Raw genomic sequence first — 57,321 nt, forward strand, 5'->3', positions numbered from 1 at the left:
TGCATGGCGCAACTGGTGGGCGTGCGTGCAGAGATCTGGACGACGGACGTGCCCAACCGAAGGTTCTCTGTTCGCGATCCCCACCAGGCGAGTGGTGTGAAAGCGTCGGACCCCCAGGACTCCGCGGCGAAGACCGAATCGAAGCCCGCGTTCTCGGCTGCTTCGATCAGTTCCGGAGCGTTCGTGGGGGGCTGTGCGCCCCAGTATCCGAGTTGCAACCCAAGCTTCATCTTGCGCCTCCACGTCTCCGGTGATCAGAAGTGACCCTTGCCACAATCTCTAGAACCTGTTCTACTCGATCTTGTGACCATCGGAAAGAGCGGGGTGGCCGAAAAGCCACTGAGCGCACCACTGAATCTCCATTTCGACTACACCAGATCGACGGGGCCGACCATCGGCGCATTCGTAACTGCCTTGCGTGATCGCAAGGTGATCGGGGCGCGCGGGTCGAACGGTCGAGTTTTTGTGCCGCCACCCGAATTCGATCCGGATACCGCCGAACCACTCACAGACTTCGTCGGAGTGTCCGACGGCGGAACCGTCGTGAGTTGGTCGTGGATGCCGGAACCGATCGACGGACAACCGCTCACGAAGCCGTTCGCGTGGGCCCTCATCAAGCTCGACGGCGCAGACACCGCCATGCTTCACGCGGTCGACGTCGACTCCCCCAGCGCAATCAGCACCGGTATGCGCGTGCGCGCTCGGTGGGCGTCGGAGCGAGTCGGTCAGATCACGGACATCGAGTGCTTCGAGCCTGGCGAAAGCGAAAATGGTATCGCCTCAGTCGATTCGAGCGCGGATCCAGTCACCATGATCACGACGCCTATCGACTTGAACTTCATGCACTCCGCGTCGGCAGAAGAGAGCTTCTACCTCCGCGGGCTCGCCGAGGGCAAACTCATCGGCGGACGTAGCGGCCCGGGCGACAAGGTCTACATTCCCCCGCGCGGTGCCAACCCCACCAACGGATTTCCGACGAAGGAACAGGTCGAACTGCCGGACAAGGGCACTGTCACGACGTTCTGCATCGTCAACGTTCCGTTTCTCGGCCAGCGGATCAAGCCTCCGTACGTCGCGGCTTACGTGCTGCTCGATGGCGCGGACATTCCGTTCCTGCATCTGATCTTGGAATGCGACGCGGCCGACGTGCGCATGGGGATGCGCGTCGAGGCCAAGTGGAAGCCACGCGAGGAGTGGGGTTACACGCTCGAAAACATCGAATACTTCAGGCCGACCGGTGAACCCGACGCCGAGTACTCCACCTTCCAACACCACCTGTGAGGGCTTCTGACATGACTTCTGCAGACATCGCAGTGGTGGGCTTTGCACAAGCCCCGCACGTACGCGAGACCCACGGCACCACCAACGGCGTCGAAATGCTGGTCCCCTGTTTCCAGCAACTGTACAAAGACCTGGGAATCACCAAATCCGATATCGGTTTCTGGTGCTCGGGATCTTCCGATTATCTTGCCGGACGATCGTTTTCCTTCATCTCGGCTATCGACTCCATCGGTGCCGTTCCGCCCATCAACGAGTCCCACGTCGAGATGGACGCGGCCTGGGCGTTCTACGAGGCCTGGATCAAGATCTTGACGGGTGAGGTCGATACCGCCCTCGTGTACGGCTTCGGCAAGTCGTCCGCAGGACACCTGCGCAAAATCCTCACCATGCAACTCGATCCTTATCTTGTTGCGCCACTGTGGCCCGACTCGGTATCCATTGCCGGACTGCAGGCACGACTCGGTATCGACGCAGGCAAGTGGACGCACGAGGACATGGCCGAAGTGACCGCTCGTAGCCGTCGTCACGCGATGAGCAACCCCAACGCGCAGCTCGCCGGCGAGGTCGACATCGAGGCTTTGCTTGCCAGTCCCTTCCTCGCAGATCCGTTGCGCGCCCACGATTGTGCGCCCATTACCGACGGAGCAGCCGCTATCGTTCTGGCATCCGGCACCCGCGCTCGTGACCTGTGCGAGCGCCCGGCCTGGATTTCCGGCATCGAACACCGCATCGACTCTCCGAACCTCGGAGCACGTGATCTCACGACATCACCGTCGACGGCATCGGCCGCGAAGGCTGCTACGGGCGGCGATGTCAGCAACATCGACATCGCCGAACTCCACGCACCGTTCAGCCATCAGGAACTGATCCTCAAGGAGGCAATCGGTCTCACGGATGCAACGACGATCAACCCGTCTGGTGGCCCACTGAGCGGCAACCCGATGTTTGCGGGTGGTCTCGAACGTATCGGTTACGCAGCGCAGGCAATTTGGGGAGGCCAGGCGAATCGCGCTCTGGCCCATGCAACCAGCGGCCCAGTGCTGCAACAGAACCTGGTAGCAGTATTGGAGGGACGGAACTGATGGCCGGAACGCCACAACTCGCGGCCGTGCTCGGCACCGGCCAGACTCATTACGTCGCAAAGCGTCACGACGTGTCGATGGCCGGCTTGGTCCGCGAAGCGATCGACGCCGCGATGCTCGACGCACATGTCGGCTGGGACGACATCGACGCCGTTGTGATCGGCAAGGCCCCCGACTTGTTCGAGGGATCGATGATGCCGGAACTCGCCATGTCGGATGCCCTCGGCGCCAACGGGAAACCGTTGCTTCGTGTCCACACTGCCGGGTCGGTCGGCGGCTCCACCGCTATCGTGGCATCGAGCCTCGTCAAATCCGGAGTCCATAAACGGGTTTTGACTGTTTCCTGGGAAAAGCAGTCGGAGTCGAATGCGATGTGGGCACTGTCCACGCCGATTCCCTTCAACATGCCGGTGGGCGCCGGAGCCGGCGGTTACTTTGCGCCGCACGTCCGTTCGTATATCCGCCGCTCGGGGGCACCCTCGCACATCGGTGCCATTGTTGCCGCAAAGGACCGTCTCAACGGCAGCATCAATCCATACGCACACCTCAAGCAGCCCGATATCACCGTCGAATCCGTTCAGGCGTCGCAAATGCTGTGGGATCCCATTCGCTACGACGAGACGTGCCCGTCCTCTGACGGCGCGTGCGCGCTGGTGATCGGCAACGAAGAGGCCGCCGCCGAGGTCGAGGCTCGAGGCCGTACCGTCGCGTGGATTCATGCAACGGCGATGCGCACCGAGCCGACAACCTACGCGGGTCGCGACCAGGTCAACCCCCAGGCGGGACGCGATGCTGCGGCAGCGCTCTGGAAGGCCGCCGGAATCACGGATCCACTCAGCGAGATCGACTGCGCTGAAATCTATGTGCCGTTCTCCTGGTTCGAACCGATGTGGCTCGAGAACCTCGGATTTGCCGAGGAAGGACAGGGCTGGAAGCTCACTGAAGCCGGCGAAACAGCTATCGGCGGCAAGCTCCCCGTCAATCCGTCGGGCGGGGTCCTCTCGTCCAACCCGATCGGCGCGTCCGGCATGATTCGGTTTGCCGAATCCGCGATGCAGGTAATGCGCAGGGCAGGCGACCACCAGGTAGCCGATGCACGCAAGGCCCTCGGTCACGCGTACGGCGGTGGCTCACAGTACTTCGCGATGTGGGTCGTCGGCTCCGAACGCCCCACCACGTAAACACGCCAACCGTCGATCAGGGAGAAGTCGAGAATGAAGTACACCGTCGGGGTTGCGATGAACCCCTTGGATCAGCTGCCCGGTATCGCCAAAACCGCTGAAGAGTGCGGCTTTACGTCCATTGCATTGCCGGATTCACTGTTCTTCATGGAAACCCAGACGGCGGACTACCCGTACACGCCGGACGGGTCTCGGATGTGGACTGCCGAAACCCCCTGGGTCGATCCGCTGATCGCCGCCGCCGCGATGGGCGCTGTCACCGAAAAAATCGAGTTCTACACGCAGGTACTGAAGCTGGGTAGTCGTAATCCGGTGCTCCTCGCCCGCCAAGTCGGGTCCGTCGCCGCTTTGACGAACAACCGTTTCGGCTTCGGCGTCGGAATCGGCTGGGCTCCGGAAGAATTCGAGTGGTGTGGGGCTCCCTACGAGCGTCGCGGCGCACGGGTAGACGAGATGATCGACGTCATCAAGCTGATCCTCGGCGGCGGTATGGTCGAGTACCACGGCGAGTTCTTCGATTTCGATCGCCTACAGATGAGTCCGACTCCCACCAAACCGGTTCCGTTCTACGTCGGTGGCCACACCGAGGTTGCTCTCAAGCGCGCGGCGCGGGTGGGTGACGGCTGGACGTCGGCGATGATCAAGTTCGACGATCTGGTCGGCGTCATCGCCAGACTGCGCGAACTGCGCGCCGAGTACGGCAAGGAGAACGAACCGTACGAGATCCAGACCGTGTGCGTCGACCGGTTCGGAAAAGACGGCTACGCCGAACTCGAGGACGCCGGTGTCACCGACATCATCACGGTTCCTTGGGTTTTCGACGGCATCGGCTTCGACGCGCCGCTCGAGGCAAAACAGGATTCCATGCGCAGGTTCGCCGAGAAATACATTCAGTGAGGGAAACGATGACCACCGAACATCCCGCCCGTGTAGCGGGCAATGCATCGCGGGCAGCGGCAAGCGGGAAGAACAAGGAAGCCTGGCTGGATCTCTTTGCCGAGGATGGCTGGGTCGAAGATCCCGTCGGTCCTTCGGGCTTCGATCCCGAAGGCAAAGGCCATCACGGCCGCGAAGCCATTTCCAAGTTCTACGACATGACGATCGCCACCACGGAGTCGCTCGAATTCCTTATCGACGATTCCCTGGTGTGCGGTAACGAGAACGTCAACATCGGGAAGATTCGGAGCACGGTTGGCGGCATGGTCGTCGATGCGGAAGGCGTGTTTGTCTACCGCGTCAACGACGAGGGCAAAATCCAGTCACTTCGCGCGTTCTGGGAAGTGGAGCGCGCCATGAAAACAGCTCGCAAAGCCTGATCGTACAAACAAACAATTGAGGGCTCCGGTCACACTGACCGGAGCCCTCACTGTTGCGCCGGCTTCACGGAAATGGTTTCCTGGTTTTTATCGTCGCGTGTCGATGGCGGACTGCGCCAGGCATGGAGGCGTCGTACCCCAAGGGTTCTTCAATGACCATTTCGTTCAATCACACCATCATCGCCGCGCAAGACAGACAAGAGTCTGCGTGGTTCTTCACCCACATTTTTGGTCTTCCGGATCCTGTGCCGGCCGGATACTTCCTCTCCGTCGAACTCGAGCACGGAGTGATGCTGGACTACGCGCAGGTCGACGAAGGCGCTGAGATTTCACCGCAGCACTACGCATTCCTGGTATCCGAGAACGACTTCGACGGAATTTACCAGCGGATACTCGATCTGAGACTCGATCATTGGGCCGATCCGCGAAAATCGAGCACCGGCTTCAACACCAATGACGGTGGGCGCGGTGTCTATTTCCTCGACCCGTCCGGGCACTTCCTGGAAGCCATCACAAAACCGTACGGGGGCTGAAACAACCCGCCCCCGGAACTACAAACGGTGGCGCCTGCGGGAGATGAGGGATCCCACAGACGCCACCGTAGTTCCAAGTAGCCAGCTAGTGGCTCCTCAGAACGTCAACTGTAGTTCTGTGCAGTCGAAAGCGCAGCGCCAACCTTCGATTCCATACACATACCTACATACACATACTTACCTGCCGGTTACCCTCTCAGTATAGGGCTGGTTCAGTGTTTGACCGGACAGCCGCCGGTCTTGTAATCAACCTGAAACTCTTTGATGCCGTTGAGCCAGCCCGAGCGCAGACGACGAGGATCTCCGAGCCGGCTGATGTCGGGAAGATGATCGGCGATCGCGTTGAAGATCAAGTCGATTTCGAGGCGAGCCAGATTCGCGCCGACGCAGTAGTGCGCACCGGTGCCGCCGAATCCGAGGTGCGGATTGGGGTCGCGCATGATGTCGAACTTCGTGGGGTTCTCGAAGACGTCTTCATCGAAGTTGGCCGACGCGTACATCATCACGACGCGATCGCCCTTCTTGATCTGCTGCCCACCGAGCTCGGTGTCCTCGAGAGCGGTGCGCTGGAAGGACGTGACCGGCGTGGCCCAACGAACGATCTCGTCGGCAGCGGTCTTGGGACGCTCCTTCTTGTACAGCTCCCACTGGTCGGGATTGTCCAGGAACGCCACCATGCCATGTGTGATCGCATTGCGAGTGGTCTCGTTTCCCGCGACCGCAAGAAGGATCACGAAGAAGCCGAATTCCTCAGGGGAGAGCTCATTTCCGTCGATGTCAGCTTCGATGAGCTTGGTGACGATGTCATCGGCGGGACACTTCTTGCGCTGATCCGCCATCTGGTACGCGTACCCGAGAATCTCCATCGACGCGGCCTGCGGATCGATGTCGAACTCCGGGTCGTCGTACGACGTCATCTGGTTGGACCAGTCGAAGAGCTTCATACGGTCTTCCTGCGGCACACCGAGAAGCTCGGCAATCGCCTGCAACGGAAGTTCCGACGCCACCTGAGTGACGAAGTCTCCGGCACCACTCTCGGCAGCGGTCTTCACGATCTGCTCGGCACGCTCGGTCAGTTCGTCGCGCAGGCTGTTGATCGCCCGCGGCGTGAACCCGCGCGAAATCAGCTTGCGGAGTTTGGTGTGCTCGGGAGCATCCTTGTTGATCAGGATGAATCGCTGCATTTCGACGTTCTCACGCGGGATGTCGTCGGCAAAACGCGGGATCGCGGTGTTCTCGTGGGTCGAGAAGATGTCACTGCGCTGCGAGACGTCTTTGACCTCTTCATGCCGAGTGACCACCCAGTAGCCCTCGTCCTGGAACCCGCCGATCTCCGGCGGCTGCGGATTCCACCACACGGGAGCGGTCTTACGCAGCTGAGCAAATTCCTCGAAAGGCATCCGCTCTGCGTAGATGTCGGGGTCCGTGAAGTCGATCCCCTGGGGGATTGCGGGCTGTGCCACTGATGTCTCCTGCCATGAGCCTTTTCATCACCGAGGTGATGACCATCCGTAATGTGGAACACGTTCTACTTACATTGAAACACAAGCCTGCTTACTAGGAAAGGAAACAGTAGACACCTCTTGCTTCTTGCTAAGAACTTGTTCTACTTTTTCAATACAAGGAAAGGAACCCACCGTGGGCACACCAGTAATCGTCGAGGCCGTCCGCACACCGATCGGTAAGCGTGGAGGCTGGCTCGCCGGCCTGCACGCTGCCGAAATTCTCGGAGCTGCTCAGAAGGGTCTTCTCGATCGCTCGGGAATCGACCCGATGTTGATCGAGCAGGTGATCGGCGGCTGCGTCACCCAAGCCGGCGCACAGTCCAACAACATCACCCGCACCGCATGGCTGCACGCCGGACTGCCATGGCAGACCGGTGCCACCACCGTCGACTGCCAGTGTGGATCCGCTCAGCAGGCCAATCATCTGATCGCCGGCTTGATCTCCACCGGCGCGATCGACGCCGGAATCGCCTGCGGCATCGAAGCGATGAGCCAGGTCCCGCTTGGGGCCAATGTCGGAACTCTCGCCGGACCACGCCGTCCCGCCACCTGGGACATCGACATGCCCGACCAGTTCGGAGCCGCCGAGCGCATCGCACGTCGCCGCGGACTGACCCGTGAGGACCTCGAAGCTCTCGGCGTCCGCTCCCAGGCCCTCGCAAAGCAGGCCTGGGAAGAAGGCCGCTTCGACCGCGAGGTGCTCGAACTGTCCGCACCTCAGGTCGACAAGGAAGGCAACCTGACCGGCGAGACCAAGCTGGTCAATCGCGATCAGGGTCTGCGTGACACGACGGCCGAGTCCCTGGCTCGGTTGAAGCCGGTCATGGAGGGCGCAATCCACACTGCCGGAACGTCTTCGCAAATCTCCGACGGTGCCGCTGCCGTCCTGCTCATGGACGAGGACAAGGCCCGCGCTCTCGGCTTGAAGCCACGCGCCCGCATCGTCGCGCAGGCTCTCGTCGGATCCGAACCCGAGTTCCACCTCGACGGTCCGGTTCAGGCCACGACCCGTGTACTCGAGAAGAGCGGCATGAAGATCGGCGACCTCGACCTGTTCGAGGTCAACGAGGCCTTCGCTTCGGTTGCACTGTCCTGGGCTCAGGTTCACGAACCTGATTTCGACAACGTCAACGTCAACGGCGGCGCGCTTGCACTCGGCCATCCGGTCGGCAGCACCGGTTCGCGGCTGATCACGACGGCTCTGCACGAACTCGAGCGGCGCGACGGTTCGACTGCGTTGATCACGATGTGCGCGGGCGGCGCACTGGCAACCGGCACGATCATCGAGCGCATCTGACATGAGTACTCCCCCAGCTAAACCCAAGGGACTCGACGCTCCGGTGACAGTCACGATCATCAAGTGGATGTCGAAAGCCAACGTCGCGATGTATCGGGCGACCGACGGAATGCTGGGCAGCAAGTGGCGGGTCGGCAGCGCGTTTCCACGCGGGCTGCCGATCTGCCTGCTCACAACCACTGGCCGAAAGTCGGGCGAGGAACGGATCAGTCCGCTGCTTTTTCTCGAGGACGACGACAACGTGATTCTGGTGGCGTCACAAGGCGGTCTGCCGAAGAACCCGATGTGGTACCTCAACGTCAAGGCCGATCCTGTGGTGACCGTCCAGATCAAGTCGCGCGTGCAGTCGATGAAAGCTCGTGTCGCCACAGACGAGGAACGCGCCCGACTCTGGCCCAAACTGGTCGCGATGTACGCAGACTTCGACAACTACCAAGCCTGGACGGATCGGGTTATCCCGGTCGTCGTCTGTGAGCCGCTCGCAAACAAGTGAACAACTTGTTTACAACGAAGTGTTTACATCTCCAACGGATCGTGCAAACCTGAAAAGCATGACCGATGACCCATTTCGACCGATCGAGCCCGGCCGTGAGCGCGCACATCGCGAGTACGCCGGGCTCTTTCGCATCAACGAACGCCACGGATCGACAGAGGGCCAACGCGCCAGGCAATCCCTCCCCCACATGCTCGAACCGTACGGCGCGATCCGCGTCGTCGGCGGCCTCGCCGCGGGCAGCAGCACACGCGAACCCGGTGAACCGGACGTCGACGACGCCGACATCATGGCCGCCTTGAGTCTCATCCCCAAGGCTCGCGCCGAAATGGACCAGGACGAAGCACTCTTCCTCGCGCTCGCACGCAAACGCGGAATGACGTGGCAGGACATCGCGTTCGGACTCGGGCTCGGCAGCACCCAGGCTGCACGTCAGCGCTACGAACGGCTCGTCCGCCGCACCACAGGCTGAACACGTGCCATAACGTGCAAGGTGGAGCACTATTGACCAGTACGGTCCGCACGGCAATCGTTTGTAGCCTCGAACAACGTAGCCTCGAACAGCAAGGAGTCGCATTTATGACGACGCACATTCAAGATCAGATCCTGGACCGTCGCGAGCTCACCGCCGCACTTGTTCGCGCCTTGGAACGCCGACACGAGGTCCTGGACGCCGTTGTCGACAGCGCCGATCATCAGGCAGCAGTCGCGACGGTTGCAGAACTGCTCGGGACGTCGGAGTCCAACGCGGAAGCCGTGTTGGGCCTCAAGTTCAGCGCACTGACCAAGGCGGCACGCGACCGTATCCAGGGCGAACTCGAGAACCTCGACGCCACCTTGGAATGGACCGCCGTGGATCGCCCGGCAAGCAGCGGCGCGAACTTCAACCTGCGCCCGTTCACCGACAGCACCGACGATGCCGCACTGTTTGCGGAACGTTCCGCAGAGCAGTTCGACGACGGCGGCGCTCCGTGGGCTTCGGATCGCGTCGAATCGGAGCGCGCTGCAGGCTTGGGGCGGATCGACGACGAAAGCGCGGCTTGGTTTGTCGCCGAGGATCTTTCGTCTGATACCCCGAAGAGTGTCGGCCTGGTTTTCGGTGAGCTCACCGATCAGGAAGTGAACGTCGCGATCTGGATCGCTCCGCAGGCACGGAAGAAGGGCTACGGCACCGCGTGCATCAAGCACGCTCGCCGCGAACTTGCAGCCGAGTTCCCCGGCACTGTTCTGGTGGTTCGGGCGAAGGCGTAAGCATGTGCTGTGCGCCTTTTTGGTAGTGGTCGCTACCAGAAAGGCGCACAGGGCCGAAGGCCCTACCGCGCATACATGATCACGCCAACCCCGACCAGGCAGATCAGCGCGCCGGCGATATCGAAACGGTCAGGGCGGAAGCCGTCCATCACCACTGCCCACAGCAAGGATCCAGCGACAAATATGCCGCCGTACGCGGCCAGGATTCGACCGAAGTTCGCGTCGGGCTGCATCGTCGCGACCAGCCCGTACAGGCCGAGTGAGATCACGCCGAGGCCGACCCAGATCCAGCCTTTGTTCTCGCGAATTCCCTGCCACACCAGCCAGGCTCCACCGATTTCGAGTACGGCGGCAAGAACGAACAGCAGAAGCGAACGAGCAACGGTCATGCCCAGAACTGTAAGGCGCTTCTAGCGGTTCCAGTCACCCAGTCCGTCGGCGCCGCTGAGGATTCCACCGGCAGTGTTCTGCACGATCACGGGGTCGCCCTTGCCTGCGTTCTCGAAGAACCACTTGGCGTTCTCGGTACTGACGTTGAGGCAGCCATGGCTCACGTTGGTGAATCCCTGTTGCGCAACGGACCACGGTGCCGCGTGGACGAAGATTCCACTGTAGGAAATTCGTGACGCGTATTCGACGTAGGTCCGGTAGCCCTCGGGTGAATCGATCGGAACGCCGTAGGTGGACGAATCCATGTACATGTCACGCAGTTGCTCGCCGACGATGTACGTGCCGTTAGGAGTTTCGTGGCCCGGCTTGCCGAACGACGTCGGCATGGTGCGCACCACTTCACCGTTGCGAGTGACGGTGATCTGCTTCGTGTTGTCGTCCGCAACCGTGACGAGTGCATCGCCGATGCTGAACGTGGAATGCGAATCGCCGGCGTCGACGGTCACCGAGATGTTCGCGGGCCAGAACTGCGTCGGCTTCCACCGCACCTGGCTGTTGTTGATCCAGTAGAAGTTTCCCTCGACCGGCGGATTGGTGGTGACGCGAATTGCACGTTCCGCGGTGGCGCGGTCGTCGATCGATTCGTTGAAACGAATGATGATCGGCTGAGCGATTCCGACACGCTCACCGTTGGACGGGTTGACCGACGGTGCCGAGAAGTTGGGAACCGGGGCGGGAATCTGATCCGCCGTGCCCATGAAACCCGGGAGCGCCGGATCAAGGCCGGCAACACCGGCGACGACGGGTACTGGAATCTCCGGACCACCGGGAAAGAGCGGGAAAGCCGCTGCCGGTCCGGCAAATGTGAGGCCTGCAGCCACTACTCCGACAACCGCTACAGCTATCCGGGATGTCCGACGCACTCGCTTGCTGACCATCTCACTACTTTCCTTCGACAACGTGCATTTGCTGGTCATGCGAGGCTGGCGTCGATACCCGCCTGGCATCGACGCCAACGCGCCATTCGGAGCAAACCGCACAATTCCCTTGTAATTAACACATAAATCGAGAAATCCAGCAATACGAAGGTTCGCTGAACCGTAGCTGTCAACGCTCAGGGAGCACGGTGTTCCAGGTTTGGCGGCGTCCACTTCGGTGAATCCGCTTTTCAGCTTCCGTACCCGACGGGATCGCCTTTTCCGTTCTGCGACGGAGGTGCACGTGAACTGGAGCACCGCAGTTCCGGACAGTGCGCTGTGGCTGGCGAAGGCTTATACGATCACCGCCGCCGCCCTCGCGATCACGGCAATTCTGCTGGCCCGCTTCACTGCCTGGGGCAGCCAGTTTCGACGGATGGCCTGGCCGTACTTCAACCCCAGGCGCAGCCCCGTTCCAATACTGATTCTTGCAGTACTGCTGCTGCTCACGGTGTGGGCTGTGCGCGTGACGGTGTTGTTCTCCTACTGGTACAAGGATTTCTACGACACGATTCAGAACCTCGACGAAGCCGGGTTCTGGCACTATCTCAGAGTGTTCGCCGTCCTGGCGGTCATCCACGTCGTGAGTTCGCTCCTCACGTACTTCGTCGGCCAGGCCCTCGACATCAAGTGGCGCATCTGGCTCAACAACACCCTGACCGACGATTGGCTCGACGGTCTTGCGTACTACCGCGGCGAGTTCCTGCATAGCCCGATCGACAATCCGGATCAGCGCATCCAGACCGATATCACCTCGTTCGTGACCTATTCCCGCACGTTGTCGATGGGTGCGGTCACCGCGATGGTGTCGATAGTGAGCTTTACCGCGATCCTGTGGAATCTCTCCGGACCGCTGACCATTTTCGGTACCGAGATTCCGCGCGCGATGATCTTCCTGGTCTACATCTACGTATTGGTGACCACCGCGCTGGCATTCTGGATCGGCCGACCGCTGATCATGTTGAACTTCCTGAACGAGAAGCTCGGCGCGACCTTTCGCTATGCCTTGGTGCGATTGCGGGAGTACGGCGAAAGTATCGCGTTCTATCGCGGCGAGGACGTCGAACGTCGCACGCTCGCAACACGCTTCGCTGCGGTGATCCGCAACATGTGGGCCATCGTGTTCCGGACGCTGAAGTTCAGTGGCTTCAATCTCGCCGTGAACCAGACCGCAGTCATCTTCCCGTTCTTGGTGCAGGGCTCTCGGTTGTTCAAGGGACAGGTCACTTTCGGCGACGTCATGCAAACCGCGCAGGCGTTCGGCCAAGTCCACGAATCTTTGTCGTTCTTCCGTGAGTCGTACGCCGATTTCGCGAGCTTTCGCGCCACCCTCATACGCTTGACCGGCCTCGCCGACGCCGACAAGCGAGCCCGGGCACTACCGACGCTCGACGTTTCAGACGCCGGAGATCAGCTTGTCATCCGAAAACTCCACGTACGCAAGCCTTCCGGAGAGACTTTGATCGCCGAGCTGGATCTGACACTCGATCACGGCGACGCCCTGCTCGTCAAAGGTGCGTCGGGAAGCGGTAAGACCACCTTGCTGCGAAGCATCGCACAACTGTGGCCTTACGCGGACGGTTCGGTTACCCGGCCGGTGGGTAGGTCGCTTTTCCTTTCCCAGCGCCCGTACCTGCCGCTGGGGTCGTTGCGCACGGGACTGGCGTATCCGGATCGTTCGATCGCCAAGGACAGCAGGCTCCGAGCGGTACTTGACCAGGTGCATCTTCCGCATTTGACCGACCGTCTCGACGAAGTAGCCGATTGGACCCGAATCCTCTCTCCGGGCGAACAACAGCGACTGGCGTTCGCCCGGGTAGTTCTGGCCAAGCCCCGCACCGTGTTCCTCGACGAAGCGACATCCGCGATCGACGAAGGCCTCGAGTACACGCTCTACCGCATGCTGCGCAGCGAACTGCCCGACAGCATTATGGTCAGCGTGGGACACCGCAGCACGCTCAACGTCTTTCACAATCGGCAACTCGAACTGCAGGGTTCGGGACAGTGGTCTCTCACCGAGCACGTAGGTTGAACGATCTCCGCTAGCTTTCCTCGCGAGCGGCCGCAAGCATCGATTCGATCGAAATGAGCTTGGTTCGCGGACGACCGACAGCCGCCCCGGATGCGCGCTCGGCCTTGTCGATCCGCTGCCAACCTTGGTAGTCCACCTGATCCGGTGACCTGTCGGCCAGAAGTACCGTCAACTTCTCCGCTTCCGCACTTGGCGTTGCAAGGCGCCCAGCTGCGAAGTCGTCAAAAATCATGGACACGGTTTCAGCCGAGCAGTACTTGTTCGTGCCGATCACACCGGTCGGGCCACGCTTGATCCACCCCGCAGCGTAGACGCCGGGCATGGGCATCCCCGATTCCGGATCGATCACGCGGCCGTTCTCGTTGGGGATCACGCCTCGAGCATCGTCGAACGGTAGGTCCGCGACGGGCGTTCCTCGATAACCGACCGAACGCAATACCAGTCCGGTGTCGAGGATCTCGGTTTCCTCGGTGGGCCGTGCGGACAGTTGACCGGTGGGTGTTGCGACCAGTTGGTTCTTCACGATGCGAACCTGCTCGACACTGCCGTCGCCGAGGATCTCGACCGGGGAGGTGAGGAATCGCAGAACTATGCGCTTACGTGTGGGATCGGCTGTGCGCGAGGCAAATTCCTGGGCCTGCTTCACCTTGAGTAACACCGACGGCTCTGCGGCGTCGCTCTCGACAAAAGCCCGACTCGAATCGTCGAGTTCTGCCTCTACCGGATCCACAATGACGTCCACATCCGCCATCTGGCCCAGCGCCAGCAATTCGGGGTTGGTGTACGCGGCCTGCGCCGGACCTCGACGACCGAGAATCACCACTTCACGAATATTGCTGTTGCGCAACGCTTCGAGGGCATGATCCGCAAGGTCTGTCTTGGCCAGAACCTCCGGGTCGGTGACGAGGATGCGGGCGACGTCGAGTGCAACGTTGCCGTTGCCGACGATGACGGCCCGCTCCCCGGACAGATCGAAACTGCGATCGGCGTAACTCGGATGACCGTTGTACCAGGCGACGAATTCGGTTGCAGCATGGCTTCCCGGAAGATCTTCGCCCGGGATATCGAGCTTGCGATCACCTGCCGCACCTACCGCGTAGATCACCGCATGATGATGCTCGAGCAGTTCGGTATGCGAAATATGATTACCCACCTCGACATTGAAGTGGCAGTGCACCGTCTTCTTCGACACGACAGCGCGGAACTGGTCGGTGACGCCCTTGGTACCCGGATGATCGGGAGCCACGCCTGCTCGGACCAACCCGTACGGCGTCGGTAGGCGATCGAAAATGTCGACCTCGACCCGCGGCTTGCCGGCCAGTTCCATCGCCGCGTAACACGCCGCCGGCCCTGAACCGACGATGGCGACCCGCAGCGTCCCCAACTCGGGAGCGATCTTGGCCATGGTGATCGGCTCCGGCCAGTCCGGCCCCATCGGATGCTTCTCGAAGTACGACGCGTTCATCTCGAGGTACGGCGCGTCGGCTTCAGCAAGTTCGTTGTCGGAGTAGATGGCATCGACCGGGCACTCATCCACACACGCACCGCAGTCGATGCAGGTGTCCGGGTCGATGTAGAGCATTTCGGTGGTGGCGAACTGGGCTTCGTCAGGCGTCGGATGAATGCAGTTTACCGGGCACACGTCCACACATGAGGCGTCGTTACAGCACGGCTGCGTGATCACATACGCCATAGCTCTCCCCTATCCCTGAAACACATAAGCACATCCACTTTCCAGACTATAACGTGTTCCAATTTGGCGCGAGAACGGTTTTCAGATCACGCCATTGCGTTTCAACAGGGCAACTGCCGAAACTGTGGCATGACCACGCCATTCAAGCACGGCAGCGGGTGAATAGCTGTCGAAATCGACCATCCATCCGCCATCGTCGCACTGCCTCGCCGCCAATGCGGACAGTTCCTCATCGATCACTCCCGCACTGAACAGCGTGCGGGTCGGACCTGAAGGATACGGCGAGAAATCGAGCGGACGCATGTACTCGTCGACAGCTCCCCCGTCCACGTGCACCAATCCGTCCGGAGGAATGAGCGCACCGAGTTTTGCCACCAACCGGACCTCGTTCGCCGCATCGAGGAACTGCAACGCAAATGCCAATTCGAGAGCACTCAACGTCTCGGCACGCTCGATCGCACCCAGGCAGAACCGAACCGCCGAATCGAGCCAGGGATGTTTGGCCACTGCGGAATCGAATTCGGCTACCCGCAACGCCGTGGCGCACACGATGGCCGTGATCTGCAACGACGATTCCGACGGATCCGCGTAGACCCAGAACGGTGCGCACCCAGCCGGTTCGGAAATCGGAAGAGCAAAGGGCAGACCACCGTCGACGGTCGATACCGTCTGCAGCCAGTCACACAATTCCAGGGCCCGCGGGGTCACCGCGGCGACATCGGCAAAAACCTCGAACGCATGCAGTGCTCCACCGGGTTGGCTACCTGGCGAACGCAGGTCCGGCTCGAGACCCCAGCCGTATCCGCCGTCGGGATTTCGGTAGCCGTCGACCGCCGCCAATGCAGCATCTCGATCGCCTTGCCCCAGAACTAAATTCAACCGGTGACGGTCGAGTATCCGGCCGTTGCCGGCCAGAAATCGTGTTGCTGCCGCAAGATCTACGACCATTTTCACCTCACTCGTTATCCCCGACGCGCGAGCTCCTGTGCTTCGGCTCCCAGCCTGGCGAGACGAAGGTCGCCAAGTGCTGTTACGGCACTACCCAATCGGTTGGTCGTGAAACCCAACGACAAGCCGCTGTCGAGGTCGGCATACGCGCCCGAACCACCGACGCCGTAGTGTCCGATGGCGTTTCGCGGTTGACGCCGTGCCGCGATGATCGGCGGGTGGTAACCCAGCGCCCAATTGGGCCGAACCGCGAGTACGTAGTCACGCTCTCTCGTTTGAATGGTCGCCATCTGATCAATGGTCGACTCTGTCAGGAACCGCTTTCCGTCGAGCATGCCGCCGTTGGCGATTGCCGCATACATCCTCGCCAGCGCCCGCGCGCTGAAGACTCCGTTCCAACCGGGCATCACTGTGTCATGCACCGCCGGATTACGAACCATCACGTCGAATCCGTCGGGCATCGCAGCCTCGGCCAGACCGCGAGTAGGGCCGACATGAGAGAGAACCGTAGACGCAAACGCCCAGTTGAGACCCGCTGGATTGATGTGCGGAAACAGCTTCGCGATACGCGTCCGCTCAGAGATGGGTACGCGGAACCAGAATTCGTCGACACCGAGCGGCTTCGCGATCTCCGCCTCGACGACGTCCGTGAAGGGCAGTCCCGTCACTCGCGCAACCAATTCGGCGACCAACCATCCGTATGTCACCGCGTGATATCCGGGGCCCTTCAACCGGCGCGGATCCGGCTTGCTCGCAGCCAGTGCGGCAACAACTGCGTCGTAGTCCATGAGATCGAGCGGATTGCGCATCAATCCACGCACCTTGTGCAGGCCGGCGCGATGCGTCATCAAGTCACGAACGGTGATCTTGTCTTTGCCAGCGGCACCGAACTCGGGCCAGTACTGCGCGACCGGCGCGTCGTAATCGATCAATCCACGCTCAGCCAAACGATGTACGACGGTACTGGCCACACCTTTGCCCGTGGAGAACGAGAGTGAGATGGTGTCGTGGTCCCAGCGGCGGTCACGGTCGGCATATCCGGCCCAGATGTCGAGAACTTTCTCGCCGTCCTGGTACGCAACCAAAGCGCCGCCGCCTTGCTGCGGTTGCCGGTACATCGCAAAGAACCGGTCTGCCAGTGGCAGGAATCGACGATCGACGTACAGTTCGGTCCGCGCCGGCACCTCTGTGTGTGCGAGTGAACCGCGCCGTGCGTTTGCAGTCATCGCGTCCTCCGATCCCCGTTTGATCACGGCAGCTGCCCTGATCGACCCACCACAGCTTTACATCTTTGTGACCGGTGTCACGAAGTGAACTGTAGTGCGGGGCACCGTCACGGCAGCGTCCAGGTCGAAATTCCATCGCTGAAACATCCCTGAGCAGTCGCGATATTGAAAACCAGCGCAGGACCCCCGGCGCAGATTGCGCCAACGTCGGCATCACCGACAGCAGCGCGACCGCCTGGGCCTGCCAGGACGACCGCAAACGGCGATGCGGTGCGCCCGAGAGCTAACGAATCCCGCCCGAAAGCAACGGCAGCAAGCATTCCACCGCGAGTTTCCGCGGCCGCGACGCCACCGAACATCGCAAGCCCAGCAGACGTGCCGCCGTCGCGCGAGTCTGCGGCCCCTACTCCGTCACCTTCGACATGCGAGATGGCGGAACTGTCCGCATCGGCAACCGCCCGGCACGCCGACGACCCGTCCACCAGAGTCTGATCGAGCCCTCTCGCAGAGCAGTCCAATGTTGCGGCCGACGCCTGCGAAGTAGCGCCGACAATGCTCAGAGCTGCGATTATCCCGCCGCCCACTATCAATCCTGTAACCCGTGCGCCCCGGTGATCCATTTCAACCTCACAATGCACTCGCGAGTCTCGGATTTGTCCGATTCAGACGCTACTCGGTTTCTGTCTGCTTCCGATCTCGATCGCGACTCGGTTGTACCCGTTTCGGTTCACCCGGCATTTTGGGGTAGTTGGGCGGATATGGGAGGTCTCCCAATCCTGCTGCGATGTCCTTCTCGAACATTTCCAGGAGAACATCGAGTTCAAAGGCCTTCTCGTGCATCGCTGCCATCGGATCACCGCGGTCGGCGAGCAGATTCGGGACCGTCGCGATAGTGCAGTCGTCGGGGTGTACGTCGCGCAGTTCGTCCCACGTCACCGGCGTAGACACGGTTGCAATCGGAGTTTTGCGCGCAGAATAGGCCGCGGCAATCGTTCTGTCCCTGGCATTTTGGTTGAAGTCGATGAAGATCCGCTCACCACGTTCTTCCTTCCACCAGGCCGTTGTCGCCCGATCGCCGCTGCGTCGTTCGACTTCACGAGCCAGTGCAATTCCCGCGTGTCGAACCTCGATGAAATCCCAACGCGGCGCGAGCGGAATGTAGACGTGCAGGCCCCGTCCACCGGACGTCTTGGGGAACCCTTCCAGGCCCAGTTCCGAGAGAAGTGGACGCAGTACCTCGTCGGCGATCGCGACGGCCTCCGCAAAACCGGTTCCGGGCTGCGGATCAAGATCGATCCGCAATTCGTCGGGATGATCGGTGTCCGGGCAGCGCACTGCCCACGGATGAAACGTGATGGTTCCGAGGTTTGCCGCCCACACGATGTTGGCAGCGTTCTGCACTCGGAGGACGTCGGCCTTGCGCCCGGACGGAAACGTCACCTCGCAGGATTCGACATGTTCAGGTCGTTTCGCCGGCAATCGTTTCTGGTAGACCTCTTCGCCCTCGATACCGTCGGGAAAGCGTTGCAGGTGTGTCGGTCGATCCTTCAGGGCGGCCACCGCGGCGCCCTGCAACGCCACTGTGCGGTAGTACTCCACAAGATGACGCTTGGTCCCGCCGTCGGTGCCCAATTGCGGATAGTAGATCTTGTCGGGGCTGGAGAGACGGACCGCGATTCCGTCGACATCCAGTTCCACTGCCGGACTGGCCATCACACACCACCTGCAAGGACATCCGCGAAGTCGTACCGCACCGGAACCTCCAACTGATCGAACGTGCACTCGTCGGGAACCCGATCCGGACGCCACCGCAGAAAGCGCGCTGCGTGCCGGAAGCGTTCCCCTTCCATTTGGTCGTACGCCACTTCCAATACCCGCTCCGGGCGGAGCGGGACCCACGAGCGGTCGGCTGCCGACTTCCATCGACTTGCCTCGCCTTCCGCCACCACGTCGTCACCGACGCGTAGTGGTTCGAGTTCTTCCAGCAACTCGATTCGCCGCGCCGCGGTGAATGCCGAAGCGCCACCGACCATCTTCAAATCGGAGCCGTCGAACAAACCCAGCAGCATCGAACCGATACCCGGTTGACTCTTGTGCGGACGGTATCCGAGCAGTACGACATCCGCGGTTCTGGCGTGCTTGACCTTGATCATCTCGCGCTTGTTCGGCAGGTAGGGGCCGACCAGCTTCTTGGCGATCACACCGTCAAGACCAGCGCCTTCGAACATCTCGAACCACCGCATCGCCTCACCGCTGTCGAAAGTTGCAGCCGTGACATGACAGCTCGGACCGCCGCCGATCGCGTCGACCAGCAATGCTCGTCTCACACTGAAATCTTCGGCCGCGACATCCCGATCTCCCAGCGCCAACAGGTCGAATCCAACAAATTGTGCTGGTGTCTGTTCGGCGAGCAGCGCCACTCGACTGGCCGCGGGGTGGATGCGCTCGGACAGCGCTTCCCAACTCAGCCGCGTCACGCCGTTCACTTCCCGGGGCACGACAAGCTCGCCGTCCACCACACATTTGTCCGGCAGTTCCGCCTTCACCGCTTCGACGATTTCGGGGAAGTACCGAGCCAGGTCTTTTCCTCCGCGTGAACCGAGGACTACCTCGTCCCCGTCGCGGAAGATTATCGACCGAAAGCCATCCCATTTCGGTTCGTACGACCACGTCGGCTGGTCGGATTCGGGTTGTACCGGCACTGTCGTAGCGGCCTTCGCCAACATCGGGGCGAGCGGCGGCATCTGAGGGAGGTCCACCCACTCATACTGACAGCCCGATTCGCTATTCGACTAGCAGTGAAGTGGAATAGAGCCCGAATAATCCAAGATCAGCAAGGGAGACTTGAATGTCCGGAATCGTCGGACGGCTGTGCACAGCAGTGATCGCAACGTCTGCAATCGCCATTTTCGCCACCGGGTGCGGATCTGACGTCGAGCCTAAAGCCATCGCGGAATCATCATCCACCGTGGCAGATTCGACCACCACGTCAGCGAGCACCACCACCTCGAAGATCGACGGCCAAGAGGGCACCGACGCGGGCGGCGACGTTGATATCGACGTGAACATCGGTGACTGCGTCAAGATCGGCGGCACTACGAACGACGCCGAAATCGACCACGCCGTGTGCGGCAGCGACGAATCCAACTACAAGGTTGTCGCCAAAGCCCCCACGTCGGATGAGTGCGCGTCCGACATCGATCAGACCTACTACGAGACTCTGCTCGGCCAGGAACAGGGCGCGGTCTGTCTCGACATCGACTGGGTCGTCGGCGGATGCATGGATCTAGGACCGGGTGGCCTCGACGACGAGCCGGCCCGTATCGACTGCGCCGATTCGGGAAGCGACGTAGTCCAGGTAATCGAAATCCTCCAGGGTTCGACGTCCATCGAAGATTGTGGTTCCGAAGCAGATTCGGGATTCGAGCACGCCGAACGCAAGTTCACCGTTTGCACGGCAACGCTCTAACCTGTTGTGCGCCTTTATCAACCGCCCGCGGTTGATAAAGGCGCACGGTCAGAGCCAGCCTCGCCGCTTGAAAATCGTGTAGAGACTTCCACACGTCAGCACCATCATCGAGAGCGCAAACGGATAGCCCAACTGCCAGTGAAGTTCCGGGATGTCGTCGAAGTTCATGCCGTACACAGTTCCGATCAGTGTCGGGGCAAAGAGAATTGCCGCCCAGGCCGACACTTTCTTGATCTCCTCGTTCTGCGCGTAACTCGCCTGCGTGAGATTTCGCATTTCCTCGTTCTGATTCTGCGATACCAGGGTTGCATTGACGGTCAGGATGTTTCCCAACAGTTGACGGAACCCGTCGGCCTGCTCGACCACTGTTGTCGCGTGGTCGGTGACATCGCGAAGATAGCGCTGCAGTTCTTCGTCCGTGTGGTATTTGTCGAATCCTGCCGACAGCCCACGCAGCATGCCGAGCAACGGCCGTGTGGCTCTCTGGAATTCGATCACTTCACGGGTCAATTCGTAGATACGACGCGACACTCCGGGATCGCCGCTGAATACCTCGGTCTCGATCTCGTCGATGTCGTTCTGCAGGCCGGCGACAACCGGCGCATAGCCGTCGACGACGGCGTCGAGGATTGCGTAGAGAACAGCTTCGGTCCCCAGACGGAGGAGATCGGGATCGTTCTCCATTCTGGTTCGCACGGCCGTGAGATCCGGTGATTCACTGTGGCGGACAGTAAGAACGAAGTTGGGACCGCAGAACACATGCAGTTCACCGAATTCGACGCGTTCGGTCTCGTCGCGATAGCGCGCAGCGCGCAACACGACAAAGAGTGTCTCACCGTATCGCTCGAGCTTGGGACGTTGATGTGCGGCAATCGCGTCTTCGACAGCCAACTCGTGAAGATCGAAATGCTGTGCTGCAGCGTACAATTGAGTGTCGTCGGGACGGTACAGCCCGATCCATGCCATCGACTGCGAATCCGGCAGGCACGACAACGCTTCGGCGAGGGTGGACGGCGACGCGATCCGAGCTCCGTCGCGGTACACACCACTATTCACGACCGTGGCTTCCACAGGCGCAATCGCATCGGTCGTTGCGGCCTTCACGACGGTGCGGGCGACGGGCGTGTGACCGGTTCGACTATCACCGAAACCTGCCGAGCGACGCGGGAAGGACGACCGGCGGGACTTGAATTCAGACATGCTGCAACAGCTTTCAAGGAAGAGTGAACGGCCAAGGCGCGCTTCACAGCGAAGCAGAGGCCGATGAACACACGATGAAGCTGCAGCAAAATACCCGGCAACCCGGGCGATCTACAGCTTCAGTTGGTACTCGGAGGTTGGCCACGCATTACAAGCCACACCTCCTCTTCCCTGAATTACTGCTCGTTCGCCATGCGCTCGGACGGCGCACGACGCCCACACATTACCCCTCTTCCGAGAACGGGACAAACCAGGGATTCTCGCCGACTAGAGAGTGATCGCGTCCAACCTGAGTTTGATGAAATCGGCCGACACGACGGGTTCCAGGCCGGACACTCGGCCGATCGGCAACTCCAACGGGGTGACTAGCGCATCGTGATTGAGTTCGTAGAAGTAGATGAGCGAGACCAGATCTTCCTCCGGAGCGTCCGTTTGGGGAGGAAGTACGCGGTGCCGGCCCGACGGCCAGCGTTTCCCACTCCAGTATTCGAGGAGGTCTCCGATGTTGACCGTCAACGCTTCTGCGTCGTACGGGGCGTCTTCCCATCCGCCTTCGTCCGTGTACACCTGCAGTCCACCGGATCCGAGCTCACGATCGAGAACTGTCACCGTTCCGAAGTCTGTGTGCGGACCGATGCGGAACTGTCCCGGCTCAGGCTCACCTACGACGCTCATCGGTGGGTAATGGTTGATGTTGCACGTCCACGTGGGGAGGTCGGCAAGCCCGTCGAACGGGTTGTTCGCCAAACCTAGTGCAGCTGCGAACATCTCCAGCAAATCGTCCGACAGTCGACGCATCTGCGCGGTGTAGACGGTCAAGAGCTCGTGTAGCTCGGCAACCTCGCTCGGCCAGACGTTGGAGAGAAACCAGACGTCGTCGACCAGCGGATCGCCCGTCCGAGTTTCGGCTCCGATCGCAAAGGTTTCCTTGAGATCCGGCGGAGTTTCGGTTCCCTCCGAGTAACCGTTTGCCTCCATTCCCGGGCCGATCCATCCGCGTTCACCGACTATTGCGGCGTACTTGGCTTTTGTCGACTCGGGTAGCGCAAAGAACTTCCGGGCCGCGGCTCGCACGTCTGCGGCAAGTTCGCGGGTGATCCCATGCCCGCGCACGAGGAGGAAGCCCGCACGTTGCAGCCCTTCGTCCACCTCACGCGCGACAGCTTCAGCGCCCGGACCGCCGGCCCGCCAGAGGGAAATATCCACGGTCGATACAGCCTTCATTCCGCTACTCCGATGTCTTCGTTCCACAGTGCCGGGTTTGTTTCGATGAACTCGGTCATCAAATCGATGCAGTGTTGATCTCGCAGAACGGTGACAGACACCCCGTTTTCGCGGAGCCACTCGTGCCCACCGGTAAATGTCACGCTTTCACCGACGATCACGGATCCGATGTTGAACTGACGCACGAGCCCGCTGCAGTACCAGCACGGCGAGAGCGTGGTGACCATGATGGTCTGCCGGTAGTCACGTTGCCTTCCGGCCGCACGAAAGGCGTCGGTTTCACCGTGCACCGACGGATCGTCGTGCTGGACTCGACGGTTTCGTCCACTACCGAGAAGGGTGCCGTCAGACGCGAAGAGTGCCGCACCGATGGGAATTCCGCCCTCACTGCGGCCGAGTTCGGCCTCGGATATCGCTGCCTGCAACATTGTCTGGGGGTCGAGAGCGCGGGAAGCGCTCGTCACAGTCGTCGACATCCCTCTACTTTCTGCTGTTCGGACTACATCCACAACTGACACATTGTTGTAACGAGCCGCCCTTATTGTGGACATACTGTCGCCCAGAGTGAGGAACGCCCAACCGATGACTCTGACCGTGCGCGAGCTGCTCGACAACCAGTTCCGTGGGGCCGATCCACAGGTTCTGGCCGGTGGCAGCCAGTTGGGACGTGTGGTCCGCTGGGTCCATTCGAGCGAGATCTACGAGATCAGCCCGTTGCTGTCCGGGGACGAGTTGTTGCTCACCACCGGCTTGGGTCTGTCCGGGGTCGATCCGGGGACCAGGCGGCACTATCTGCGAGAGGTCGGGAACCGAAACGTCGCCGGAGTTGCCGTAGAACTCGGCCGAACCTTCGACGCGATTCCGTCGGACATGATCGAGGAAGCGGCGATCATGGGAATGCCGCTGATCGCACTCCGGACTGTTGTCCCTTTCATCGAACTGTGTCAGAACGCAAATACCGAAATCATTTCGCGTGAAGTCGCTGTTTTGCGCCTGGGAAATGATCTCGCTCGCGTGCTCGAACTCGAGTTGATGGCAGGCAGTGGTGTGGCCACTCTGCTCGAGCGCATCAGTGACGTAACGGGGTGCCCTTTGATCGTGACAAGCGGCAGTGGCGCCCTCGTCGCAGCACATGGCGTCGACGACGATCGGTCAGCCTGGCGTGCCGCTGACGCCGGAACTGCCACTGCCGCTATCCATTCCAGAGACGGAGCCTGGGGGACTCTGACGGCCGGGCCTGGTTCGACACTGAATCCGGCAACGTTGCATGGGCTGTTGCAACGCTCAGCCGGTTCATTGGGGTTGGCACTGACCTATTCGGGAAACCTGACCGGTCGTCCCCAGCGGGCGGCCGCTACTCTCGTGTCGGATCTGCTGGAGCGCACCGACGTACGGCAGATCGACCTTCGCGTCAGATCCGCGGCCGCTGGGTTCCATCCCACTCCCGGCCACCGCGTCGTTGCGATCGCGATCGACTCCCCTGGTTCGCGAATCGCCACTCGCCTCCTCGATTCCGCGGCCAAACTCCTCGGCCAACCGAACTTGGGAGCCGAAGTACATGCCAGCACGTTCGGTCTTGTTGCAGTGCCGGCCAAGACGATCGATGCTGTCGGAGCCGTGAGTGCGGCATTCGGAACATCCCTGTCGTCCAACATCACCGACGGAGTCACGGTGGTGATCGGAGACCCGTGTGCGTTCACTCCGTCCGAGGTCAGTGCGGCACTTCATGCTGCCCGATCAGGGCTTCGCCTTGCGACGTCGGCTCGTCGGACCTGGCTCGCCGGGCGCGTGGTGACAACCACTCGTGAACTGGCCCCGGAACTCGCGGTGGACCAGTTGCCGGTGGACGTTCGGGAGCGGATGGTTGCCCTCGTCGCTCCCCTGATTTCCTGGGACGACACCCATTCGAGTGATCTCACCAGAACACTCGAGGTTCATCTCCGTCATGGTTGCAGCGCAACACGTTCGGCGGCTGCGCTGCACCTGGGCCGGCAATCGCTCTATCAGCGACTCGACCGTATCCGGGCGCTACTCGGATACGACCCGTCGACGCCGTCGATGTACGCGACTCTGCTTCTAGCGCTGTGCGCTCACCGGCTTGTCGCGCGAGATCTTCGAACCGTTGACGAGGAGGTAAAGCCCGCCCGCGATGACAAATCCCACGAAGAACGTAATGTCGCCCAGCTCGGGGACTGACCGTACGACGTACCCGACAAACTTCTCTTGGTTGGAGAACAGCAGAACCGAGGTGAGGAGTGCGATCACGAAAGCTGAGAATCCACCCCAGTTGGTGTGTTCCGGGTCGTAGAGGAGATTGTCGATGCGCTGCCCGCGGCGCAGGTATTGGTCGGCGAACATGATGCCGAGCCACGGACCGATCCAGTAGGCGACGACAAGGAGGAAAGCTTCGTAGCTTGCTGCTGCGTCGGCGAGTGCCCACCACGCAACCAGGAATCCGACAACTCCGAAAACCATCGCGACCATGGCTCGCTGCGTTTTCACCGGGAGTTTCAATCCGATGGTCACAAAGGCCATCGAGCCGGAGTAGACATTGAGCGCATTCGCGGCGACGGCACCGAGCGCGATGGCCAGTAGCGTCAGATTGGCAAGTGCCGAAGGAAGATTGGATGTGAACGCGTCGGCAGGGTTATCCGACGACGGCGCGCCGATCGTGACCGATGCCGCACCGACCACCGACAGTGCCACGCAGGAGACAAACAGTCCGGCCGACGCGAACAGACCTGTTCGGAATGTCGAGACCGACGCCGGAAGGTAGCGCGTGTAATCAGCGGCATAGGGCGTCCACCCGGCGGCGTACCCGAACGCGGTGCCCACGGTAAGGAGGAAACCGCCGAGTCCACCGACGCCGCCCTCGATCGCCGGCGCACCTGGATTGGCTTTTGTCAGAATGACAATCGCAGTGATGGCAAAGATCACGGCAAGTACGGGAAACGCATATCGCTCGAAAGCCTGAACCAGGTTGTGCCCGAAGAAAGCGAACACGGTCTGGATGACGACGATCACCAACAGCGAAGGCACCGGCGGCAATCCGGTCAGGGTGTTGAGCGCAAAAGCGCCGCTGACACTGTTGGTTGCAAACCATCCGACGCCGCACATGATCGACATGAACGCCGACGGCAAAGCGTTACCTCGGTATCCGAAACCCAATCGGCCGAGCACCATTTGCGGCACACCGTGCAACGGTCCGCGTGCCGACAGCACGAAGTGCGCGGCCGCACCGAGAGCGGTTCCGATGACCAGTCCGAGCGTCGCCTGCCAGAACGTCATCCCGAATACGGATACGGAGAGAACTCCGATGAAGATCGTGGCGAATTCGAGGTTCGGGGACATCCACGTCCAGAACAGCTGACCAGGGGTGCCGTGGCGATCCTCGTCGGGAATGAACTCGTTTCCGCCAGGTTCGACGGCAAGTACGCGATCTCCGTACTCGCGATCCACCCCGGTCTGCTCGCCGGTTACACCCTCGGTAATTGCCATAAGAGAACCTTGGGGTGCGGCGAGAGCTGCGACAACCGACAGACTGTCTGCCACGACAGTCAGTTCTACGGACAGTCTGGCGCCGCGCTAGTGTTCCGCGCGCAACCCGCCGATCAGGAGTTCGACGATCTCGTCTGCCAGCGCCTCGGTTTCGGCGACCGACTGGCCCTCGCGACGGCGATACCAGAGATCGATACCGTTAAGGCTACTGAGCAGAACCTTTGCCGCCATGCGCGGTGACGAGGCGCGGATCGAACCGTCTGCGACTCCTTCGATCATCACCTGTTCGAAAAGCTTCTCGTAGTCCAAGCGCAGAGCGTTGAGTTCGACGAGCGCCTGCTGCTGGCGCGGCTTGAGCGCCGAACTCATCTGCCCCCGCACGCCCTGGTGGATTGCATGATGATGTCCGAGGTGCGTCATGAGATTGATCAGATGCGCCCGCGACATCGCCGCGAGCTTGACCAATCCGGTGCCGCCCGCCGCCACTTCTCCGTCGACTTCCGCTCTGAGCCTGCTCATACCCTGCTCGAAAATAGCCAGGTAGATATCGAATTTCGACCGAAAATGGTAGTAGACAAGACCCTTGGTGGCGCCGACGCGATCGGCGAGGTCGTCGATGGTCGTGGCGGCATATCCGTCTGCCGCAAATGCGTCTGCCGCGGTCTCGATGATCACCGAGCGCATATCAGGTGTGTCAGCACTCATCGTTCGCCCTTCACTGCCTTGACTTGTTTCCGCACTTTGACATAGTAATACTCAGTAGTATCCCAGATCAGAGAGGTTTTTCCCATGTCATTGGATTTCTCAGGCAAGGTCGCGATCATCACTGGCGCAGGCGGCGGTCTCGGCCGAGCTCACGCCATGGCGCTCGCCGCTCGCGGCGCACGCGTTGTGGTCAATGACATGGGCGGATCCGTCAACGGCAGTGGCGGCGCCGATACCGCAGCCGCGAAGGTAGTAGCCGAAATCGAGACTCTTGGCGGCGAAGCGCTTGCAGATCACTGCGACATCACCGACGCCGACGCAGTTGCCGCCATGGTCGCCGCTGCTATCGAGAAGTGGGGGCGCGTCGACATCCTCATCAACAACGCCGGCATCCTGCGCGACAAGTCGTTCATCAAGGCCGACTTGGACGACTTCCGCAAGGTCATCGACGTTCACCTCATGGGTTCGGTCATCGTGTCCAAAGCTGTCTGGCCGCACATGGTCGAGCAGAACTACGGCCGTATTCTCATGACCACGTCCGCGTCGGGCATCTACGGCAACTTCGGCCAGGCCAACTACGGCGCCGCCAAGTCGGGCGTCGTCGGTTTGATGAACGTGTTGTCCATCGAAGGTGAGCGCAAGGGCATTCGAGTGAACTCACTTGCCCCGACGGCGGCTACCCGCATGACCGAGGACCTGCTCGACGAGAAGACCCTTGCACTCCTTGCTCCCGAGTCGATCTCACCGGGCGCGCTGTTCATGGTCTCCGAGGACGCACCAACCAAGACGATCCTCAGCGCCGGCGCCGGCGTGTTCGCGATCGCCCGGATGGAGGAGTCGCAGGGCGTCTACATCCCGCAGGAGGCGCTCTCGCCCGAGGTAGTCGCCGAACGCTGGGCTGAAATCAGTGACATGACCAACTCGATCCAGGTAGCTGCTGCATTCGATCAGACCCACCGTTTCGTAGGGAAAGCAGTGGCCGAGCAACCTTCAGCCTGACCGACGTCGCCGCCCGTGGTCCCGAGCTCGGGCCACGGGTCGCTCGAACAAACGAATATCGTTGCTGCACTTTTAATTTCGCCGCCAACCGGACTGATCTTCGCCGAGGACGTCACCGAACCGTTTGTCATCGAGGACGGGCACATCGCTGTGCCACAAGGGCCGGGCTTCGGTGTGACTCCGCACCTGGAGGTGCTGGAGCGATTTACTGTCGGGACCGACTTAATGTAGGTCGAGAGGGTTCGGGCCAGTTCTTGTCGGTGCCTGCGTGCATAGTGAACCGGACATGAACTTGAACACCGAAAGGCCCCCGATGAACAACTGGTCCGATCGCCCGATCTGCGCGTTCGACCTCGAGACCACGGGGCGCGATCCATCCACAGCCCGGATCGTCAGCGCGTGTGTTGCCGTCGTGGATGGCTCGAGTGTCGAAACCCGCACGTGGTTACTCGACCCGGGCGTCGATATTCCGGCCGGTGCCATCGCTATTCACGGCATCACCACCGAATATGCGGCTGAGCACGGTCAGGACTACGCCGAGGGCTACGAGGAGATCCGTGAGGCTCTCCACAATTCGTGGGCACGTGATCATTCGGTTGTTGCGTTCAACGCGTCCTACGACCTCACGGTCATGCACTGCGAAGGCCTACGAATCGGCAAACCGGCGCTGGTTCCCGGCTTGGTTGTCGATCCCTACGTGATCGATCGCGCGATGGACAAGTTCCGCAAGGGAAAACGAACGTTGTCTGCGGTCTGCGAGTTCTACGGAATTACACTCGAATCCGCGCACGAGGCAGAGGCCGACGCGATGGCCGCGGCAGCTCTGGCACGAGAACTAGCACTGCGTTTTCCGGAGATCAACGATCTTGATCTCATGGTCGATCAGGCACAGTGGCACGCCGAACGTCAACGGGATTTTGCCGAGTTTCTGAGCAGTCAAGGGAAAGACGTGTCAGATGTGAACGGCCAGTGGCCTATTCATTTCGTAGCTTGACACCTGTGCGGACAGGTCACAATCTCTGCGAAACCTGCTTGCGTAGTTCTTCTCGTGATCGTTTGCCGGTGTGCGTTGTCGGGAACATCTCCAGCTCGACAAAGATGCGCGGCACCTTGTAGGCACTTAACCGTTCCTTGCAGAAATCGATCAGATCCTCGGAATCAACGGAGTATCCGTGGACCGGAATGATGCAGGCAACCAGCCGTTGGCCTTGCCGTTGGTCGGCCACGCCGATCACCGCGACTTCGAGGATCAACGGGTGATCCATCAATACCGTCTCCACTTCTTGCGGGTAGACGTTGAAGCCGCTGACGATCACCGTGTCTTTGGCCCGCGAGACGATATACAGGTGCCCCTCGTCGTCCGACCAACCGATGTCGCCGGTTCGCAACCAACCGTCACCGTCTACTGCGTCGTCGGGCGTTGATTCCGGATCGTCTACCCCTCGCAGATATCCGTGCATGATGTTGTACCCGGAGCAGAGAACGTGGCCGTCCTCGTCGGGGGGAAGCGGATATCCGTAGTCGTCGACAATCCGAATTTCGAGTCCGTCGACGGGGGTCAACATCGCGAGCGAACCCGATTCGCCTTCGGTGATACTGCCCATGGCGACGGTTCCACAGGCTTCGGTAAGCCCGTAGCCGACAACCATATTCACGATTCCGAGTTCACGGCAGGCTCCGCGCATGCGGTCGAGCGGTACTTCGGAACCGCCGCTCACCGCCATTCTGCATACCAACCCGATGTCGTCGCGGCCACTGCCGACCAGATCGAAGAGGATGGTCGGCGGCCCCATCACCACGCTGACGCGGTCACGGACGATCACATCGGCAAGGTCGGCTCTGTCGTAGTGTTCGACGACGCGTACCGAGGCTCCGGCGCACATTGCGGTCAGCAGCACACCGTTGAAGCCGAACGAATGTGCAAACGGGACGGCACCGATCACTCGATCCGCACTGGTCAGCTCGAGCCGGTCCGCCACTGCCGAGTACAACCGCGACAGCTGTCCGTGGGTCATGGGAACTTGCTTGGACACCCCGGTCGAGCCGGAGGTCGAGAGAATCACCGCGACGTCGTCGGGCCCCGCTGCCGGTCTATCCGGGTGAGGGGCGGTAGTTCTGGCGGCTGCCATGATGTCGGCGATCCGTGGTTGGTCGACTACGAGCGCCGGTTCGGTGACATCAAGGATCCGTGAATATTCGGGACCACTGACACCGTGGCCCACCGGAACAACGGTTGCCCCAGCGCACAGTATCCCGAGTGCGATACAGACCCAGTCGGTGGTATTCCGGCCGCTGAGGACCACCCGTGCACCCGGTCGCACACCGGAATCTGCCAGAACAGCGGCCACTCGCAGTGCCTGATCGGTCAGTTCGCCGTAGGTGATCTCCTGGCAGCCGTCGAGCAATGCCACCCGGTCTCCGCACCGGTGTGCCAAATCCACACAGAGCGCGTCGAGCGTCGATACCAAAAGATCACGCGGCATATCTGCATTGAAACACTCGGCCGACGTAGGCTTGACGCCTCTCCCGCTCAGTGGTCCTACGAGAGCGGCACGCAGACAGCTGTTCACAGGCACCTTCTACGACATATTGCCAGCATATTTCTAACCGAAATACTCTCTTTAGGTCTACCGCCAGGTAATCTTTCGACTATGGCAAAGGACAAAACACCTGCAGACGCGCCCACTCTGCGACCGACAAGTTGGGCCGTCTTGGGTCTACTGTCCTTCGGATCCGAACTCTCCGGTTACGACCTCAAGAAATGGGCCGACTGGAGCCTGCGATTCTTCTACTGGGCACCGTCGTACAGTCAGATCTACAGCGAACTGCGTAATCTCGAGGCCCACGGCTTTGCCACGTCCCGCGTGGTGAGCACAAACGACGTCAAGAGTAAGCGCCTGTACGCGATCACTCCGGCCGGAACCGACGCGGTAGCGACGTGGGCAAACGAATCGCCGGTCGAACCCGCAGTGCTCAAACACGGCGTAATGCTCAGGATGTGGCTCGGCCATCTGGCCGACCCTGACAAACTGCAATCGGTACTCACCGAACATCGCGACCAGTCCGAGAAGATGCGCATCCGCGCAATTGCCGACGCCGAAGGCGCGTCCGAAGAAGCTGGATGGGCATATCCCGAACTGGTGCTGCGATGGTCGGAGATGTACTACGAATCAGAGCGTGACCGCGCAAACTGGATGTTGGAGAACATTTCTCGACTCGGATCCGACAAATCCAGCGCCGGCAAAGCACGCCGGAAGAAGCCTGAACCCCGCACCCCGGACGAGCTCCGCAAACACGAAGACTAATGCTCGTATCGCTCTGATACTGAAGGTGTCAGAGCGCTCGAGGCCGATATCTCAGCAGAGTGATGTCTCGATCCGGATAGTCGCAGAACACGGGTTCCACGCGCATACCGACAGTCAGTTCCAGATCGCCGACATCGACCAGTTCGGTACTGAACCGCGGCCCCTCGTCCCACTGCACCACCGCCAACATCTGCGGCAACGCATCCGACCACGGCGGTGCTGTGGGACGGTCAGCCACCGTATAGGTGTAGAGCGTGCCCAATCCACTGATCTCACGCCACTCGAGGTCGTCGGCCAACGTGCGCGGAGCCAGCAATCTCGGATAGAAGACAAATTCGTCCGATGACGGCGAGTACTGAATCTTTATCTTGCTTTCTCGCAAAGCATTCCAGAACGGTGCGGACACCGGCGTCGGTTCCGGAAACGGCTTTTCGTTCGACATCCCTAATCTCCCTGGAGTATCAGTGCGACTTGCTCACTCATGATGCCGCCGTTCCCGGTCACGAAAGCGGTATTGCAGTCGGCAACCTGCGCCGCCCCGGATCGGCCCATCACCTGACGTACGCCATCGCATACGTGGTGCATCCCGCCCGCCATTCCTGCTTGCCCGTAGGATAATTGGCCGCCGGCGGTATTCAACGGGAAGCCCCCTCGGAAGGTCAGGTCTCTCGACGACACGAACTCCATACCCTTCCCCTTCTCACAGAAACCCGCGTCTTCGAGGCTCATCACCACCGTGATCGTGTAGCAGTCGTAGATCGACGCGACATCGATTGCCGAGCGTGAGATACCCGCCATGTCGAATGCCGTGTCCGCAGCCTTCGCAATCGGGGTGCGCACCATGTCTTCTGCATAGGTCGGTGTCTTGAACGACAGGTGTTCGCCAAACCCCTTGACCCAGACCGGCCTGTTGCGACCGCGACGCGCGATGTCAGCGTTCGCCACGACAATGCCTGCTCCACCTTGCACCCGCATCACAACCTCGAGCATCCGAATGGGATCGGCGATCATCGGACTCGCCAGAACGTCGTCGATCGTGATCGGCTTTCCATGGAACACCGCACCGGGAGTACTGCAGGCGTTGGTTCGCTGGTCCACCGCGATCTTGGCGGTGGCACGGTCGTCGTACCCGAATTCCGACGCATACCGCCGAGCGATCTGGGCGTACGGCGCGTTCTGGCCGAGATTACCGTACGGAATCTCGAATTCGGCTTGAGGAGAACCGAACTTGCCACTCGAGGCACCGAGATACCCTGGATCCACAGCGGGCTGAATCTGCGACTTCGGTGTCATGAACGACCCAGGAACAATGACCAGTACCGCGTCGCAGATACCGAGTTCGACGGCTGCGGCAGCTCGCCACACCATCCCTGCCGCCGTTGCGCCGCCGAGATCTACTCGCTCACCGAAGTTCAAGGGAATCCCGAGATACTCGGACAACGTGGCCGGCGCAAACATATCGGATTCCGCAATACCATGCGTGACAAGACCATTGATCTGCGACGCCTTCAGACCCGCATCCTCGATTGCCAGCTTCGAGAGCATTGCCCACTGCTCGATGGTGAGCAACTCAGGACGGGTCTGCTTGCGCTGGGAGGGCAATTCACAGAACCCGACGATGGCGGCCTCACCGCGCAGTCCCACCATCAGGACGCTCCGGCGGAGATAGCACTGTCACGGCGTGGCAGCAGCACGGTGGCCGTTCCCGGCATCAGCACCTCACCACCCCGCACTCCGGCAAGCTCCAAATCGACCAGCGCTCTACCGTTCTCGTCGCGTTTACCGGTCACTGTCCCCGTGAATTCCAACGGCTCGCCGGGAAAGGCCACAGCCCGGTTCGAGGCCGAGAAGTTCACCAACGATCCCCCGCCACCGATCCAGTCGGTGACAACGCGCGCCAGAAGCGCCGCCTGAAGCGGGCCCTGTACAACGACGTCCTGATAGCCCTCGACGTCGACAGCCCAACTCCGGTCGTAGTGAATGCGGTGCCCGTTGTACGTCGCTGCGCTGAAGAGGAACATCTGCAGTGCAGTGACACTGACAGCCAACACCGGAATCGTGTCGCCGGTGTTGATATCATCGAAATATACTTGTGTTGACATAACTTTCAACTCCTCGCGCTACGGTCGGGCGATCATCGAGGTGGTCGCTTCGGCAACAACCTCGTCGTTCTGATTGGTATACGTGGTCTTCCACGTCACCAGGACGAATCGGCCGGACCGACCACGCTTCTCGACCACCGAATCCACGACGCGCACACTGGTGATCACATCTCCGTCGTAGGCCGACCGAAGAAAGGTGGTGTTCTCGCCACCTGCCATTCGCTTGGGGCACAACGGGAAAACAAGATTCCCGGAGGCAGCACCGGATGAGCCGTCCACCCGAAGTTCCGGTATCGGCGTCACCCCGAGAATCGCGTACTGCAAATACAGCGGCGGAGCGACAATATCGCGATAGCCGTGCTCACGGGCATACTTGCTGTCGAAGTACAGCGGGTTGGTTTCGCCGACGGCCACAGCCCACCGTTGCCAGTCCCGCGCGACCACAGCTCCGCTCGCCTGGGAGACCACCTCCCCGACACGCTCGGCAACACTGTCGGGGATCAGAGATTCCGAATCCGGAATCACGGCTACGTTTTCAGTCATGTTCTTTCTCTCTCACGCTATTTGATGGTCGGTGACCAGTCCGGAATTCTCGAGTTCGGCATACTTCTCATCGGAATAGCCGAGGATCTTCTTGTAGACGTACTCGTTGTCTTCACCGAACCCTGGGAGTACCCGCCCGAATGCCAGATCGAATCCCTCTACCCGCCAGGGATGTCCTGGATACCGATAGGTTCCCACCGACGGATGTGACCGCTCCTGGAACCAGTCACGCTCGCGCAGATGACGGTCTTCGAGCAATCCGGTTTCGCTCATCACTTCACCTGCGGGAACGGCACACTCCTGCAACACCGAAACAACCTCGGAAGCCGACATCGAGCGGGCCCACTTCGCAATTCGATCCCTGATCGACGCGGAGTTTGTCCGTCTGGCGACTGTATCGGCGCCCATTTCGGCAAGTTCGTCCCCGCCGATTACCGAGGCCAATGCCGTCCACTCGCGATCGCTGCGAACGGATATCGCCACCCACCGATCCTCATCCGCACTGAGGTAAACATCCTGCAGCACATGAGGATCGGAGTTACCGAGGATCTCCGGAACTCTCCCGTTCACCTGCGCGTCGAGCACGAACTCCCCGATCTCCGCCATGACGTTCTCCGCCTGCGCAAACTCGACAAGTCCCCCAACGCCGGTGTGCTCGCGGTCCAACAGCGCGGCCATCACCGCAAAGGCCAAACCTGCCGGAGCTGCCTCGTCCATGTGGTAGTTCTCGCCGGCCGAGTCGGCTTCCTCACCCTCGTAACCGTCCATCGCGGCAATCCCCACCAGCGAGTTGAAATTGGGGCCGTAACCGAGATAGTCACTCATCGGTCCGGCCATTCCGAGAGGTGGCATGCGAGCGACGATCAATCGAGGGTTGAGTTCGAGCAAACGCTCGTGCCCAAGCCCCAACTTCTCGAGAGTTCCGTTGGAATTGTTCTCCACCAGAACATCACTGACTTTGATCAGTTCGATCACAGCTGCGTGTCCCTCAGCGGTATCGAGATTCATACACGCCGACAGTTTGTTCCGGGAATGCCAGTTGAAGAGAGCTGTCCGGTCGTACGGTCGCTCGCCGGGCTCCTTCTCCGGATAGGTGCCGCCGTGATACCCGGTCTGCGCGATCGATTCCTTCGTTGTCTTTGCCGAAACTTGTCGGCTGACGCGGTTGTTCCCCTCCACGCGTATCACTTCTGCGCCCAAGTCCCCCAGCATCGCTGTCGCACCGGGGCCGGACCACACAACCGTCAGGTCGACAACACGAATCCCTTCGAGCGGATAACTCATACTCGCTCCCCTGTTTGTGTCAGTGACTCACGGATCTGTGGGCCGTGCTGGTCGAGAGTTGGTGCGGTATGACGCAACTGGTACCCGTTGGCCATCCGCCACGGCGCACCCGTGTACTCCAACGTGCCCGCAACCGGATGCGTACCACGGACAAATGCGCCTCGGCTACGAAAGTGATCGTGACTCAACAATTCAGAGACGTCGAGATACGCCGTGACGGGAATACGTGCAGCCTCGCACTGTTCCATGATGGCGACTTTGGGCCGCTGCGCGAACCACTCGGTGACATATCCCATGAACTCGTCACGATCCGTTCCCATGATCGTCTCGCGCCCGTGGTACCGCGTATGGAACGCGTCGTCGTGCTCGCCGACTATGTCGACCAAGCGATTCCAGAAAGCCTGATTAGTCACGTACAGCATCACAAATCCGTCCTTGGCCCGGAACGGTCCGGTGAACGTCGCGCCGTGCCGGTGCGGGCTTCGCACTCCGCGTGGAGCATTCATGCCGGAATATGCCGCCGAAACGAGGTACGACGCTCGCCGGTCGGCGCCGGCGAGCAGAACCTCCTGCCCGGACACGTCGATCACGGAACCTTCTCCTGTGCGCTTGGCGCTGAAGATTCCCGCCATCGTGGCTTCGCCGGCGGTACGACCGATCGTGTAGTGCTCGAGCAGTCCCGGTTTACGCAACGGCGCACGATCAGCCGCACCAGTTGCGTTCATCGGGCCACCGGCAGCCTGAAGGACCAGGCCGCTCGCTTCACGATCCCGGTACGGTCCGGTCTGGCCGAAAGCACTGATCCGCGTGATCACCAGCGATGGGTTGCGCGCGTGCAGCACTTCCGGCCCCAGGCCCAATTTCTCCAGCTGGCCGGGACGGAAGGACTCCACCACCGCGTCCGCCGTGTCCACGAGGTTCAGGAGAACCTCCCGATCGGAACCCGAGGTCAAGTCAAGGACAAGCGATTTCTTGTTGGTGTTCAGATGCAGGAAGAGTGCGCTTCGCTCGACGTTCGGAACGTCGCCGGGGAACGGTCCCCACGCCCGCGTCAAGCTGCCCGTCTCCGGCTTTTCGACTTTGACAACGTCCGCACCAAAATCTGCGAACATCTTTGTTGCGTATTCTCCTGCCACCCACCTCGACAAATCCACGATCCGAAGATCCTGAAGTGCCTGCCGCGGTCCGGGTTTCGCTTCGCTAGGCAAGGTTCAGCTCCTTCTGCAGCCAACCCGCCGCAATATCTGCTGTGCCGTATCGGATTTCCGTGACCTTCGCCCGCTCCGACCACAGGTGCAAATCAGTCTCGAGGACGTATCCCATACCACCGTGCAATTGATGTGCGTCCAGGGTCGCGCGCTTGTAGGCCTCGTTGCACTGCATTTTTGCAATCGCGACCGCACGGGTGGCGGATTCACCGCGAGCCACCCACCACACCGCGTGCGCGGCAGCCAAGCGGGCACCTTCGAGCGCGATGTGCATGTCCGCGACAATGTGTTGTGCGGCTTGGAAACTACCGATCGGACGCCCGAACTGCTCACGCTGGGCAATGTAGTCGACGGTGCGATCCAGAACTGCGGCGCCGCCGCCTGCCATCTCCATGCATTGAAGCGCCACTGCCGCATTGGCGACCCACCGAAGATCGTCGGCGCTCAGCCCATTTCCGCTGCCCCCGAGAGAAACGGCCGCGTCCGAGGCGAACACGTCGACAAGTTCGACGCGAGATAGCCTCTCTCCGGACATGTTCGACAATGGGACGGCATTCCAACCTTCGGCTGTCGGCTCGACGAAGGCGCAGATCAACCGTTCCGGTTCGGCAAACACCGATGTGCGAGCGGTCACGAGAACCACGTCGGACATCGAGGCGTTCACGGCAAATGGCAGGGTTCCGTTGAGCAGCCACCCACCCGGAGCTGGTGTTGCGGTCAGAGTGGGTCGAATATCGCCGGCGTCGCCGGGATTCCAGGCGGCAACGCCGGCGCGAAGTCGACCTTCGGCCAGCGCAGGCAGATAACGCCTGCGTTGTTCCGACGTAGCCAGTCGCCCGACGGCAATACCGAATTGCAGTGTGCTGTAGACAATCGACGGGCAGAGAACCCGGCCGGCCTCCCGAAAGAACACACCGAGTTCGTACAGGCTGGCTCCACCGCCGCCGTATTCTTCATCGATCGCCAGGCCAAGTACACCAACCTCGGCAAGCGCCGTCATCAGTTTGTCCGGGCTGCTTTCGGACATCGGTTCTGCCAGTTCTCGTACCATACTGATCGGGCATTGTTTGGCCAGGACGGCAGCCGACATTGCCTGCAGATCGAGTTGGTCTTGGTTAGCAACAAGTTTCATCGGCAAACTCCTACGCCGTCAAGGAAGGTCGGAATCATGTCAGCGGCCGTAACTCGGTAGGCCGTGCCCGCGCTGGGCGATAACATCTCGCAGAACTTCGTTGGCTCCGGCACCGAATCGCAGCAGTGGCGCGGCGCGGTACAGTCGCTCGAATTTTCCTGCCATCACTGCGTGAGGGTCCGATCCCGCGATCAAACCTGCCGGACCGAGCATCGCCGTTCCGACATCGGCAATCCGTTGTCTGAGTTCACTGGAGAAAATCTTCTCGACGCTGACGAGCACCGACGGAATGGTTCCACTTTCGAGCAGGGACGACGCCTCGAATCCCATGAGCTGCGCGAGTTCGACATCCGCATCCAACTGAGCGAGCTTGCGTCGTACATCTGCGTTGTCGAGCGGACGTGTTCCGTCTTCTCGGATCTCACGCGCGAGAATCAACAGATCGTCGACGGCTCTGCGCAGGTCGCCTGCATTCGTGAGGGCACCACGTTCGAGATCCAGTGCACCGGTGATGTACTTCCATCCCTTGTCGACTTCACCGATCAGGTTGGTCGCTGGGACACGGACGTTGTCGAAGAACGTCTCGTTGGTTCGATATCCGGACCACGCGGTGATCGGACGAATCACAACACCGGGAGCGTCGATCGGCACGATGATCACCGAGATACCCTTGTGTTTGGGCACCTCGGTATTGGTGCGAACACACAGCCATTCGTGAGTGACGCGCTGCGCCATACTGTTCCAGATCTTGGAACCGTTGATCACCCACTCGTCGCCCTCACGCACCGCCCGGGTTTTCAGACTCGCAAGGTCTGTTCCGGCATTGGGTTCGGAATAACCGACGGCGCAGGTCAGTTCACCTCGTGCAATGGGCGGCAGGAATTCTTCCCGGTTCTGTTGCGTGCCGTGGCGCATGATCATCGGAGCCACCGACGTGACCGTCAAGTCCGGTCCCGGCACGCCCCAGTACTCGAATTCGCTGACCAGAAGATGCTGATACACCGCACCGAGTCCAAGCCCACCGAACTCCTTGGGCCAATTGAGCCCGAACCACCCTTTTGCCCCGATCTTCCGGCGAAAGGCCGTGAGCTCGCCGCCGATGAACTCGAGATCGTGCTCGGCCATCTCCGCACGCAATTCCGGTGTGACATTGTCGCGAAGAAACGTGCGTATCTCCTCTCGCCACGCTCGCTGATCTGCATCTAGTTCAAAATCCATGAGTATCCGTTCCGGAGTGGCTGATGGCCGCAGAGCCTTGGTTGTTCATTGGGAGACCTGAAGGCTCTCGGCCAGTTCAGGATCCGAGCGCAACGCAGCGCGCACCGCAGCCTCCCAGAAGCCGTGGTAACTGTTTCCGTCACTACCGGCCATTCGATCGAGCCACCAGTCGGGCAGAGCTGTCTTCTCCGGTCCACCGGCCACCCGGATCATCCAGGCATTCTTACAACGTTGTTCGAGAGCGACCGCCCGCAAATAGACTGCTGCGGCGGTACTTCCGGTGACAAAAACGCCATGTCCTGCCAGGAGTGCGCGATCAGCGGGCCCGATCGACCGGATCGCGGCCTCGGCTGCCTCCATGTTGTCGACGCCGCCGTCGTACTCGTCGACCAGCACTACCTCACCGCCGCCGAGGCTGGAACTCTGATCGTAAGCGGGTGGAACCTCGCCCAGATCAGCCCAGACCGTTCCGAACTCCGAATGATTGTGTAGCGCAATGCCGACATCGGGACGTGCTCGGTGAAGCGCAAGGTGCAGAGGAATTCCCAGCGGGACAGGCCAATCGCCCTGTAGGACATTGCCGTCGATGTCGATGCGAATGATGTCGGCGGGGAGGATCTCCTCCCAGGTGAGAAGCCACGGGTTGCACAGCATGGTGCCGTCACCGAGGTTGTACGTGATGTGCCCGGCGAGATGATCCCGGTACCCCTCGGCCCACAGAGCGCGCGCAAGCAGAACTATCTCCTCCGCCGGTGTCAGGTTCGGGATCAATTGATCGACAGTGGGTTTGAACTTCTTCACAGCAACCTTTCGGTAGTGCACTGGACCGCCAGCGGGAAGGAAAGTGCGAACTTTCAGGAAGATCGTCTTCACAGCAAGTATCTCTATGTGATACTGTGTATCAATTCTTTAATCACAGTAGGGGTGATTCAGATCGCAGTCAAGACAATCAGTGGACTCACGCGCGGACTCCGCGTCATCGAAGCCATTGCTGCCCATCAGCCAATCGGCTTGACCGCGCTTTCACGGCTACTCGAGGTCGACAAAAGCGCAATGCAACGCACCCTGGCAACCCTCCATGAAGCGCAATGGATCCACCCTGTCGGCGAGGCTCCACCCCGCTGGGAGCTCTCCACCCGTTGTGTTGTCGTAGCCGGACAGGTCTACAACGGCTCGTCGCTGGCTGCCCGAGCACAACCCGTCATGACCAAGATCCGGGATACAACCGGCGAGACAGTACATCTCGCTGTCGCGGAGGAAGAACACATGATCGTCCTCGGGGTGGTTGAAGGTACCCACATGGTTCGGACAGGCCTGAAGCCCGGGCAGATACACGTACCCGAGACAAGTGCAGCGGGACGGGTCATCCACGCGTACCAGTCGCAGGAAGAACGCATGAACAGCTCGGGTCAGCCCGATCTCCTCCTCGCAGATGCCGAGTACCAGGAGATTCGCAGGCGTGGATGGGCCGCAAGCGAGGAAGCCGTCCAGCAAGGATCAACCAGCCTCGCCGCAGCGGTGCTGGATGCGTCGGGATCGCCACTGGCTGCGATCGTAATCAGCGGGCCGGCGACTCGACTCACCGAGGAGTACTTCGCGCGGTACGGCGAGCTGCTCCGATCGGCGGCGGATCAACTCGGCGGCTCCTACTGAGTGGGCTCACTCAGCGTCGCGAAGACAACCAGGGCCAGGTTCGTGCGATCGGACTGTCCCGAAAGCCCCTCCAGTGCAACAGCAGACTCGAACGGAATGAGACTTCCCGACGGCAATGTACGGTCGCCGAACGCAACACTGCCGGACAACACAACTGCATACCCCCGACCCACACATTCAGCGAGTGCATCGGCGGTCAATACCCCACCGAGGTCGAGCGCAATACCGAATGCTGCGGCGCCACGTCTGGTACGGGCCAGTAGATCCAGCTTTCCCGTCTCTCCTGCGGCGTCGTCGATCGCACAGGTGAAATGTTCGCCGGCTCGCGTCTCACCTTTGACGCGTGATTCCGGCATGTAGTTCAATCCAGCGGCGGGATCGAGCCGAAGGGTGAAGTACGACAGACCGTCGGGAGCGTCGGCGAAGATCGGCCCGTACACCGTGTACGCATCGCTGTAATGCACAGTGCCCACGCCGATGGCGTGCCTACCGAGGCGTCCACTGCCGTCGAGAACTACCTGAAACTGATCCACCTCGTGATAGTGGGGCCGAAGCTTTTCCGCCTTCTGGCCGACAAGATACGCCTGAAAGCCCCCGGTTGCCGAACCGTCGGAGTGCTCCCCGAGATAGTCACTCATCAGGAAGTCGCCGGACTCCGTGGTACGCAATATGGTTCGAGACTGTGCGGGTGCCACTGCCATCGGTGCCGATGTCATCGAATTCTCCTCAACTGACAGGTTCGGCTCGGACGCCCTCGAATTCCTGCCCACGGACAGATCGTGGAACGGGTACCGGAATAGCGTCGAGCAATGTTCGGGTGTACTCCTGCTGCGGGCGACGGAAGATGTCCTCCACCGACCCACTTTCCACAACCTCACCGCGCGCCATCACCAGCACACGATCGGCGATCACTTCGATCAACGCCAAATCATGACACACGAACAGATACGCAAGACCCAACTCCTCCTGCAGATCCCGCAACAAGTTCAGCACCTGAGCACGCACCGAAACATCCAGCGCAGCAACAGGTTCATCACAGACGATCATCTTCGGATTCAACGTCAACGCCCGAGCAATAGCAACACGCTGAAGCTGCCCACCGGAAAGCTCCGCCGGATACCGGCCGAAATAACGCGAACCGATCCCCACCTTGTCCAACATCGCCGTCGCCAACTTCTCACGCTCACCCCGACCCATGTCGGTATGCACGATCAGCGGTTCCACCACAGCATCAACAACGGTCATCCGCGGATTGAGAGAACTGTGCGGATCCTGGAAAATCATCTGCATACCGCGGCGCATCGAACGCAACTCGGCAGGTTTTGCGGCCCGCACGTCAACGCCATCGAACGTGATCGAACCGGTATCCGGTTCGATCAACCGCAAGGCAATCCGGCCCACCGTCGACTTACCCGCACCCGACTCCCCGACCACGGCAAGACATTCACCGGCTTCGAGACTGAAACTGACGTCCTTGACCGCATGCGACCACTTGGTGCGACGGCCCAGAAAATCGCGGCCCGATGCAAACGACTTCGACACGTTCTTCACTTCGAGAAGACTCATCGCACACTCACTCCCTGCAGATCGAGGTCCTGCACACGCAGGCATCGCGCCTCTCCGGTCGGAACCTGCGCCATCGCAGGATGCTCCACATCGCACAGTCCCGGCGCCACATGCGGGCACCGCGGCGAGAACCGGCACCCTGTCGGCCAATCGGCCGCCGCGGGAATCCCGCCCGGGATCGCATGCAGCCGACGATCCGCATTCAGTCCCGGCTGCGGAATCGAAGCCAGCAAACCCGACGTGTACGGATGCTGGGGACGGAAGAACACTTCTTCTGCCGCAGCGTTTTCCGCGATCTCACCGGCATACATCACCACCACCCGCTGACACAATTCCGCCACCACCGCAAGATCGTGACTGACGAACAGCAACGCGACACCGGTCTGCTCCTGCAAATCCCGCAACAGATCGAGGATCTTCTCCTGCACCGTCACATCGAGCGCAGTGGTCGGCTCGTCCGCGATCAGCAACCGCGGATTACATGCCATCACCATCGCGATCATCACACGCTGACACATGCCACCACTGAACGCGTGCGGATAATCGCCTACCCGCTCCTTCGCCCGGGGAATCTGCACCAATTCGAGCATCTCCACCGCCCGAGCCATTGCTTCCTTGCGGCTCAAACCCAAGTGCTTGCGCACGGATTCAGCGATCTGATCACCGACCGTGTAGGCCGGATTGAGGCTGCGAATAGGCTGCTGAAAAATCATGCCCATCCCGGTCCCGCGGAGCTTGCGCCACTCCCGCTCCGGAACCTTCGTCAGATCACGACCGTCGAATTCGATGGAACCCCGCGAAATCCGGCCGCCGGTAGCCTGCGTCAAACCCATCACCGCAAGCGAGGACACCGTCTTGCCTGATCCGGACTCACCGACCAACGCCACCGACTCGCCGGCACCGACGTCGAACGAGACACCTTCGACCGTCGTCTGCCAACCGCCTCCGCCGCTGGGGAATTCGATGGTCAGATCCCGAACCCGCAACAGTGGTTCAGTGCTCGCATCGAACTGCTCTTTACGCATCAGATCAGTCATTGTCACCATTACGACTCCGTAGCAAAGATCGGCGAACACCGTCGCCCAGATAGGTGAAGGACAGGACCGTCAAGAAGATCATCACGCCGGGAGGCCACACCAGGTACGGCGCCAGCTGCATATTCGACGCCGCGGTGCTGAGCATCGAACCCCAACTCGCCGCCGGAGCCTTCGCCCCGAGGCCGAGGAAACTCAGGCTCGCTTCCGCCGCAACCGCAGCACCGAGAGAGACGGAGATGACCAGTACCACCGGCGGCATCACGTTCGGAAGGATATGCCTGATAATGGTTCTGCCCGGACGGCAGCCCAACGCGATTGCGGCCTCGATGTACGTCTCGTGCCGCACATCCATCGTCGATGCCCGCGCAACCCGGAAAAACCTGGGCGCCATGACCAAACCGATGGCAAGCATCGCATTGGTAATTCCCGAACCGAGGACCGCGACGATCGTGATCGCCAGCACCAGTGACGGAGCCGACATCAACGCATCCATCACCCGGGTGATCAGCGAATCGACCCAGCCGCCGCGATAACCGGCGATGACACCGAGTGGAAGCCCCAGGATCAGCGCCACACTCACCGCCTGCAACGACGCCGTCAACGAAATCCGCGCGCCGTAGATCAACCGGCTCAACACATCTCGGCCGTAATCATCGGTGCCGAGCAGATGATTTGCACTCGGCGGCTGCAATCGGTTGACCAGGTCCTGCACGTACGGATCGTGCGGCGCCAGAATCGGAGCGAACACCGCCATGATCACCAGAAGCAGGATGAAAATACCCGCCACCATCGTCACCGGCTTACGCAGAACAGCCTTCAAGCCTTGGCCCCTCGCAGGCCGCTCCGCCGTCTCGGATGTGGTCACTACCTTCGGATCAGTCATGCGCGAACCTTAGGGTTGAAGTAGCCGTAGGAAATGTCGACAAGCAGATTCACCAGCACCACCACCACGGTGGTGAACAGGACAAACCCGAGCAACACCGGAATATCGTGGTTCTGGACACTGTTCACGGCCAGGGAGCCCAACCCCGGCATGCTGTAGATGATTTCGATGGTCACCGCCCCGCCCAGCACTTCCGCGACACGGAAACCGAGCACCGTGACCACCGGGATGCACGCGTTCTTGAGTCCGTGCTTGAACACAACACGTCCGCGCCCGAGACCCTTCGCCTCCGCGTTGAGGATGTAGTCGCTCTTGAGTACCTGCCCGAGCGACGACCGCAGCTGCAACGTCACCTCCGCCGCAGGCAACAACGCCAACGCAGTACCCGGCAAAATGAGGTGCTGAATCCACGGCACAAACCCGTCTGAGAGTGGCGCATACCCGAAGGCCGGGAAGATCTGATTGGTCACCGCGAATACCGACACCAGCACCAGACCGAACCAGAACGCGGGAATCGCGATCGCAATCGACGCCACCACATTCACCAGACGATCGACAATTCCGCCGGGACGAAGCGAGGCGACAACACCCAAGATCAACCCGATCGTCACCGCAAGCACCATCGCAAAAACAACCAGCGACAACGTCGTCGCCATCCGGCGGAAGATCAGCTCCGTCACCGACTGATTCGACAGAAACGACGTACCGAGATCACCCTGCAGAACACCGCCCACCCACCGGACGTACCGCAGAAAGATGTTGTCGTCCAAGTGAAGTGTCGACCGGATTTCCGCCAACCGCTCCGGAGTCGGATCATCACCGGCAAGAATCGCAGCCGGATCCCCCGGCGCCAAATCGATCAACAGAAAAATCATCAAAGGCACAATCAACAACAGCGGCACCGCCGCCAGCAGCCGTCGCCCCGCGTAACGCAACATAAGCACCCCTCACCGGCGCTTACAGCCGGTCTTGTCGGCGGTTCCCCTTCGCAGGTGATGCGTCTGCGTGAATTCTTTGTCGCATCACCTGCGAAGCAGATCGGTCTATCAGCAAGATTTCTGAATCTGCAGTGCTACTTGGTCATTCCGACGTAGCGCAGATCGAAGATTCCGGTGTCAACCCACGGGATGTTGTCGGCGTTGACTACCTTGTCACTGAAGATCGTCGCGTTCGTCTGATTGCAGATCGGGACGAACATGGCCTCGGCCAGTGTCTTCGACCAGATCTCGTGGTACAGCCCGGCCCGCTCGTCCTGCGACAACGTCGGGTTGGCAGCCTTTGTCGCCAGTGCGGCGATCTCGGGATTGCCGTTACCGAAGTCGTAGGGACCCACGACAAAGGTATTGACGGTCTCAGCGGGGTCTACCTTGGGGCTGAAGCTGTTCGACACCATCGACTGGAAGGTGCCGGCGATGTAGCCGGGCTCGTTCTGGGTATTCGGAACGGGATTGAGCTCCGCCTCGAATCCTGCTGCTGCCAGCGAGGACTGGATAACGTTGGCAGGCTTTTCGGTATTTGTTCCGGCACCGAAGGTCAGTGTGATCTTGGCTCCACCGGCACTGGAGACCAGGCTCTTGGCCTTGTCCACGTCGAAGGTGTACGGGTACTGGTACGACGGGTCGGCCGCCCAGCTCGATTCCGGATACATCTGTCGGTACGGGGTGCAGGTTCCCGAGAAGAGCGCGCTGATGGCCTCGGGATCGATGGCGTGTGCAACAGCCTGGCGCACTTCGGGTTTCGCGAGATCGTCACGCGCTCGCATGAAGACACCAAGCACATTGCGGAACTTCACCTTGTCGATACCCAGCACGTTGCGGTCTGCGAGCGACTGCGCCTGAACGATCTCGTTGGCCGAGCTCACCCAGCTGATATCGGTGGCGGCGGTCTGCATTCCGTTCAAACGCGTTGTCGCGTCCGGCATGGTCTTGAAGCTGATGCCACCGAGCAGTCCGGCCGCTGGATCCCAGTAGTCGCCCTGTGCACGAGTAACCTCGAGAGATTCCTCGGGTACGTAGTTGGTGACGGTGTACGGTCCGGATCCGCTCTGGCCCGGATCGTTTCGGATGTCCGTGCCGGCTTCGATGGTCTTGGGGCTGACCATCATGCCGACATTGGTGCTGAACAGCCCGGGTAGCTCCACACCGGAACCCTTGGTCAAGTTCAGCCGAGCAGTGGTCGGGTCGACAACATCGACGGACGTAATGTCGTCGAGTGCGGCGACAACAGTGCTGCCTGCCATCGTCTTTCCACGCTGGACGTTTGCGGCGAGGGCGGCGGCGTCGAACTTGGTGCCGTCGTGGAACGAAACGTCGTCTCGCAATTTCAGCTCGAGATAGCCACCGTCAGAGGAAAACTCCCACGACTCCGCAAGTCCCGGAACAAGATTTCCCTCCTTGTCCACCATGGTCAAGCGATCGAACATCGGAGTCAGATATCCCCAACCGCCGTAGCTGGTCTGGAGGTACGGATCGAGGTTTCGGGTCGGCGCAGACGCGGTGACGCGAAGTACGGCCGCTCGGTCGATATCTGCGGCCGATGCAGTGGAGCCGCCTGCAGTGCTGGTGCCGCCGCCCCCGCCGCATCCCGCGACGGCCAAGGCAGCCACCAGCGACACTGCGGCAATTTTGCCTTTGCCGTTCCATTTTCCGCTCATCGAATTCCCTCTCGAGATAGATCAAAGTCGGCGAGAAACCCCACGCACACGGTCTCTTCGGCTCACAGGCAGACTAACCCGGATATGTCTATTAGGTATACGTTTTTTCGGAACTAGTTTTGACAATGGCAACCTGCACAGGAGTTATCCATCCTTGTCCCGATCACCGGGAAGGTGACTATCGAAAAACGTCTGCTCAGGAGTCTGCGTTCGCTGCTCGTCGTTGCTCCAGCACCGAACGTGTTCTCGCTCGGGCGTCCTCGTACTCTGCGACTGTTTCGCGAACTACTTCCGAAAGGGGGCTGCGTCGTTTCACCCCCGACACCGAATGGCCCGCACTCCAGACGTCGGTCCACCTTCTCGGCCCCGGTTCTGATGACCCCGGTCCGAACAGCTCGGCCGATTCTTTCACGGAGATCTGCTCGTTCAGTGTGTCGGGATCAAGCCCCTGCGCTCTGATGGACGGAGCAAGCATGTTCGTCCGCAGTCCGGTGAAAGCGTTGGTCAACACCACGTCATCCATCGTGCTCTCGACCAACATGTCCTTGTACTGCGCCGACGCCGAACTCTCGTCGCTCGCGATGAAACGTGTGCCCATGTACGCCGCGTCGAAGCCTGCCACCTCGGCAGCCCACAACGCCTGCCCGTCGGAGATTCCACCTGCGAGAATGACTGTGCCGTCGAAGAACTCACGGACACCACGGATGAAGGCAAACGGGTTCATCCACCCCGTCTGCCCACCCGCTCCGGCCGAGAGCAGCACGAGTCCGTCCGCACCGGCTTCAACAGCCTTTTCGGCATGAAGAAGTGTGCCGACGTCGGCAAAGACTGCGGCACCGATGTCGTGGAGCGGTCCGATGATCGGGGCCGGTGAGCCTACGCTCGCGATGACCATTTCCACTCGGCGGCGAACCAAGCACGCAACGTCGTCTGCCAGTCGCGGCGCTCTCATGATCAGATTGGGGCAGTACGGTGCCAGTTCTCCGCCGCTCTCCTCATGGGCACGATCGAATGTCGCCAGCCACGAATCGAGTTCCTCTGCCGTGCGCGCGTTTGCCGTCGGGAAAGCGCCGACGATACCCGCCGCGCAGGCTGCCGACACGAGGTCCGGCCCGCTCACTCTCAGCATGGGTGCGGCGATCAGCGGGATCCGCAGTCGAGCGCCGAATCTGGTCCGAAAGCCCGGTGGCACGTCGGATTTCACTAGGGCAAGTATCCGGTGTGCACCACCGGGGCAACCGGCTCCGCATCTCGCCCACTCGACAGCCTCAGCGCACCGAGCAGCGCGTTGCGTAGTTCGCGTGGATCGATGACGTCGTCGTACGTCACCGAACTTGCCAGACGCCACGGACCTGCAGCCTCGTTCTCGATCAATGCACGCTGTGTCCGCTCGTCCGCCTTCGAGGTGCTCCCACCCACGGCAGCCGGAATACCTCCCAGCATCCCTCCCGGAAACGACAACGACACGGTTTGATTGTCGAAAGCATTCTGACCCATGACCGAGCCCCCGAACCCAAAGGCCTTGCGCACTGTCACATGCATTTTCGGCACGGTGGACCGATGCTGCGCCGCAAACATCCGAGCACTCGCCCGCAGTATGCCGTCCCGTTCGGACTTACTTCCAGCAAGAACGCCCGGGTTGTCGGCCAGGAAGATCAACGGGATATGGAAAGCGCCGGTCATCTCGATGAACCGGCAGGCCTTTTCCGCCGCGGCCACATCCAACGCACCGGCAAGCACCAGTGGCTGATTGGCGACAACGGCGACAACCCGGCCACCCATCCTTGCCAGTATCGTGATGACAGAAGAACCGTGCTGCGGTTGCAGCTCGAACAGGGTGCCCTCGTCCACCATCACGGACAACACATCGTGCATGTCGTACGGGATACGAGGATTCGGCGGAACTACGTCGAGAAGAGAATCGAGGGAGCGCGGCGCCGCAACCGAAGTGTCAGGATCCGCCAGTGGCGCGCGACTCCACGCGTTCGACGGGAAATAGGACAGGTATTTACGCGTCAACTCGAGCGCCGAGTCTACGTCCGCCGCAACATTGTCGGCGATTCCGCTCATCTCAGCGTGCACGGCGCTACCGCCGAGGTCTTCCTTTGTCACCTTCTCGGCGAGCGACGCCTCCACCAGCGGTGGGCCGGCTGTGAACATCGCGGCGTGGTCTTTGACCATGATGACAAAATCCGACATCGGTGCAGCAAGAGCCCCGTGCCCAGCCGAGGGTCCACACACAATCGAAACCGTCGGGACCAATCCGGCAAGCTCGGCCATTGCCTGCAGATCGTTGGGCGCCGGCCGGTGCGGGTGCAGTGCGTTGGTTGCCCTGTGCCCGGCACCTTCGAGCATCATCACCAGTGGAGTGCGCTCGCGCTTGGCGAGTTCTGCGATCCGGGCGCGCTTGGTGGCCGCTGCCGTTCCGATGGATCCGCCGGCAACCGTGAAATCCTCCGAACCGACCAGCACCGGACGGCCGTCGACAAGTCCGGACCCCGCAACGAAGGCGTCGGACGGGATCGACGCGTCGCCGGCCAGTACGCCGATTTCCTGAAATGTATCCTCGTCCAGGAACTTCGATACTCGTTCGCGCGCATCAACGCGCCCGAACCGCCGGTACCGCAGTAGCTTGTCGGGGCCACCCATCTCCTGTGCAGCCCGGCGACGCTCGTCGAGTGCCGTCAGCAGCGAAGTCCACGCGTGACGATTCTCCGAGACTATCGCCGGTTCGCCGTCAACGTCGAGTTGTTTACGCACGACCTTTCCGGTTGCATTGCGCGGCAACGGTTCTGTGGTCAATCGCCATCGGGAAGGCACCTTGTACTTAGCGAGACGCTCCCGCACGTACCCGAGCAACTCTGCCTCCGAGACGGATCCCGGCTCCTCGACCACAACAATTGCGGCCACTTCTTCGCCGTAGTCCGCGTGGGGAATTCCGATCACCGCGCATTCCTGCACCGACGGGTGCTCGCTCAGGACGTTCTCGACTTCGACGGGGTAGACGTTCTCCCCACCACGCAGAATCAAGTCCGATCTACGACTGCTGACGCGGAGGTGACCGTCGGCCATGAATCCCAAATCGCCTGTACGCAGCCATCCTTCATCGTCGAGCGCGGCGGCCGTCGCGGCATCGTTGTTCCAGTAGCCCACCATCACGTGCGGTCCGCGTAGGCAGATCTCACCCTCGTAACCGTCCGGGAGCCGATGACCGTTGTCGTCCCGGATCTCGACGCTCATCGTGACGACGGGGCGGCCCACGGAATCCGGGTACTCCTCCAGATCGGCGGCTGTCGCCAAGGTGGCTCCTGTCGACGACTCGGTGAGCCCGTACGTCGTCCCCAACGAACGCCCCGCCACCGGCAGCAGTTCGCGAACCTTCTCCTTCAGAGCGGTTGACGACGGCGCCGATCCCAGTGACATCGTCTTGAGCGAGGATAGATCGTATCGAGACAGATCACCATGTGAAACAAGGCGATTCGCCATGGTCGGCACAGCACCCCAGTTGGTGACCTGCTCGCGCTCGATCAATCGCAGCACGCGCTCGATCTCGAATCGCCCGCTGTAGATAACTGCGGTGTCCCCGATCGACAACCGTGGCACGGCAAGGTTGTGCAGTGACGCGATGTGGAACAGTGGATTCGACAGCAGAAACCGGCGGTTCGCGGGTGGGTTTCCGAAATGCGTTGCCAAGGCGTCGTTGAATCGATGAAAGTCGTTTGCCGTGATGATGTTCCGGTGCGAGTGCGTCGCACCTTTCGGCCGTCCGGTTGTGCCACTGGTGTACAAGATGACGGCAGGGTCGTCCTCGTGGATGGGGCAGGTCGACAGTTCCGCGTCGGTGTGCAGCGTGGACAAGCGAGGTACGTCGACTTCGGTGGACAGCACCGGCACGCCGACCTCACCGAGCAGTTCTCGTCGTTTTGCATCGGCGACAACAAGTTTCGGAGTGGAGTGCTTCATGCCGTAGTCGATCTCGGGAGCGGACCACATCGAGTTCATCCCGACCGCTATCGCCCCGAGGGACGTCGCCGCCCAGAAGGTGATGATCCACTGTGCGTTGTTCGCAGACAGTATCGCCACGCGGTCGCCCTTGCCGATCGAGTACGTGCCTCGCAACTCCTCCGCCAGTGACGCCACGCGCGCGAAGTGATCGGTGAAGGTAATCCGCAGTTCGTCGCACACCAGATACTCGGTGTCGCCATGCTCGACCGACGCGGCCAGAAGCTCACGGAGCGTGTGCGTGCGATTCTTGAACACCGGCATGACGTGCCCGCGCACGGATTCTTCAGCCACCTCGAACAACTGCCCCGGGCCTGTCAGTTCTGCCACGGCCAGAGAGCGCCGATATGCCATGTCCGGTTGAACGACCATCCTTGATCCATTTCTGTGACAACGCAGTTCGATCGCGCTGGGCGGCCCCGCCGGTGTGGATCGGAGCCTGTTCGCTCCACACCGACGCAACTACTCACCACCGCTCATTGTGGATACTACGCAGAAAAGTCGTTCGATATGCGATATTTCGATTAGAAATACTTTTTGAATTTCCGCGGGCTCGTCGAACGCCTCCACACACGACAAAGCGGCCCGGCAGCGGACATGAAACCACCGCCGGACCGCTGCTGTCGCACTGTTATCCCTGGGTCGGCGGCCACACCGGAGCGATGGACCATGGACGCGCCGTTTCGAGTTGCGACGCAACCTGAATCAGCACATCTTCGCGCCCGAAGGCGGCAACCAACTGGACGCCGATGGGCACACCGGCCGAGTCATGACCCATCGGCAAGGAAATCGCCGGCTGACCAGAGCTGTTGAACGGACTGGTCAATCCGCTGTATCCGGCCGAGTGCTCCCAGATCGACATGGGATTTGCCGTATCGAGGAGACCAAGCGGAGCGGCCGGGCGAGCCATCGTCGGGGTCAGCAACAGGTCGTGATCGACGAAGAACGCACCGATCACCTGTGCTGCTCGCTCGAGTTCCTGCAGTGCCTTGACGACGTTGGTCGCAGTTTCGGACTTCGCGCGGTCGTAGATCATCCGAGCCATCGGTTCGAGGTCGTCGTCGCGGATTGCGCGGTTCACGGCCTCGAGTCGTGCATCGACCTCGATGGTCATCGGTATGCCCATCAACACGGAAAGCCCGGAAGTCAGTGCATCGAGCGGAAAGTCCGGGGCGCCTTCGGAAACATGGTGGCCGAGTTCTTCGAGCAGACCGGCGACGCTCGAGGTGACGGCCGCACACTCCGGGTCCACCGGGGTGCCGTCCGGCAGCGCGTTGCTCAGCGCAATCCGCAAGCGTCCGGGATCCGCGCCCACTTCCTCGACGTACGGCCGCTTCGGCGCCAGGATCACGTACGGATCGCCCACAGTGGGTCCAGCAGAAAGATCGAGGAGCAGAGCGGTGTCGCGCACACTGCGAGTAAGCGCGTGGTGAACACCCATCGGCGACGCAAACAGAGTTCGTGCCGGCGCCGTCGGGGTACGACCACGGCTCGGCTTGAGACCAACCAGGCCGCACGCAGACGCCGGGATGCGGATCGAGCCGCCGCCGTCACTGGCATGGCCCGCGGGCACGATTCCCACTGCAACAGCTACAGCCGTGCCTCCCGACGACCCACCGGGTGAGCGATCGAGGGCGTAAGGGTTGCGGGTAGGGCCGAACAGTGCAGGTTCGGTACTCGCATTCTTGCCGAACTCCGGAGTGTTCGTCTTACCGACAATCACCAGCCCGGCACGACGGTATCGCTCGACGAGCGCCGAATCCTCCTGCGCCACAGCGTCGGCGAACAAACGAGATCCGTTGGTACTCGGCAGACCCGCGACATCAAGTCCGAGGTCCTTGATCACGAACGGCACGCCCTGCAGTGGGCCTTCGGGAAGACCGGCAGCGACCTCGTTCCGAGCTTCGTCGCGGCGTTCGCTGATCACTGCATTGACGGCCGGGTTCCGCTCGTCGAGGCGGTCAAGGCTGAACTCCAGGACCTCCTTGGCGGATACGTCCCCCTTGCGAATCGCCCCGGCCAGGCCCGTCATGTCACTGTTGTCGAACAAATCCTGCATCGATGCCCTCATCACTCGTGTGCTGCTTGTGCGATTGTGAGGTCCGTCATATCAACCACAACGGCGGCGGGTCTCGAGGATTCCGCTTACCGGGACAAGCGCGATGGCGGATGGCAATCAAGCAGGCCATCGCCGGTAAGGGTTCGTGAAGGCCGAAAATAACTTTCACGTCCCAGATCGGCTACGCGTCGGATTTCCCGGCCGGCCCGGGCAGCGCTACGACGGGAAACTGAAAGAACGCACAGGTAACACCCTTGTACTCGCGCATGTCCACAAAATCGAAGCCAACCTTCTCGAGCACCCGCATACTCGCTCGATGTCCGGCCTCTACATGCGCGCACAGGCTACGCGACGGCAGGTCGAATGCCGGATATTCGAAGTGCCAGTCCACCAACGCCGACGCAACCTCAGTGGCAAATCCGCGTCCCCACTGATCTCGCCGAAAGGCATACGCCAGTTCACGACTCGAGTCGAATTCACCGAATCCTGCCCGGCCGATCATTTCGCCGGCGCGGTTCTCCACGCGCCACTTGATCCAACCCCGAGTTCTCTGTTCATCGAGATACCCGTCCAGCCGCGACTGCGCCTCGTCCCGAGTATCTGGTCGTCCGTACCCGATGAACCGCATGGTCAGGGCATCAGCGTGTAGCGCAGCGAGGTCCTCGAAGTCGGACGGGAGCCAAGTCGTCAACGTCAGTCGTTCGGTATTCAGAATGATGCGACGACCCATGCCGGTATCTTTGCACCTCTATTTGTGCGTGATCACAGAATCAGACCGTGACGACGAGCTTCGACAACCGCCTCATGACGACTTCGCACATCGAGTTTGGCCATGAGATTGCGCATGTACGTCTTGACGGTTTCGACGCTCAAGGACAGGCGCTCCGCGATTTCGGCGTTGCGCAGCCCCAACGCGACGTACCTCATCACGTCGGTTTCGCGCGGCGACAGCACTATCGCACTCACGATCTCTGCAGGCGCCGTCAAGGCCCGAAGTTTTGCCTCGACGGCGTGAACCTGCGCACTGAGATTCTCGTCCTGCAGACCTGCCGCGATCTCACCCAACGCGAGGAAACTTTCCGTCAACGTCTCCGATATTTTTGCCTCACGGCTCGAAACCTGTTCCACCGCAGCAGTGTCGATCATCGCGACACGACGATCAACCTCGTCGCGGATCTCGATTTCGCGGGCCAGCGAGTACGACGCACGCATCATCTTGTCTGCAACAACATCTCCGATCGGCAGGTTGGCGCGCAGTCCGCCATAGAGCGCGCCGCGGGTTTCCCCTCGAACGACCACGGGAACCGCCATCAACGATTCGATTCGCTCGGTGCCGACCTCGTAGTCGTAGTCGTGGGTGATCTGAGACGAATTGGCGTAGTCCTGCACCACAGCTGTGCGCTGCTCGGCGATAGCCCGCCCACCGAGTCCGCATGCCGCGTTGATCTCGAGGTTGCGCAGCAGAGTGCTGTGCGTCCCGACGTAGCTGGTGATGGTCAACGAGTTGCCGCTCACTCCCCCGCCGAACAGGACCGGCAGTTCCGTCTGCGGCTGCAGCCGGCGCAGCGCCGCCCGCAACGCGTCGTCGTCGCTCGGCCTTAAAACCCTGTTCACGTGCACTCCTGGTCGGGGAAAACGCGGATACCCACTTCGTAGGGTAGCGGCTGGTGGGCTGGCCCAATATCGTCCAACACGAGCGTTTGTAGCGCCGATCACATTCACCGTGACGGGTGAGCTGCAACGTCCGACCACGCGAACCTCGGAGGAACCCGTGTCTGCACCCACCGCACTCACAGCCAACAACACCCCGCTCAGCCCACTGCGCTTTCTCGAACGCAGTGCGTCGGTGTTCCCAGATCGCACCGCCGTCATTCACGGCGATCGGACGTACACCTACCGCGAGTTCGGCGACGAGGTAGCCGCTCTGGCACGTGTTTTGCGGGACCGTATCCAGCCCGGCGATCGCATCGCTTACCTGGCGCCGAACATTCCCGAAATGCTGTTTGCGCATTTTGCCGTGCCTCTGGCCGGCGGAATCCTGATCGCCCTCAACTCGCGCCTCGCCGGACCTGAACTCGAGTACATTCTCGATCACTCGGGAACCACGATCCTGTTCGTAGACTCCGAGTTCGTCGGTTCCGTCGCGTCGTCGAAAACAAACGTGCCGAGCCTGCGCGAGATCATCGAGATTCCGGACTCCACCGTCCCGTACCCCGAGGTTCCCGCCGGAATCGTCACCGGGCAGTACGCCGATCTGTTGGCGGAAGGTGAAACGCTCGCCGATCAGCCACTGCATTGGGGTGTCGACGACGAGCAACAGTGCATCGCCATCAACTACACGTCGGGTACCACCGGAAAACCCAAGGGCGTCATGTACTCCCACCGCGGCGCGTACCTGAACTCCCTCGGTGAAACCTTCCACAACGGGTTCACCGGCTCCACCAAGTACCTGTGGACACTGCCGATGTTCCACTGCAACGGTTGGTGCACACCGTGGGCAGTTACCCAGGCCGCCGGCACCCACATCTGCCTGCGCGCCGTCCGCGCCGATTCGATCTGGGATGCGATCGACAACTTGGGCGTGACCCACCTGTGCGGCGCACCAACTGTCTGCTCCACCATCGCCGACGCGGATCAGGCCCACAAGGTCGACGCCCTTCGCATCACCACCGCAGGTGCTCCCCCGTCGCCGACGATCATCGGCAAGCTCGAGGACATCGGTGTGACCGTCGTCCACGTGTACGGCCTCACCGAGGTGTACGGGCCGTACACGATCTGCGAATACCAGGAGGCCTGGGACGAGAAGCCACAGTCCGAGCGCGCCGCGCTGCTTTCCCGGCAGGGCGTTGGCATGGTCCAGGCGGAAAATGCACGGGTCGTCGACCCCGACATGAACGACGTTCCCGCCGACGGTCAGACCATGGGCGAGATCGTGCTCCGCGGCAACAACGTCATGCTCGGGTACTACCGTGACGAGGCCGCAACCGCGGAAGCCTTTGCCGGCGGGTGGTTCCATTCAGGAGACCTCGGCGTCATGCATCCCGACGGATACATTCAGCTCAAGGACCGCGCGAAGGACATCATCATCTCCGGTGGCGAGAACATCTCTACCGTCGAGGTGGAGCAGGCGATCATGAGCCACCCCGCCGTGATCGACGTGGCCGTCGTCGGCGTTCCGGACGAGAAGTGGGGCGAGCGTCCGAAGGCATTCGTGGTGCTGGGCAAGGGATTACAGGCATCCACGGAAGACATCATCGAGCACACCCGCACCTTGCTGGCCGGGTACAAGGTACCCCGCGACATCGTCTTCCCCCTCGACCTTCCCCGCACCCCGACCGGCAAGGTTCTCAAGTTCGAACTTCGGGCGTCGAACTAACTCGGTCGTAGGGGCTCAGGGCACCGGAGTGGAACGCTGACGTAGATCGACAGGTTGTCCGTCGGACGGGAACGGCAGGGATGTGAAGTTGAGTGGGGCGACATAGTCGGCGTCGACGTGCCAGTCGAAGCGTAGGAGTAGGTGATGCACGATTGCTTTGATCTCGGCACCGGCGAAATGCATTCCGAGGCATTTGTGCACACCACCGCCGAAGGGCTCCCACGCGAATCGATGCACCTTGTCTTCGCGTCGATGCTCCGCGAAGCGGTCGGGATCGAAACGCTCGGGATCAGGCCAGTACTGCGACATGTGGTGGGTGAAATGAGGAGCAACCGCGGTATACGTTCCCGCAGGCACGAAGTGCCCCTGCACTTGGGTATCGCGGATCGCTCGGCGCGCCATAACCGGTACCGGAGAGACGATTCGGAGACATTCCTTCATGACCAGATCAAGGCTGGCCAGTCCGTCGAGATCTGCATAACTCGGCGTCGACGTCCCCAACGCGAGCGACTCCGCCCGGCACCTGTCCTGCCACTGTGGGTGTTGGCCCAGGTATTGCATCATCGTGGAGATGGTGATCGTGGAGGTGTCGTGCGCGGCCATCAGGAGGAAAATCATATGGTCGATCACCTCGTCATCACTGAAGCGTTGTCCCGCTTCGGATTCGATGTGACACAGCACGGAGAACAAGTCGTCGGTTTCGCGATTTCGACGCGCCGGTAGGTAGCGACGAAAGAAAGCTTCCAGGACTCGGCGGCCGTCCAGCCCACGCTTCCATCGAGTCCCGGGTACGGGATAGCGGACCAACGAGGTTGCCGCCTGAACGCAATCGACGAAAGCCTTTTTCACCGCCGATATTTCGCTTTCGCTACTTCCTTCCGCCCCGCCCATGAAGATGTCGGTGGCGAGATCGAGGGTGAGCGTTTTCAGTGCCGCATAGGCACGAAATCCGTCAGTGGGCGTCCATGCGTCGAGTGCCGAGTCGATTGCCGGGTTGAGA

55 protein-coding genes and 1 pseudogene (2 of these 56 cut by a window edge) are annotated in these 57,321 nt (G+C 61.0%); 18 read left to right on the plus strand and 38 right to left on the minus strand.

What is annotated here, in order from left to right:
* Window positions 1–230, minus strand: the 5' portion of a protein-coding gene (locus R4P64_RS10825; RefSeq protein ID WP_045068664.1) for an LLM class F420-dependent oxidoreductase. 808 nt of this gene lie to the left of the window's left edge; only the first 230 of its 1,038 coding nucleotides appear in the window; its start codon is at window positions 228–230; the stop codon falls past the left edge of the window.
* A 73-nt stretch (window positions 231–303) separates the two neighbouring features.
* On the opposite strand from R4P64_RS10825, the gene R4P64_RS10830 reads away from it, so the two are divergent.
* The 6 genes from R4P64_RS10830 to R4P64_RS10855 all read left to right on the plus strand — a co-directional run bounded on the left by R4P64_RS10830 (window position 304) and on the right by R4P64_RS10855 (window position 5,393).
* Window positions 304–1,281, plus strand: a complete 978-nt coding sequence (locus tag R4P64_RS10830; protein ID WP_179300839.1) for a Zn-ribbon domain-containing OB-fold protein — start codon at window positions 304–306, stop codon at window positions 1,279–1,281.
* Window positions 1,282–1,292: 11 nt separating this feature from the next.
* Complete coding sequence (locus R4P64_RS10835) at window positions 1,293–2,363, plus strand: thiolase domain-containing protein (protein WP_033232319.1); 1,071 nt, start codon at window positions 1,293–1,295, stop codon at window positions 2,361–2,363.
* Entirely contained in the window at window positions 2,363–3,544 is a 1,182-nt protein-coding gene (locus R4P64_RS10840; RefSeq protein ID WP_033232320.1) for a thiolase domain-containing protein, read from the plus strand. Before R4P64_RS10835 ends, R4P64_RS10840 begins: the two co-directional genes overlap by 1 nt.
* A gap of 33 nt (window positions 3,545–3,577) precedes the next feature.
* Window positions 3,578–4,441: a TIGR03619 family F420-dependent LLM class oxidoreductase gene (locus R4P64_RS10845; protein WP_033232321.1), complete on the plus strand. Its 864-nt coding sequence runs from the start codon at window positions 3,578–3,580 to the stop codon at window positions 4,439–4,441.
* A gap of 8 nt (window positions 4,442–4,449) precedes the next feature.
* Window positions 4,450–4,860, plus strand: coding sequence for a nuclear transport factor 2 family protein (locus R4P64_RS10850; protein WP_033232322.1), 411 nt, complete (start codon window positions 4,450–4,452; stop codon window positions 4,858–4,860).
* Window positions 4,861–5,012: 152 nt separating this feature from the next.
* Window positions 5,013–5,393 (plus strand): VOC family protein, encoded by a 381-nt coding sequence (locus R4P64_RS10855; RefSeq protein ID WP_033232620.1) that lies wholly within the window; start codon window positions 5,013–5,015, stop codon window positions 5,391–5,393.
* Between the two features lie 212 nt (window positions 5,394–5,605).
* On the opposite strand, the gene R4P64_RS10860 is transcribed toward R4P64_RS10855, so the two are convergent.
* Window positions 5,606–6,856 carry a cytochrome P450 gene (locus R4P64_RS10860; protein ID WP_033232323.1) on the minus strand — a complete coding sequence of 417 codons (1,251 nt, stop codon included), beginning with the start codon at window positions 6,854–6,856 and terminating at the stop codon, window positions 5,606–5,608.
* A 175-nt stretch (window positions 6,857–7,031) separates the two neighbouring features.
* On the opposite strand from R4P64_RS10860, the gene R4P64_RS10865 reads away from it, so the two are divergent.
* The 4 genes from R4P64_RS10865 (at window position 7,032) to R4P64_RS10880 (ending at window position 9,939) form a co-directional block, all read left to right on the plus strand.
* Entirely contained in the window at window positions 7,032–8,195 is a 1,164-nt protein-coding gene (locus R4P64_RS10865; protein WP_317820705.1) for a steroid 3-ketoacyl-CoA thiolase, read from the plus strand.
* 1 nt (window position 8,196) lies between these two features.
* The gene (locus tag R4P64_RS10870) at window positions 8,197–8,688 is read left to right on the plus strand and encodes a nitroreductase family deazaflavin-dependent oxidoreductase (protein ID WP_033232325.1); all 492 of its coding nucleotides are present in this window, start codon (window positions 8,197–8,199) and stop codon (window positions 8,686–8,688) included.
* A gap of 58 nt (window positions 8,689–8,746) precedes the next feature.
* Complete coding sequence (locus R4P64_RS10875; protein ID WP_033232327.1) at window positions 8,747–9,160, plus strand: hypothetical protein; 414 nt, start codon at window positions 8,747–8,749, stop codon at window positions 9,158–9,160.
* A 107-nt stretch (window positions 9,161–9,267) separates the two neighbouring features.
* Window positions 9,268–9,939, plus strand: a complete 672-nt coding sequence (locus R4P64_RS10880; protein ID WP_317544706.1) for a GNAT family N-acetyltransferase — start codon at window positions 9,268–9,270, stop codon at window positions 9,937–9,939.
* 62 nt (window positions 9,940–10,001) lie between these two features.
* Here the strand turns inward: R4P64_RS10880 and R4P64_RS10885 are convergent, their stop codons facing one another.
* Together R4P64_RS10885 and R4P64_RS10890 are read right to left on the minus strand one after the other, a co-directional pair.
* Complete coding sequence (locus tag R4P64_RS10885) at window positions 10,002–10,328, minus strand: YnfA family protein (RefSeq protein WP_033232329.1); 327 nt, start codon at window positions 10,326–10,328, stop codon at window positions 10,002–10,004.
* A gap of 21 nt (window positions 10,329–10,349) precedes the next feature.
* On the minus strand, window positions 10,350–11,267 hold the full coding sequence (locus R4P64_RS10890) for an Ig-like domain-containing protein (protein ID WP_317820707.1): 918 nt from the start codon (window positions 11,265–11,267) through the stop codon (window positions 10,350–10,352).
* Window positions 11,268–11,550: 283 nt separating this feature from the next.
* Here R4P64_RS10890 and R4P64_RS10895 point away from each other — a divergent pair, with 283 nt between their 5' ends.
* A complete protein-coding gene (locus R4P64_RS10895; RefSeq protein WP_317820708.1) occupies window positions 11,551–13,338 on the plus strand; it encodes an ABC transporter ATP-binding protein/permease in 1,788 nt (595 codons plus the stop codon).
* Window positions 13,339–13,348: 10 nt separating this feature from the next.
* Here the strand turns inward: R4P64_RS10895 and R4P64_RS10900 are convergent, their stop codons facing one another.
* The 6 genes from R4P64_RS10900 to R4P64_RS10925 all read right to left on the minus strand — a co-directional run bounded on the left by R4P64_RS10900 (window position 13,349) and on the right by R4P64_RS10925 (window position 19,964).
* Window positions 13,349–15,031 (minus strand): FAD-dependent oxidoreductase, encoded by a 1,683-nt coding sequence (locus tag R4P64_RS10900; protein ID WP_317820709.1) that lies wholly within the window; start codon window positions 15,029–15,031, stop codon window positions 13,349–13,351.
* Window positions 15,032–15,112: 81 nt separating this feature from the next.
* A complete protein-coding gene (locus R4P64_RS10905; protein WP_317821088.1) occupies window positions 15,113–15,979 on the minus strand; it encodes a hypothetical protein in 867 nt (288 codons plus the stop codon).
* A gap of 14 nt (window positions 15,980–15,993) precedes the next feature.
* Entirely contained in the window at window positions 15,994–17,205 is a 1,212-nt protein-coding gene (locus tag R4P64_RS10910) for a serine hydrolase domain-containing protein (RefSeq protein WP_317820711.1), read from the minus strand.
* Window positions 17,206–17,312: 107 nt separating this feature from the next.
* Window positions 17,313–17,825, minus strand: coding sequence for a DUF6764 family protein (locus R4P64_RS10915; RefSeq protein WP_033232335.1), 513 nt, complete (start codon window positions 17,823–17,825; stop codon window positions 17,313–17,315).
* Window positions 17,826–17,874: 49 nt separating this feature from the next.
* Window positions 17,875–18,918: a non-homologous end-joining DNA ligase gene (gene ligD / locus R4P64_RS10920; protein ID WP_033232336.1), complete on the minus strand. Its 1,044-nt coding sequence runs from the start codon at window positions 18,916–18,918 to the stop codon at window positions 17,875–17,877.
* On the minus strand, window positions 18,918–19,964 hold the full coding sequence (locus R4P64_RS10925; RefSeq protein WP_317820714.1) for an ATP-dependent DNA ligase: 1,047 nt from the start codon (window positions 19,962–19,964) through the stop codon (window positions 18,918–18,920). The genes ligD and R4P64_RS10925 overlap by 1 nt, the downstream gene beginning before the upstream one ends.
* 89 nt (window positions 19,965–20,053) lie before the next feature.
* Between R4P64_RS10925 and R4P64_RS10930 the strand changes: the two genes are divergently transcribed.
* Complete coding sequence (locus R4P64_RS10930) at window positions 20,054–20,674, plus strand: hypothetical protein (protein WP_095888259.1); 621 nt, start codon at window positions 20,054–20,056, stop codon at window positions 20,672–20,674.
* 48 nt (window positions 20,675–20,722) lie between these two features.
* On the opposite strand, the gene R4P64_RS10935 is transcribed toward R4P64_RS10930, so the two are convergent.
* From R4P64_RS10935 to R4P64_RS10945, 3 genes are all read right to left on the minus strand, one after another.
* Complete coding sequence (locus R4P64_RS10935; protein ID WP_045068640.1) at window positions 20,723–21,874, minus strand: magnesium and cobalt transport protein CorA; 1,152 nt, start codon at window positions 21,872–21,874, stop codon at window positions 20,723–20,725.
* A gap of 267 nt (window positions 21,875–22,141) precedes the next feature.
* On the minus strand, window positions 22,142–23,098 hold the full coding sequence (locus tag R4P64_RS10940; RefSeq protein ID WP_219110857.1) for an isopenicillin N synthase family dioxygenase: 957 nt from the start codon (window positions 23,096–23,098) through the stop codon (window positions 22,142–22,144).
* Entirely contained in the window at window positions 23,095–23,574 is a 480-nt protein-coding gene (locus tag R4P64_RS10945) for a nucleoside deaminase (RefSeq protein ID WP_033232343.1), read from the minus strand. The genes R4P64_RS10940 and R4P64_RS10945 overlap by 4 nt, the downstream gene beginning before the upstream one ends.
* 106 nt (window positions 23,575–23,680) lie before the next feature.
* Between R4P64_RS10945 and R4P64_RS10950 the strand changes: the two genes are divergently transcribed.
* Window positions 23,681–25,294, plus strand: coding sequence for a PucR family transcriptional regulator (locus tag R4P64_RS10950; protein WP_317820717.1), 1,614 nt, complete (start codon window positions 23,681–23,683; stop codon window positions 25,292–25,294).
* Here R4P64_RS10950 and R4P64_RS10955 read toward each other — a convergent pair.
* Together R4P64_RS10955 and R4P64_RS10960 are read right to left on the minus strand one after the other, a co-directional pair.
* A complete protein-coding gene (locus R4P64_RS10955) occupies window positions 25,175–26,596 on the minus strand; it encodes a purine-cytosine permease family protein (protein ID WP_116102375.1) in 1,422 nt (473 codons plus the stop codon). The two genes, R4P64_RS10950 and R4P64_RS10955, sit on opposite strands and share 120 nt — an antisense overlap.
* Before the next feature lie 87 nt (window positions 26,597–26,683).
* Window positions 26,684–27,301, minus strand: coding sequence for a TetR/AcrR family transcriptional regulator (locus R4P64_RS10960; protein ID WP_317820719.1), 618 nt, complete (start codon window positions 27,299–27,301; stop codon window positions 26,684–26,686).
* 84 nt (window positions 27,302–27,385) lie between these two features.
* Here R4P64_RS10960 and R4P64_RS10965 point away from each other — a divergent pair, with 84 nt between their 5' ends.
* Together R4P64_RS10965 and R4P64_RS10970 are read left to right on the plus strand one after the other, a co-directional pair.
* Window positions 27,386–28,300: an SDR family NAD(P)-dependent oxidoreductase gene (locus tag R4P64_RS10965; protein WP_033232345.1), complete on the plus strand. Its 915-nt coding sequence runs from the start codon at window positions 27,386–27,388 to the stop codon at window positions 28,298–28,300.
* A 313-nt stretch (window positions 28,301–28,613) separates the two neighbouring features.
* Window positions 28,614–29,294: a 3'-5' exonuclease gene (locus tag R4P64_RS10970; protein WP_095888250.1), complete on the plus strand. Its 681-nt coding sequence runs from the start codon at window positions 28,614–28,616 to the stop codon at window positions 29,292–29,294.
* Window positions 29,295–29,310: 16 nt separating this feature from the next.
* Here R4P64_RS10970 and R4P64_RS10975 read toward each other — a convergent pair whose 3' ends face one another.
* On the minus strand, window positions 29,311–30,783 hold the full coding sequence (locus R4P64_RS10975) for a class I adenylate-forming enzyme family protein (RefSeq protein ID WP_317820721.1): 1,473 nt from the start codon (window positions 30,781–30,783) through the stop codon (window positions 29,311–29,313).
* A gap of 168 nt (window positions 30,784–30,951) precedes the next feature.
* Here R4P64_RS10975 and R4P64_RS10980 point away from each other — a divergent pair, with 168 nt between their 5' ends.
* A complete protein-coding gene (locus tag R4P64_RS10980) occupies window positions 30,952–31,605 on the plus strand; it encodes a PadR family transcriptional regulator (RefSeq protein WP_033232351.1) in 654 nt (217 codons plus the stop codon).
* Between the two features lie 28 nt (window positions 31,606–31,633).
* Here the strand turns inward: R4P64_RS10980 and R4P64_RS10985 are convergent, their stop codons facing one another.
* From R4P64_RS10985 to R4P64_RS11025, 9 genes are read right to left on the minus strand one after another with little or no spacing between them, the layout of a single operon-like run.
* The gene (locus tag R4P64_RS10985) at window positions 31,634–32,047 is read right to left on the minus strand and encodes a Zn-ribbon domain-containing OB-fold protein (protein WP_092806262.1); all 414 of its coding nucleotides are present in this window, start codon (window positions 32,045–32,047) and stop codon (window positions 31,634–31,636) included.
* Window positions 32,048–32,049: 2 nt separating this feature from the next.
* Complete coding sequence (locus R4P64_RS10990) at window positions 32,050–33,252, minus strand: thiolase family protein (RefSeq protein WP_317820723.1); 1,203 nt, start codon at window positions 33,250–33,252, stop codon at window positions 32,050–32,052.
* On the minus strand, window positions 33,252–33,707 hold the full coding sequence (locus R4P64_RS10995; protein ID WP_095888248.1) for a MaoC/PaaZ C-terminal domain-containing protein: 456 nt from the start codon (window positions 33,705–33,707) through the stop codon (window positions 33,252–33,254). The genes R4P64_RS10990 and R4P64_RS10995 overlap by 1 nt, the downstream gene beginning before the upstream one ends.
* An 18-nt stretch (window positions 33,708–33,725) precedes the next feature.
* Complete coding sequence (locus R4P64_RS11000; protein ID WP_317820725.1) at window positions 33,726–34,250, minus strand: MaoC family dehydratase N-terminal domain-containing protein; 525 nt, start codon at window positions 34,248–34,250, stop codon at window positions 33,726–33,728.
* Window positions 34,251–34,262: 12 nt separating this feature from the next.
* A complete protein-coding gene (locus R4P64_RS11005; RefSeq protein ID WP_317820726.1) occupies window positions 34,263–35,534 on the minus strand; it encodes a CoA transferase in 1,272 nt (423 codons plus the stop codon).
* Window positions 35,531–36,742: a CoA transferase gene (locus R4P64_RS11010; RefSeq protein WP_317820727.1), complete on the minus strand. Its 1,212-nt coding sequence runs from the start codon at window positions 36,740–36,742 to the stop codon at window positions 35,531–35,533. The genes R4P64_RS11005 and R4P64_RS11010 overlap by 4 nt, the downstream gene beginning before the upstream one ends.
* Window positions 36,735–37,874 (minus strand): acyl-CoA dehydrogenase family protein, encoded by a 1,140-nt coding sequence (locus R4P64_RS11015; RefSeq protein ID WP_317820728.1) that lies wholly within the window; start codon window positions 37,872–37,874, stop codon window positions 36,735–36,737. The genes R4P64_RS11010 and R4P64_RS11015 overlap by 8 nt, the downstream gene beginning before the upstream one ends.
* A 39-nt stretch (window positions 37,875–37,913) precedes the next feature.
* Window positions 37,914–39,092 (minus strand): acyl-CoA dehydrogenase family protein, encoded by a 1,179-nt coding sequence (locus R4P64_RS11020; RefSeq protein WP_095968543.1) that lies wholly within the window; start codon window positions 39,090–39,092, stop codon window positions 37,914–37,916.
* A gap of 45 nt (window positions 39,093–39,137) precedes the next feature.
* Window positions 39,138–39,893 carry a class II aldolase/adducin family protein gene (locus R4P64_RS11025; RefSeq protein ID WP_317820731.1) on the minus strand — a complete coding sequence of 252 codons (756 nt, stop codon included), beginning with the start codon at window positions 39,891–39,893 and terminating at the stop codon, window positions 39,138–39,140.
* A gap of 123 nt (window positions 39,894–40,016) precedes the next feature.
* Here R4P64_RS11025 and R4P64_RS11030 point away from each other — a divergent pair, with 123 nt between their 5' ends.
* Window positions 40,017–40,745 carry an IclR family transcriptional regulator gene (locus tag R4P64_RS11030; protein WP_033232627.1) on the plus strand — a complete coding sequence of 243 codons (729 nt, stop codon included), beginning with the start codon at window positions 40,017–40,019 and terminating at the stop codon, window positions 40,743–40,745.
* Here R4P64_RS11030 and R4P64_RS11035 read toward each other — a convergent pair.
* From R4P64_RS11035 to R4P64_RS11090, 12 genes and pseudogenes are all read right to left on the minus strand, one after another.
* Window positions 40,739–41,461, minus strand: a complete 723-nt coding sequence (locus tag R4P64_RS11035) for a hypothetical protein (protein ID WP_317820733.1) — start codon at window positions 41,459–41,461, stop codon at window positions 40,739–40,741. The genes R4P64_RS11030 and R4P64_RS11035 overlap by 7 nt on opposite strands.
* A 10-nt stretch (window positions 41,462–41,471) precedes the next feature.
* Window positions 41,472–42,311 (minus strand): ATP-binding cassette domain-containing protein, encoded by an 840-nt coding sequence (locus tag R4P64_RS11040; RefSeq protein WP_051730357.1) that lies wholly within the window; start codon window positions 42,309–42,311, stop codon window positions 41,472–41,474.
* A complete protein-coding gene (locus tag R4P64_RS11045) occupies window positions 42,308–43,357 on the minus strand; it encodes an ABC transporter ATP-binding protein (RefSeq protein ID WP_033232362.1) in 1,050 nt (349 codons plus the stop codon). Before R4P64_RS11045 ends, R4P64_RS11040 begins: the two co-directional genes overlap by 4 nt.
* On the minus strand, window positions 43,341–44,231 hold the full coding sequence (locus R4P64_RS11050; RefSeq protein ID WP_080711646.1) for an ABC transporter permease: 891 nt from the start codon (window positions 44,229–44,231) through the stop codon (window positions 43,341–43,343). The genes R4P64_RS11045 and R4P64_RS11050 overlap by 17 nt, the downstream gene beginning before the upstream one ends.
* A complete protein-coding gene (locus tag R4P64_RS11055; protein WP_033232363.1) occupies window positions 44,228–45,169 on the minus strand; it encodes an ABC transporter permease in 942 nt (313 codons plus the stop codon). The genes R4P64_RS11050 and R4P64_RS11055 overlap by 4 nt, the downstream gene beginning before the upstream one ends.
* 134 nt (window positions 45,170–45,303) lie before the next feature.
* Window positions 45,304–46,884: an ABC transporter substrate-binding protein gene (locus R4P64_RS11060; RefSeq protein ID WP_141486526.1), complete on the minus strand. Its 1,581-nt coding sequence runs from the start codon at window positions 46,882–46,884 to the stop codon at window positions 45,304–45,306.
* Window positions 46,885–47,080: 196 nt separating this feature from the next.
* Complete coding sequence (locus tag R4P64_RS11065; RefSeq protein ID WP_317820739.1) at window positions 47,081–48,088, minus strand: nitronate monooxygenase; 1,008 nt, start codon at window positions 48,086–48,088, stop codon at window positions 47,081–47,083.
* Complete coding sequence (locus R4P64_RS11070; protein WP_317821090.1) at window positions 48,088–49,533, minus strand: acyl-CoA carboxylase subunit beta; 1,446 nt, start codon at window positions 49,531–49,533, stop codon at window positions 48,088–48,090. The genes R4P64_RS11065 and R4P64_RS11070 overlap by 1 nt, the downstream gene beginning before the upstream one ends.
* A 90-nt stretch (window positions 49,534–49,623) precedes the next feature.
* A pseudogene (locus R4P64_RS11075) lies at window positions 49,624–51,258 on the minus strand (class I adenylate-forming enzyme family protein); the annotation flags it as partial.
* 259 nt (window positions 51,259–51,517) lie between these two features.
* Complete coding sequence (locus R4P64_RS11080; RefSeq protein ID WP_219110850.1) at window positions 51,518–52,945, minus strand: amidase; 1,428 nt, start codon at window positions 52,943–52,945, stop codon at window positions 51,518–51,520.
* A 181-nt stretch (window positions 52,946–53,126) separates the two neighbouring features.
* Entirely contained in the window at window positions 53,127–53,675 is a 549-nt protein-coding gene (locus tag R4P64_RS11085; RefSeq protein WP_317820741.1) for a GNAT family N-acetyltransferase, read from the minus strand.
* 32 nt (window positions 53,676–53,707) lie between these two features.
* On the minus strand, window positions 53,708–54,559 hold the full coding sequence (locus tag R4P64_RS11090) for a LuxR C-terminal-related transcriptional regulator (protein WP_317542499.1): 852 nt from the start codon (window positions 54,557–54,559) through the stop codon (window positions 53,708–53,710).
* 157 nt (window positions 54,560–54,716) lie between these two features.
* On the opposite strand from R4P64_RS11090, the gene R4P64_RS11095 reads away from it, so the two are divergent.
* On the plus strand, window positions 54,717–56,321 hold the full coding sequence (locus R4P64_RS11095) for an acyl--CoA ligase family protein (RefSeq protein WP_317820743.1): 1,605 nt from the start codon (window positions 54,717–54,719) through the stop codon (window positions 56,319–56,321).
* A 15-nt stretch (window positions 56,322–56,336) separates the two neighbouring features.
* Here the strand turns inward: R4P64_RS11095 and R4P64_RS11100 are convergent, their stop codons facing one another.
* Window positions 56,337–57,321, minus strand: the 3' portion of a protein-coding gene (locus R4P64_RS11100) for a cytochrome P450 (protein ID WP_317821092.1). 383 nt of this gene lie beyond the right edge of the window; only the last 985 of its 1,368 coding nucleotides appear in the window; its start codon lies beyond the right edge, outside the window — the gene reads right to left on this strand; the stop codon is at window positions 56,337–56,339.

It is taken from the genome of Rhodococcus sp. IEGM 1366 (assembly GCF_033142425.1).
Taxonomy (GTDB): Bacteria; Actinomycetota; Actinomycetes; order Mycobacteriales; family Mycobacteriaceae; genus Rhodococcus_F; species Rhodococcus_F globerula.

Bases quoted from the DNA above. Each gene is read 5' to 3' on its own strand.
- R4P64_RS10835 (WP_033232319.1), top strand. From the start codon at position 1,293: ATGACTTCTGCAGACATCGCAGTGGTGGGCTTTGCACAAGCCCCGCAC.
- R4P64_RS10840 (WP_033232320.1), top strand. From the start codon at position 2,363: ATGGCCGGAACGCCACAACTCGCGGCCGTGCTCGGCACCGGCCAGACT.
- R4P64_RS10845 (WP_033232321.1), top strand. From the start codon at position 3,578: ATGAAGTACACCGTCGGGGTTGCGATGAACCCCTTGGATCAGCTGCCC.
- R4P64_RS10850 (WP_033232322.1), top strand. From the start codon at position 4,450: ATGACCACCGAACATCCCGCCCGTGTAGCGGGCAATGCATCGCGGGCA.
- R4P64_RS10855 (WP_033232620.1), top strand. From the start codon at position 5,013: ATGACCATTTCGTTCAATCACACCATCATCGCCGCGCAAGACAGACAA.
- R4P64_RS10870 (WP_033232325.1), top strand. From the start codon at position 8,197: ATGAGTACTCCCCCAGCTAAACCCAAGGGACTCGACGCTCCGGTGACA.
- R4P64_RS10875 (WP_033232327.1), top strand. From the start codon at position 8,747: ATGACCGATGACCCATTTCGACCGATCGAGCCCGGCCGTGAGCGCGCA.
- R4P64_RS10880 (WP_317544706.1), top strand. From the start codon at position 9,268: ATGACGACGCACATTCAAGATCAGATCCTGGACCGTCGCGAGCTCACC.
- R4P64_RS10885 (WP_033232329.1), bottom strand. From the start codon at position 10,328: ATGACCGTTGCTCGTTCGCTTCTGCTGTTCGTTCTTGCCGCCGTACTC.
- R4P64_RS10890 (WP_317820707.1), bottom strand. From the start codon at position 11,267: ATGGTCAGCAAGCGAGTGCGTCGGACATCCCGGATAGCTGTAGCGGTT.
- R4P64_RS10900 (WP_317820709.1), bottom strand. From the start codon at position 15,031: ATGGCGTATGTGATCACGCAGCCGTGCTGTAACGACGCCTCATGTGTG.
- R4P64_RS10905 (WP_317821088.1), bottom strand. From the start codon at position 15,979: ATGGTCGTAGATCTTGCGGCAGCAACACGATTTCTGGCCGGCAACGGC.
- R4P64_RS10910 (WP_317820711.1), bottom strand. From the start codon at position 17,205: ATGACTGCAAACGCACGGCGCGGTTCACTCGCACACACAGAGGTGCCG.
- R4P64_RS10915 (WP_033232335.1), bottom strand. From the start codon at position 17,825: ATGGATCACCGGGGCGCACGGGTTACAGGATTGATAGTGGGCGGCGGG.
- ligD (WP_033232336.1), bottom strand. From the start codon at position 18,918: ATGGCCAGTCCGGCAGTGGAACTGGATGTCGACGGAATCGCGGTCCGT.
- R4P64_RS10930 (WP_095888259.1), top strand. From the start codon at position 20,054: ATGTCCGGAATCGTCGGACGGCTGTGCACAGCAGTGATCGCAACGTCT.
- R4P64_RS10935 (WP_045068640.1), bottom strand. From the start codon at position 21,874: ATGTCTGAATTCAAGTCCCGCCGGTCGTCCTTCCCGCGTCGCTCGGCA.
- R4P64_RS10940 (WP_219110857.1), bottom strand. From the start codon at position 23,098: ATGAAGGCTGTATCGACCGTGGATATTTCCCTCTGGCGGGCCGGCGGT.
- R4P64_RS10945 (WP_033232343.1), bottom strand. From the start codon at position 23,574: ATGTCGACGACTGTGACGAGCGCTTCCCGCGCTCTCGACCCCCAGACA.
- R4P64_RS10950 (WP_317820717.1), top strand. From the start codon at position 23,681: ATGACTCTGACCGTGCGCGAGCTGCTCGACAACCAGTTCCGTGGGGCC.
- R4P64_RS10955 (WP_116102375.1), bottom strand. From the start codon at position 26,596: ATGGCAATTACCGAGGGTGTAACCGGCGAGCAGACCGGGGTGGATCGC.
- R4P64_RS10960 (WP_317820719.1), bottom strand. From the start codon at position 27,301: ATGAGTGCTGACACACCTGATATGCGCTCGGTGATCATCGAGACCGCG.
- R4P64_RS10965 (WP_033232345.1), top strand. From the start codon at position 27,386: ATGTCATTGGATTTCTCAGGCAAGGTCGCGATCATCACTGGCGCAGGC.
- R4P64_RS10970 (WP_095888250.1), top strand. From the start codon at position 28,614: ATGAACAACTGGTCCGATCGCCCGATCTGCGCGTTCGACCTCGAGACC.
- R4P64_RS10975 (WP_317820721.1), bottom strand. From the start codon at position 30,783: ATGCCGCGTGATCTTTTGGTATCGACGCTCGACGCGCTCTGTGTGGAT.
- R4P64_RS10980 (WP_033232351.1), top strand. From the start codon at position 30,952: ATGGCAAAGGACAAAACACCTGCAGACGCGCCCACTCTGCGACCGACA.
- R4P64_RS10985 (WP_092806262.1), bottom strand. From the start codon at position 32,047: ATGTCGAACGAAAAGCCGTTTCCGGAACCGACGCCGGTGTCCGCACCG.
- R4P64_RS10990 (WP_317820723.1), bottom strand. From the start codon at position 33,252: ATGGTGGGACTGCGCGGTGAGGCCGCCATCGTCGGGTTCTGTGAATTG.
- R4P64_RS10995 (WP_095888248.1), bottom strand. From the start codon at position 33,707: ATGTCAACACAAGTATATTTCGATGATATCAACACCGGCGACACGATT.
- R4P64_RS11000 (WP_317820725.1), bottom strand. From the start codon at position 34,250: ATGACTGAAAACGTAGCCGTGATTCCGGATTCGGAATCTCTGATCCCC.
- R4P64_RS11005 (WP_317820726.1), bottom strand. From the start codon at position 35,534: ATGAGTTATCCGCTCGAAGGGATTCGTGTTGTCGACCTGACGGTTGTG.
- R4P64_RS11015 (WP_317820728.1), bottom strand. From the start codon at position 37,874: ATGAAACTTGTTGCTAACCAAGACCAACTCGATCTGCAGGCAATGTCG.
- R4P64_RS11020 (WP_095968543.1), bottom strand. From the start codon at position 39,092: ATGGATTTTGAACTAGATGCAGATCAGCGAGCGTGGCGAGAGGAGATA.
- R4P64_RS11035 (WP_317820733.1), bottom strand. From the start codon at position 41,461: ATGACATCGGCACCGATGGCAGTGGCACCCGCACAGTCTCGAACCATA.
- R4P64_RS11040 (WP_051730357.1), bottom strand. From the start codon at position 42,311: ATGAGTCTTCTCGAAGTGAAGAACGTGTCGAAGTCGTTTGCATCGGGC.
- R4P64_RS11045 (WP_033232362.1), bottom strand. From the start codon at position 43,357: ATGGTGACAATGACTGATCTGATGCGTAAAGAGCAGTTCGATGCGAGC.
- R4P64_RS11050 (WP_080711646.1), bottom strand. From the start codon at position 44,231: ATGACTGATCCGAAGGTAGTGACCACATCCGAGACGGCGGAGCGGCCT.
- R4P64_RS11055 (WP_033232363.1), bottom strand. From the start codon at position 45,169: ATGTTGCGTTACGCGGGGCGACGGCTGCTGGCGGCGGTGCCGCTGTTG.
- R4P64_RS11060 (WP_141486526.1), bottom strand. From the start codon at position 46,884: ATGAGCGGAAAATGGAACGGCAAAGGCAAAATTGCCGCAGTGTCGCTG.
- R4P64_RS11070 (WP_317821090.1), bottom strand. From the start codon at position 49,533: ATGGGTGGCCCCGACAAGCTACTGCGGTACCGGCGGTTCGGGCGCGTT.
- R4P64_RS11080 (WP_219110850.1), bottom strand. From the start codon at position 52,945: ATGCAGGATTTGTTCGACAACAGTGACATGACGGGCCTGGCCGGGGCG.
- R4P64_RS11085 (WP_317820741.1), bottom strand. From the start codon at position 53,675: ATGGGTCGTCGCATCATTCTGAATACCGAACGACTGACGTTGACGACT.